Genomic DNA, 57,671 nt, shown 5'->3' on the forward strand with positions numbered 1-57,671 from the left:
CACGTAACCTTTTTCCGCCTTTTTTCCCGGCACCAGCACATAGGGTTTTTCGAAATAAGCCGGCCCGATAGCACTGGCGTCGATAAAGGCCTCTACATCAACCGACTCCTTGCTTTGCGGTGCTGCATCGCGAATATCATCGGGCTCAAGCACCACATAATTGCCTTTGCTATATTCGAACGCCTTGACGATGTCTTTCCACGGCACCTCATCTCCGGTGTCGGCATTGACCCGCTCGTATCGCACTGGCGCCTTGTCACGCGAGTCCAGCATCCGAAAATGCAGATCCATGCGCCGCTCCCCGGGCATCAGCGCCACGGGTATATTCAACAGTCCAAAAGAAAGCGTACCATTCCAGATCGGGCGTGCCATATCAGGTCCTTATTCAAGGTCATCAATGCGCCAAACGCAGCGCGAGTCCTGCAACATTGTGAAGCGGCGCAGAGGCTGCTTCAATATCAAATGCAATGAAACGAGTGGTGTTTCCTGTGATCGTTCAGGCCTACGTGACCTTTTGACCCAATGCGTCGATCAGCGGTGTGCCGTCATCACGATTGACGGCGCCTTTTTGCGGCAGCGGCAAAATATCCAGCACCAGCTCTGACGGGCGGCACAGGCGCGCGCCTTTAGGCGTGATCACAAAGGGACGATTGATTAGAATCGGGTATTCAATCATGGCATCCAGCAGCCGATCGTCGCTCACGGCCGGGTCATCCAGCCCAAGTTCCTTGAACAGCGTCTCTTTCTGCCGCACGGCATCACGTACGCTGATTCCGGCCTTCTCTATGATTGCCATGAGCTCTTCCCGGGAAGGCGGATTGTGCAGGTATTCTATGATATTGGGCTCGACACCCGCATTGCGGATGAGCGCCAGCGTCGTGCGTGAAGTACCACAGCGGGTATTGTGATAAATTGTAATGTCCATGAGGAGGGACTCCTGTACCGTTGGTGGTTCAATCATAGCACTTAGCTTGCTTAAATGCGTGCAACCTTCAACAGAGAGGCCAGCGCAGGATTATCGTCCTTTTCCCGCCATGCCACAGAGATTTCCTGATGCAAATGTGGCGTGCTGTCGGACAAGGGAACGTAGTGCACGCTTGGGTGGATCAGCGCTGTCAGATTTGCCGCCACCAGTGCGACCGACAGACCCGTCGCAATAATGCAGACCATGCTTGCCACCTGTGCACATTCCTGTTCAATATTCGGATAAAAGCCCGCCTCCATACAAGCAGCCACCAACTGCGCATGCGCAGCGGGCACCCGTTCACGTGAAAATGCAACAAATGACTCCTCAGCGAGTTCTTTAAGAGACACCTGCTTTCTCTTACTCAACGGATGGTTAACCGATAACGCGACCATCAGTCTGTCGCGTGCATAAACCCGCGTGGCAATCCCCGGCGCTTGCGATGCCAGCGGTGTTCGCAGCAGACCGACATCAAGGCTGTGATTACCCAGTTGCTCCAACTGATCCAACGTGGTCGTCTCCACAAGACGAAACGTGATATTCGGATATTGTTTTCGAAATCGGGTGATTAGATCCGGCATGAATCCGTAACCTACGCTGCCAATAAAACCCATAGAAAGATGGCCAATAGTGCCATGCCGCGCATGCTGCGTTCGTTCGATGGCCAGTCGCTCGTATTTGAGCCACTGTTTCGCTTCCTCAAGGAACACCCGCCCTGCAGCCGTCAGAGTGACGTTTCGTTTATTCCGTTCGAACAACTGTACATCAAGCTGCTGCTCCAGCTTTTGAATGGCCTGGCTAAGCGGAGATTGCGCGATATTGACGCGCAACGCCGCACGACCGAAGTGCAGCTCTTCAGCGACGGCAATAAATTGCCTGAGTAGTTTGCTGTTCAGCATAAAGACATTATTTATCTCAATTGACATTATTTATATATTAGACACGAATGTCTGACGACACTAGAATTTTCCGATAAATCAATGGAAACAATGACGATGACTCAAAATACACAAGCCGAAAGCGATGTGCGACGCACCATCCAAACCTTGCTGTCACAAGAACCAACACTGGGTAAACAGCCCGATTCGTGCTTGTCGCTGCATGGCACGCTGCCGGCCTTCGATTCGCGACACAAGTTGGCGGTGAGCGCGGCATCTGCCATAGGTGCCTATGCTGTAGCCGTGCAACAATGGTGGAAACAAGCAAAAGGCAGCTCCCAAACCGTTGAGCTCAATTGGATGCAGGCTGCAAGTTCACTGAATCCGGGGCATTTCCAAACCCAGAGTGGCTATAGTCTGCCAGCCCTATCTCTGCTAACCGAGCTGAAGGCCGACTTTTATCGCACGCAGGATCAGCGCTGGTTTTTTCCCATCGGTTCATATCCACATTTGCGCGATGGTGTGCTCAAATTGCTGCACTGTCCCAATACTGAATCCGGACTGGCCGAGGCGATTGCAAAATGGACGGCTCATGACCTGGAAGAAGCCTTCGCTACAGCACGCCTACCGGGCATTTATGCCAGAAACCAGCAAGAGTGGCGCTCACACCCGCAGGGCAAGATCCTAGCGGCACAGCCAGTCATACAGATTGAAAAAATCGACGACAGTGAGCCCGTTCCCGTTAAGGCATACCAACGCCCCCTTGACGCGCTTCGTGTGCTCGATATGGGCCACGTAATCGCCGGCCCAGTCGTTGCCCGCACACTGGCTGAGCATGGCGCTGAAGTGCTGAGACTGGACCCTCCGTTGCGTCAAGACCCTTTCCGGCAAACCATAGACACAAACATTGGCAAACGTTCGGCATTTTGTGATTTGGACCGCGATAGCGATTGCACACAGTTGCGCGAGCTGATTGCCAACACAGATGTCATGGTCCAATCCTGGCGGCCGGGCAGCCTGCAAGCACGGGGATTTGGTGCGATACAGTCAGCGAGCATCCGCCCGGGTATTATTTATGTGTCTGTGAGCGCTTACGGTGACAGTGGACCGTGGGCAACACGCGGCGGATTCGAGCAACTGGGCCAAATTGTCAGTGGCATAGCCACGACTGAGGGTGATGCCAACCGACCCCGTTTGGTGCCCACCTATCTGCTCAACGATTATCTGACCGGTTATCTGGGCGCCACCGGCGTCATGATGGCACTATTGCGCCGGGCCCGTGAAGGTGGCAGCTATCATGTCAAAGTGTCCCTTACACGTACATCAATGTGGGTGCAGGACCTGGGTTTACTTGCCCCACCGGATGCCGCTATTTCTGGCCAGCACTTTGCCGCAACCCTGCGACCGGAACTGGAACGTAGGGACTCCCCCTACGGTCCGCTGGAACAGTTGGGACCGGTCGCCCAGTTCTCTGATACACCCGCAAAATGGACGCTACCACCCTCTCCCACCGGAGCGTTTCCTGCCCGATGGCAGGAGTGAACACATAAGAATATATTCGAACGTTGACATTGGAGACAAATATGAAAACAATCCCTTCCGTAATGGCAATCACGCTGGCCACCAGCCTGAACGTAACAACGGCTTATGCCGACTCTACTTACCCAGACAAACCTGTAAGCGTAATTATCGGCTTTTCGCCCGGCGGCCCAACAGATGCCATAGGTCGTGTCCTGTTCCGAAAAGTGGCCGATGTAATGAAAACACCGTTTGTGATTGAAAACCGACCGGGTGCCGGCGGTAATATCGGATCGCAGGATTTGGCCCGGGCCAAGCCCGATGGCTACACGATCATGTACGGAACATCTTCGGTCACCACAGCACCACCACTTTTCAAACGCGATGACCTGAATCCCGAAAAAGCGTTTGAAGCAGCCTCCTGCACGACCAAAGTTCCATTGATTCTATTGGTAAACAATAAAGTTCCGGCCGATAACGTGAATCAGTTCTACAAACTGGTTAAAGATAATCCCGGGAAATATTTTATGGGGTCCTCTGGAAACGGGGCTATCGACCATCTTGTGGCCATGGAGATTGCCAGCAAGTTGGGACAACAGTTCCAGCATGTACCGTACAAGGGAAACGGCCCTGCACTGACCGATCTAGCCGCCGGCAACGTGAGTTTCATGTATTCCGGCTCGTTCAATAGTGCCCTGCCCTTTATTCAGAAAGGTATTATCAAGGCACTGGCAGTTACATCGGAAAAACGTTCAAGCGCCCTGCCGGAGGTCCCGACTTTGAGCGAAAGTGTGACTGAACTCAAGGGCTATGATGCTGGCACCTGGCAGACTTTGCTCGCCCCCAAAAACACGCCGCCGGCGGTACTGAACACGCTTGATGATGCAGTGCAGACTGCATTGAAAGACGAGGAAGTCCTCAAAAGCCTGCACTATCAGGGCGCTGACATTATGCATATGTCTGCTGCAGAATGTCAGGCCTTTATCAAGAATGAATACACCCGCTGGTCAAAAACCATCAGCGATCTCAATTTGAGCGCCAAATAGTTCCCCCTGTGGCAATCAGCCCTGACTTTGCTGCAATGCCTGATCCAGGTCAGCCAGAATATCGTCGATGTGCTCAATGCCAATAGAGAGCCTGACCATATCCTGGCTGACCCCGGCCTTCTCCAACTCCTGCTCGTTGAGCTGGCGGTGGGTGGTCGTGGCCGGGTGGCATGCCAGAGATTTGGCATCGCCAATATTTACCAGGCGCGTGATCAATTGCAGCGCATCAATAAAGCGCGCGCCGGCCTGGGCATCACCTTTGACGCCAAAGCACAGGATGGCCGATGGTTTACCACCCATATATTTGCGGGCCAGTTCGTGTTCCGGATGATCGGGCAGACCCGCATATTTCACCCAGCTGACTTGCTCATGCTTCTGCAGAAACTGTGCCACCTTCAGCGCATTTTCACAGTGGCGCTCCACGCGCAATGCCAGCGTTTCAATACCCTGCAAAATCTGAAAGGCAGCCAGCGGAGCCAATGCGGCCCCCGTGTTGCGCAACGGGCCGACGCGACAACGCCCGATAAAGGCCGCTTCGGCAAATGCTTCGGTATAGACCACGCCATGGTAGGCCGGATCTGGCTCATTCAGTACCGCAAACCGTTGCTTGTGCTCAGCCCAGGGGAACTTGCCGGAATCGACCACGGCCCCCGCAATGGTCGTGCCATGGCCGCCCATATATTTGGTCAGCGAATGCACAACAATATCGGCGCCGTGCTCAAAGGGACGGCACAGCGCCGGCGTTGCCACGGTGTTGTCCACGATTAGCGGGACCCCGTGCCGGTGCGCAGCGTCTGCCAGTGCGCGCAGATCAATCAGATTGCCAGCCGGGTTGCCAATGGATTCGCAGAACACCGCTTTGGTTTTGTCATCGATCAACGCTTCGAGCGCCGCAATATCATTGTGAGGCGCCATGCGCACCTCGATCCCCTGGCGTGGAAATGCGTGGGCAAACAGGTTATAGGTACCGCCATACAGTTTGCTGACCGATACAATATTGTCGCCAGCCTGGGTAATAGTCTGGATGGCATAGGTGATGGCTGCCATTCCCGAGGCGACCGCCAGCGCCGCAATCCCGCCTTCCAGGGCGGCTACGCGCTCTTCCAGCACCGCATTGGTCGGATTCATGATACGCGAGTAGATATTGCCGGCAACTTTCAGATCGAACAGGTCGGCGCCATGCTGCGTATTATCAAAGGCAAAAGAGGACGTCTGATAAATGGGTACAGCGACTGCCTTGGTAGTGGGTTCCGGCGTGTAACCCGCATGAATGGCCAATGTCTCAAGCTTCATTTCTTCTCCTTTCTGAAATCAAATATCAAGGTAAATATCAAATACCCTGAATGACATAATAAATATCTGATCCCGCTTTATACCCGACATCACCGGTTCTGTCAGCCTTCCAGTTGATCTTTACTTATGTGTTGGATATATATGCTGTTGCGCACTGGCCAGTTGCAAGGGGCCCTGTGCCTTGCTTTGGCCTGCGGCCAGTATTGCGCCCTGCGTGCGCCGGCCCTTGCGGTACTCATCGGGCGTGGTTCCCATCAGGCGGCGAAACATGCTGATGAATGCCGACGCGCTGCTGTAACCCAGATCCAGGCCAATCGCTTCCACGGTTTCTCCCCGATCAAGCCGCGCCAGCGAGGCCAGCACCTTGAGCCGCTGTCGCCATTCAACAAAAGACATGCCCAGATCACGCTGGCAACGGCGCATCAGTGTTCTCTCTGTAGTATGGCTGATCGCGGCAAACTCGGCGATCGTGCGTGCATCACCTGGATTGGCCTGCAGCGCCAGCAACACGGGCTTGAGCAAAGGATCGTCCGAAGTGGGCAGGTAGGTCCCGGCACAATCGGCCTGCTCCAGCTGATCCACCAACACCCGCAACAGGCGTTGTTCCTGTAACGTAGCGACAATGGCCGGTGGCCTTCTGCCCAGCTCATCGAGCAGCGCCCGCATAAACGGGCTCACGGTCAATGCACAGGTCACGCCGGGCAACGTCTGACACAGCGCTGCGTCCACATACAGGGAGCAGTGAATACCCGCATGACGATTGAACGCGATGTGCTCGGTACGGGGCGGCAGCCAAAGACCATATTGGGGCGGCGCAAGGTAATGCTGGTGGGCCAGCTCGATCTCCATGATGCCGCTAAAGGAGTATACAAACTCCCCCCAGTTGTGAAGATGACGCGGGTACACCGTGTCTGCCTGCACGCTCACCACCCGAAAAACGATCGGTGCCGGCAATGTCGTCTCAAACGGAGGCCGACGCAAATGCGTCGCGTTGCTGGGTGAGAAGCCAGATTTTTTCATGAACATGATCGTATACAAGGCTATATAACGGATTTAAAGGCCAATAAAGGTGGCGCGCTAACGGCAATACCTACAGCAGGCAAACGACGCCCCCGTATCCTGCAGCAGTCAGAATTATCTGAAAAATCAGCAAACCGTCTCTGAAGGGCGCTTGCCGCCCGCGTACAAGAAGTTGCCTCGATACCGATAATTGGCTTAATACCGATATCGATTGTCATATTTACAGTATATGGTGATTATCCGTCAATGAGATAATTCTGTTTCACAATAGACTTATCACGAACAGGAAAAAAAATGGAACACCGCAGGGCAATTGATCGCAAGGCTACCGGGCTGATGCTGCTTACTTGCGCAATTTGGGGTCTGCAACAGGTCGTGCTCAAGGGCGCGGCGCCAGACGTTGCGCCTGTATTTCAGATTGCTGTGCGCTCCGGCATTTCAGCCATCATGGTGTACATCCTTATCTATGCGCGCGGCGACCGTATTGTGCTGTCTGACGGGACCTGGAAACCCGGGATTGCGGCCGGGCTGCTGTTTGCCCTGGAATTTCTGCTGGTTGCCGAGGGGTTGCACCATACCACAGCCTCTCACATGGTCATATTCCTATACACCGCCCCGGTATTTGCCGCCCTTGGGCTTTACTGGAAGGTGCCCGACGAACGCCTGAACAGGGTCCAGTGGCTGGGCATTGCCATCGCTTTTTCCGGCATTGTCGTAACCTTTACCGGTCGCAGCGCATCGGCTGATCCCGGCGGCGCCAATCCGCTGTTGGGCGACTTGCTTGGCATCTGTGCAGCCATGGCCTGGGGCGCGACCACAGTCGTCATACGCACCACTCGCCTGAACAACTGCCCAAGCACGCACACCTTGCTGTATCAGTTGATTGGCGGCTTTGCAGTCCTGATCGTTGCCGCCATCCTCATGGACCAGACTTATTTCAACCCTACGCCGCGCGCCTTTGCCGCCATGGCATTTCAGATACTGGTTGTGTCCTTCGGCAGCCTGCTCTTGTGGTTCTGGCTGCTGCGCCAGTATCTGGCATCCCGGCTTGGCGTCCTGTCGTTCATGACCCCGCTTTTTGGCATTGCATTTGGCGTATGGCTGCTGGACGAGCCGCTGGAACCCAATTTCGTGGCCGGCGCCCTGATGGTTCTGCTTGGCATATTGCTAGTCAGCGGCTACGAGTGGATACAGCAAATTATTGCCCGCCGTCGCAAACTATCGCATTTATAAGTTGTTTGTCTGGTACAGACTGGTATAAGCTAGTGCAGACCACAGCGCCTTTGCCTGCAGAACCTTTTACCGGAACCACAGTATGAGTTTGGAGTTTTTACTGACGTCCCTGATCGTGGTGATCTCGCCTGGCACAGGCGTCATCATAACGGTCGCAGCCGGCCTGTCACGGGGCCGCCGCGCCGCCGTCATCTGCGCTTTCGGTTGCACGTTAGGCATTTTGCCGCACATGTTCGCCGCCATTACGGGTCTGGCCGCGTTGTTGCATACCAGTGCCCTTGCTTTTGAAATAATCCGATACGCCGGTGTCGCCTATCTGCTGTATATGGCATTCACGACCTTGCGCGCGCATGGCGCGCTGAAAATTGAAACCGGCGCCACGCCCCGCTCCAATATGGATGTGATTCGCTCCGCGATTGCCGTCAATGTGCTCAACCCCAAGCTGTCTATTTTTTTCTTCGCCTTTTTACCGCAATTTGTCGGCAACCATGCCAGCAACCCGCTACCGATCATGCTGGAGCTGTCTGCCGTTTTCATGGCAATGACATTTATCGTTTTTACCGGTTACGGCGTCTTTGCCGCAGCGGTTCGCCACCACGTGATTTCTCGACCCCCGGTCATGACCTGGTTGCGCCGCAGCTTTGCCGCCGCCTTCGTTGCGCTGGGCGCCAAACTTGCATTGACCGATAGATAGCCGCTCGGGCACCGTCAACATGAGGGCTTTTCGAGGACGCACCTGCCTGCGCCACTGCCCCCGGTTTCGGCTGCATTGAGCGGGCGCGTCATATTGGCGGCATTTCGCTGGTGACATTTCGCGCAACGGTTGGCTAGAATACAAATGTCACGGAACACGACCATCATGCACCCGAAATCTACGGATACCGCGCCCATTCGCTTCGGCTTTCTGCTGCTGCCGCACTTTACGCTGACCGCATTCTCGGGTCTGCTGGACGTCCTGCGTCTGGCCGGAGACGAAGGCGATTACAGCCAGCCGGTTCGCTGCGCCTGGCATGTGGTCGACGAAACGCTGGCGCCGGTGAGCTCATCCAGCACAATCCAGGTGATGCCCTCGGAAAAACTGGGCGATCCTGCGCGCTTCGATTATCTGGTAGTGGTGGGCGGTTTGCTACACACCGGCCTGCCACTGAGTGCCGCCCAGAAACTATTTATACAGCAGGCTGCAGACAAGAACGTTAATCTGGTTGGCGTATGCACCGGGGTTTTTGCGTTGATGCAGGCCGGTGTCATGCAGGATCACCGTATCTGCGTCAGCTGGTTCCACTACTGGGATTTTGTCGAACAGTTCCCACAAGCCGACCCGAATCAGATTGTTGCCGACCGGCTCTACGTTTGTGATCGCCGCCGCATTACCTGCTCCGGAGGGCGTGCGTCCATTGATGTGGCCGCCGAGATTCTGAAGCGACACATGGACGAGGCTATCGTGCAAAAGGCCTTGCGAATCCTGCAGATAGATAATGCCAATTCCCATACGACGCCCCAGCCGCTGCCACCCGGCATCGCACCGGACACCCATCCCGTGGTGCGGCGCGCCATGCTGTTGATGGAGCAGCATATGGGCAAGGCGCTTACGCTGGATGCGCTTGCAGGTAAGCTCAATATTTCAGTGCGGCAACTGGAACGGCTTTTTAAGCAATCATCGGGCATGACTCCACAAGCGTACTCCAGGGGAATTCGCCTGCGCATGGCCGCCTGGATGCTAACCCACTCGACCAAAACCATCGCCGCCATTGCCAGCGCTTGTGGCTTTGCCGATGCGTCACATATGGGACGGGAGTTTCGAAGCACTTTTGAAATGTCTCCTGGCCAGTGGCGCAGCCGGGCCCAGTTGCCAGCATCCCTGCTGGCCGCGCAGAACCCGGATCCGGTCGACTATGTGAGCGAAGTATTTCCCGGACGCCAGGATTTTCACTAAACGATTTGCCGAACTCGAAAACCGCGCAATGATGGCGTAATTATTCCAATCAATAGACGGAAAAGTTCTATCTGCGCAGCGCCCGATTTGCTCTACTTGCAGTCACTGCGCCCGCCCTGATCACGGCGAGACAGGATTGCTACGAGGATATCATGCGCAACCGCTATTCGATTTTCAGTCTGATCCGCAACGGGCTGAGCCATAACGAAAAATGGGGACGTGCCTGGCACAGTCCCGAACCCAAGAACGAATATGACGTGGTTATTGTTGGCGCGGGTGGTCATGGCCTGGCAACCGCCTATTATCTGGCCAAGGCCCATGGGATCCGCAATATTGCTGTTGTGGAAAAAGGCTGGCTGGGTGGCGGCAACACCGCTCGCAATACCACCATTGTGCGCTCCAACTATTTATGGGACGAATCGGCACAGCTCTATGAAAAAGCCATGAAGCTGTGGGAAGGCCTGTCCCAGGAGCTGAACTACAACGTCATGTTCAGCCAGCGTGGCGTGATGAATCTGGCGCATACCCTGCAAGAGGTGCGCGATACCCAGCGACGCATCAATGCCAATCTGTATAACGGCGTTGACGGCCAATGGCTTGACCGCGAACAGATCAGGCAACTGGAGCCGCTGATCAATCTGGACAGCCGCTACCCGGTGCTGGGCGCCTCATTCCAGCCACGTGGCGGCGTCGCGCGACATGACGCGGTCGCCTGGGGTTTTGCCCGTGCGGCCGACCAACTGGGCGTGGATATCATTCAAAACTGCCCCGTGACCAACATCCTTAAAAAGGATGGCGTGGTCCTGGGTGTTGAAACCGGCAAGGGAATCATCCGCGCCAGGAAAGTGGCGGTCGTGGCCGCCGGGCATTCAAGTGTGCTTGCCGATATGGCAGGCATCCGCTTGCCGCTGGAAAGCCATCCATTGCAGGCCCTCGTGTCGGAGCCGGTCAAGCCTGCCATCAGCACCGTGGTCATGTCTAACGCGGTGCATGCGTATATCAGCCAGTCCGATAAAGGCGATCTGGTCATTGGCGCCGGCATTGACCAGTACACAGGCTATGGCCAACGTGGCAGTTTTCAGAGCATCGAACAGACCTTGCAGGCCATTGTGGAGATGTTCCCCAGCTTAAGTCGTGTGCGCATGAACCGGCAATGGGCCGGCATTGTCGACATCAGTCCCGATGCCTGCCCCATCATCTCCAAAACGCCGATCAAAGGACTTTATTTCAATTGTGGCTGGGGTACCGGCGGCTTCAAGGCAACCCCGGGCTCGGGCTGGGTTTTTGCCCACACCATTGCCAACGACGAACCTCATCCGCTGAACGCCCCGTTCTCCATAGACCGCTTCTATACCGGTCATCTCATAGACGAGCACGGCGCCGCTGCCGTTGCGCACTAGGATCACAATCATGCTTGTCATACGATGCCCATGGTGCGGTGAGCGCGCCGAAACCGAGTTCAATTTCGGCGGCCAGGCCGGTATTGAACGCCCCGCCAACCCCGAACACCTGTCCGATGAACAATGGGGCGACTACCTGTTCATGCGCAACAATCCTTTAGGCATCCACCGCGAGCAATGGGTGCATACCCATGGCTGTCGACGCTGGTTTATTGCCGAACGCGACACCCGTCATTATCAATTCAAGTCGGTGGAAAAAATCGGCGCGCCGGGCAAGGAGCAGACATGACGCAGTCACATCGCCTGGCCGATGGCGGCCGTATTGACAGAAACAAACCGCTGCGGTTCCAATTTAACGGCAAATGGTATCTGGGTTACCAGGGCGACACGCTGGCCTCTGCCCTGCTTGCAAATGGCATACACTTTGTCGCTCGCAGTTTCAAGTATCATCGCCCCCGAGGCATCATGACCGCCGGCGTCGAGGAACCCAATGCCATCGTCCAGCTGGAGAACGGCCCATATACCGTTCCCAATGCGCGTGCTACCGAAGTCGAAATCTACGAAGGACTGACTGCGGCCAGCGTCAATGCCCGGCCCGACATTGAACACGATCGGTTTGCGTTCATGCAATATCTGTCGCGCTTTATCCCGGCAGGGTTTTACTATAAAACCTTTATGTGGCCACGACGCTGGTGGGGAAAATATGAAGAACACATCCGCAATGCTGCTGGCCTGGGCAACGTTCCCAGAGAACATGATCCCGATCGCTACGAGAAAACCTATGCCCATTGTGATGTACTGATCGTGGGCGCAGGGCCTGCCGGGCTTGCTGCCGCGCACAGTGCCGCAAGTACGGGCGCACGGGTCATTCTGGTTGATAACCAATCGGAACCGGGCGGCAGCCTGCTGCACACGTGTACCTCTGTCAACGGCACACCCGCCAGACAGTGGCTCGCACAGATCACTGGCGAACTAGCCAGTATGCCTGAGGTCCAGCTATTGTCGCGCGCGACCGCCTTCGGTTATCAGGACCACAACCTGGTTACGGTGTGCGAGCGGCTGACCGATCATCTGCCGCTGCAACAGCGCAAGGGCGTGCGCGAACGCCTGTGGAAAATCCGCGCGGCGCATGTGATTCTGGCCACCGGCGCCCATGAACGCCCGATCGCATTCGGCAACAATGACCTGCCGGGCATTTTGCTGGCTTCGGCGATCAGCACCTATATCTACCGCTTTGGCGTGCTGCCCGGCCGACGCGCCGTGGTATTTACCAACAATGACAGCGCATATCAGACTGCGCTGGACCTGCACCGCAGCGGCGCCCAGGTTGTTGTGGTTGACGCTCGCGCAGCCGATGAAGCAACCGTGCCTCCACGGCTTGCAGAAAAAGGCATACAGATCCTGTGGCAGGCAGTCATCAGCCATGCCAATGGCAAACGTCATATCGACAGCGTGGCCGTGCGCAAGCGGGGCAATCGGGCCGGCAGTGATGCAACAACACACACACTGCCTTGCGATCTGCTTGCCGTGTCCGGCGGATGGAACCCGGTTGTGCATCTGTATGCCCAGTCTGGTGGCAAGCCCCGCTGGCGCGATCTTGACGCCTGCTTCGTACCGGACGGCCAGGTGTCCAGGCAGACAACGATCGGCGCTTGCAACGGTCAATTTGACCTGGCCGGCGCCCTCGATAGCGGCGTACAGGCCGGTCGTCAGGCGGCTGCCACCCTGGGTTGGCAGTCCGATCACGATATCTCGTGGCAGGCAGAACCTGTGCACGCGGGCCACATTGAACCCCTGTGGTCAACGGCCACGGGTCGGGATATAGCGCGCGGCCCCAAGCAGTTTATTGATTTGCAAAATGACGTGACTGTGTCCGACATTTACCTGGCCGTGCGCGAAGGTTATCGCAGCGTCGAACATGTCAAGCGTTATACCGCCATGGGTTTCGGCACCGACCAGGGCAAACTGGGAAACATCAACGGCATGGCCGTACTGGCCGAAGCGCTGGGCCAGACCATACCGGAAACGGGCACGACCACGTTCCGCCCCAACTACACCCCCGTCACTTTCGGTGCCATTGCCGGACGAGAGCTGGGCGACTATTTTGACCCGATCCGCAAGAGCTGCCTGCACCAATGGCATGTTGCGCACGGCGCCGTTTTTGAAGATGTGGGAAACTGGAAGCGTGCGCGCTACTATCCCCGGGACAACGAAACCATGGATGCGGCGGTTGCACGAGAATGCCTGGCCGTGCGAAACAGCGTCGGGCTACTCGATTACAGCACACTCGGTAAAATCGATGTGCGTGGCCCCGACGCCGCGACATTTTTGAATCACATCTACACCAATTCCTGGACCAAACTGGAGCCCGGGCGTTGCCGCTATGGTCTAATGCTCGATGAAAACGGCATGATCCTGGACGATGGCGTCAATCTGCGGCTGGCGGACCAGCATTTCCTGATTTCGACAACCACCAGTGGCGCTGCCAAAGTAATGAGCTGGATGGAGCGATGGCTGCAAACCGAATGGCCTGAACTGAAAGTCTATCTCACATCGCTGACCGACCAATATGCGACGGCGACGGTTGCTGGCCCTTGTGCCCGCAAGGTTCTGCAGCAAGTATGTCATGACATTGACTTTGACAACCAGGCCTTTCCGTTCATGAGTTTCAGGCACGGCAGTATCGATGGTGTGACGGTACGTATCCTGCGTGTCAGCTTCTCGGGTGAGCTGTCCTATGAAGTCTATATGCCCGCCAATTACGGTCATCATATCTGGGAAACGCTGATGCGTGCCGGGGAGCCGTTTGGCATTACGCCATATGGCACCGAGGCCATGCATGTTCTGCGGGCTGAAAAGGGCTTCATTATTGTCGGGCAGGACACCGATGGATCGGCCACCCCCATTGACCTGGGCATGGACGGTATGCTGGCCCAGTCCAAAGACTTTCTGGGCAAGCGCTCGCTGTCGCGCAGCGACACCGCCGGCCCCAATCGCAAGCAATTTGTCGGGCTGCTCTCGGACGACAAGCAAACGGTATTACCTGAAGGCGCGGCCATTCTCAATGAAGCCGCTGGGCCGGGCGTAGTGCCGCTGCAGGGACACGTGACATCAAGCTATCTGAGCCCCACCCTGAAACAGCCGATTGCACTTGCTATGATCAGGAACGGCCTGTCACGCATGCACCAGAAGGTCACTGTTGCGTTGCCCGACGGCACGTTTGCCCAGGCGCACATCTGCAGCCCGGTTTTCTATGATGCCCAAGGAGCACGCCAGCATGTTGAATGAATCCAGGCAACAAACCCCACTGGCAGGCCTGACTGGCGGCGTCAGTGCTTTTGAACACGGATCACCCGAGCGCGTGGCACTGATTGAAGTGCCGTTCGTAAAATTGGTTAATCTGCGTGGCGATCCTGAAAATACTGATTTTACCGCTGCCTTGCAGAATACAATCGGCATCATCTTGCCGACCGAACCCAATACCACAGCAGAAAGTGACCACTATTGCGTCATGTGGCTCTCGCCTGACGAATGGATGATCCGGGCAAAAGGGCCACAAGCTGGCGATCTGCCAACGCGTCTGAACGTGGCTTTGCAAGGTATTTTCTGCGCCGTGACAGACCAGAGCAGCGCCTACAGCGTATTGCAACTGAGCGGCCCGAAAGCCCGCTGCGTTTTGGCCAAAGGCTGCCCGCTGGACCTGCACCCTCGCGTATTTGGCACAGAGCAATGTGCGCAAAGCCATTATTACAAGACCTCCGTGCTGCTGCGCCGCCCCAATGACAGGACTGATGATTGCTGGGAAGTAATAGTGCGGCGAAGTTTTGCCGACTATGCCGTGCGGATGCTGATGGACGGGATGTGGGAGTATACAGAGGGGCGCAATTGACGAGCGAGCGGCTCATGAAGGCAGGCCTTGCTAAAACAACGGCCATGCGTGCTGCTTGCAGTAAATACATTTACCTCCATCCTGGCGATATCAATTGTTTATGCCAAACAGATTCATCTCTATCTGTTGCAAATGCTCAAGCAACCGTTTCCTGGCGAGCTCCGCATCCCGATCAGTAAGCGCTGCTACAATTTCCCGATGTTGAACCTCATAGCAGTTGCGATTTTCGGGGGTGAGAGAGTTGCGTTTGAGCCGCCCCCATTCGCCCTGCGCGCGTACCTGGTTTGTCAGATTCAAAACCTGTACAAAAAAAGAATTATGGGTGGCATGCGCTAGCGCCTTATGCAACTGTTCATCCCAATGTTCAAACTCCTCAATTGTCAGGGCCGCCTCTGAGCGCTCAATGCATTCGGCCATGCGCTGAAAATCCACCACAGTGGCATTCTGGACAATCAGGCCGGGCATCAGCGGTTCGATCAACTGACGGGCAACCATGAGTTCTGCAGGACTGGTGCTGATCGCTGACACCTGATCTTGCGGATCAGGATTGGCCAGCAACGCCGCGCGCTCGGTCACGAAGGTGCCGCTGCCTATACTTTGGCTGATCAATTCCTGCTGACGAAAAAGCGCCAGCACACGCCTTACCGCGCCACGGGAAATATTAAAATGCTCACTGAGTTCACGCTCCGGCGGCAGTTTCATGCCTGGTTTCAGTTTGCCGTCGACGATTTGTCCGGCGAGGTAGTCCGCCAGTTTTTTGCCGCCAAGCAGCCGAATCTGGCTACTGATATTAATTCTGTCTGTCATTGAATCCGTCGAATAAGTATTAGCCATGCGTCAGGAACAGGGCAATAAAAAAGACCAATACAAGCCCACTTTGGTATTTTTATTGTGATAGATTAGCATTTTATCTGACCAATTAATTGGAAAAAATGAAATTTGCCACGTTGAAATATCTAGACAATAGCTCTCCATGCCTGGTGGATACGGATAAGAACCAATTTTGGCCCATATCAGATCTCATTGCCGATTTTAACGGAGATATGAACCAATTGGTATCGCAATATACGGTACTGCGAGATCGCCTGACTCCGGTATCACCAGGGCTGGACTTGGCCAAGGCCACCGTCCTTGCCCCAATACCCCGACCCCGCCGCAATCTTTTCTGTGTGGGTCGCAATTATCACGCGCATGCCCGGGAACTTTCCGACACCGTATTCAGGGACAGTAATAAAAAAGCGGATTCATGGCCCATTGTATTTACCAAAGTTCCCGAATGCGTTATCGGACCCGACCAGACGGTCGTGCTGCCGGGAACTATTTCCACCCAGATTGATTATGAAGCCGAACTGGCAATCATTATCGGCAAGGAAGGTAAAAATATTTCCCGCGAAAACGCCCTGGCTCACGTATTTGGCTACACCATTGTGAACGACGTGACGGCACGTGATATACAAATGCGTCACCAGCAATGGGATCTGGGAAAATCGTTCGATACCTTCTGTCCTATGGGACCATGGATTGTCACCGCCGATGAACTGGATGCAACCAATACGCGTGTACGGTGCTGGGTGAACGAGCAATTGCGCCAGGACGCCTTCACCACAGATCTGATATTCGATTTGCCCACGCTCATCGAAACCTGCTCGCGCGGCATCACGCTTTATCCCGGCGATATTATCGCAACTGGCACGCCTGCCGGTGTTGGCATGGGTATGACACCGCCTCAGTATTTGCGCAGCGCAGACGTCGTAAGAATACAGATAGACGGTATCGGTGAACTGAGCAACCCCTTTGGCTGAACATTTCATTGAAGCCAGAAAAAACGGTACAGTCTGAACATATAACAACTGGCCGTTTCAGCAGACAAGAACATGCAGTGCAGAACCCGATAACAAAGCACTATTCACAATCGCAATTGGTCACGGCAGGAGACACCACCATGGCACCGAAACATAAAAATGCATTGTCACCCAGTAATACGACAACCCGTAAGCTGATACCCCTGTTGCTTGCGCTATCGCTTGCAACCGCATCCCAGGCCCTGGCCCAGTACCCGGAAAGGCCCGTTACCATGATTGTGCCATTTCCGCCTGGTGGCGTTGCCGATACTGTCGCCCGCCCGGTTGCAGATGCCATGTCCAAAGCACTGGGAAAATCTGTTGTCATCGAAAACAAGGCGGGTGCGGGCGGCGCGATCGGCATCGGGGCGGCAGCCCACGCAAAGCCGGATGGCTATACCGTTCTTTTGAGCCTGTCGTCCATTTCAATTCTGCCCGAAGCAGATAAAATTCTTGGCCGAACGCCTGCCTATGGGCTTGATCAGTTCAAGCCGATTGCAAGAATTACTGCAGATCCAACCGTACTTGTGGTCAGGGCTGACGCGCCATGGAAGAGCGCGAAGGATTTTATTGAAGCGGCCAGGGAAAATCCGAAAGGTATCACTTATGGAAGTTCCGGCTTGTATGGAACCATGCACGTTCCAATGGAAATTCTGTCGCAGGCTGCCGGGATCAGTCTTTCACACATTCCCTATACAGGGGCTGGCCCGGCGGTAGCAGGGTTGCTGGGCAACCACGTGCAGGCGCTGGCAACCGGACCGGCCAGCGTCATCCAGCAGATCAAGGCGGGAAAAGTACGGGCGCTGGCACACTGGGGAGACAAGTCAATTGCTTCCATGCCAGATGTACCCAGCCTGAAGTCGCTTGGGCACGACGCCACCTTTATCCAGTGGTCTGGGGTTTTTGTACCCACCGATGCACCAGCCGAGGTCACAGAGACATTGAAAACCAGTTTGGATAAAATCGCTGCCGATCCTGCTTTTGCCAAAACCATCGGCAACACAGGCAGTCCACTGGACTATCTGCCTGCTGACGCCTTTGCCCAATACTGGAAACAGGATGCACAAGGCATTGCAGCAACGGTACAGAAAATGGGAAAAATTGAATAATTGATGGCACTGCACTGGCCTGGCGCGTCACACCGCGATGCTTCATTGGGAAACATGCCAAAGCCAGAAAAACGGGCGCATCGAATCGACACCCTGATTACGTGATCACATCACGCTGTCACGGTGCCCGCCGCACGCGCTCGATTTGTATTTGGCAGGCATTCCCATGCAGGCCGTCGCTGCCCAACGGCACGCCTGCTACATAAAATCGGATACGCTTTCCTTGGTATAAAACTCGATGTAGTCCAGCAGTTTGTCTGATGCCTGAGCCGCTTTATCCGCGTCCTGCTGGCCGATGGCTTGGGCAACATCGGCGTGCAACAGCGCCATGGTTTCCAGGTCATTCGATTTCTTGAAATAAAAATACCAAAATCGACGGGACAACCCATGCATCAGGCGCATGGCCCCTTCTGCAAATTCATTGCGGGCTGCCTTCAATGTCAATTCATTGAGCATTCTGTCCGCTTTCAGGAACTGGTCTACATCGGACAGCCTGGCCGACTCCTTAAATTGCTCATGCAATTGCACAAAGGCAAGTCGTTCCTGGTCCGTGCAGCGCTTTGCCGACATCCGGCAGACCAGTCGCTCAACTTCCCGGCGCGCCTCGAGCAGTTTCAACTGTTTGCGAATATTGATCTCGGGAATAAACAAGCCGCGCTGAGGCAAAACGATAATCAGATGCTCGCGGGCCAGTCGCTGCACCGCTTCCCGTACCGGTGTGCGACCAATTTCGGTCAACTCGCACAGTTGCTGTTCCGAAACAGAACAGCCCGGCTCCAGTACCAGCATGGTAATGGCCTGTTCAAGCTTTTGATAGGCAATATCGGTCAGTTTGACTTTGGGTTGAAGCGAAACGAGTTCCGCAACAAGGTCTTGATTATTCTGTAGATTCGATGCGTTATTTGAGGCCATGATGTCACGAAAAGGTTGACCGGAAAAAAATCGTTTTTCTTCCGGCTATTGTGAAAAATCACACACGTGAGTATTATACAACTAATATATTTGTTGCTCACATCATTTTAATCGACTTGCTTTTTCTGGTCATTCATCAATAACAACACTATGGATACATTGATTCACGGCGCGGGCCCCATCAAAATCATCGCTATACACGGCATACAGGGGACTAACCGCGTCTGGCTGCCGCTGGCAGCCCAACTGGCTAACCACTGCACATTCATTTTGCCGAACCTGCCGGGACGAGGCGCTCAGAAAGACTGCTCTGAACGGGACATGACCCTGGAGTCGTTTACAAGTGTGATTGAAGACACCGTACACAAGTATATCAATGATGACCAGTCTTATTGCCTTGCCGGCTGGAGCATGGGCGTTAGTGTTGCCCTCGCCTTTGCCGGCCGTGCACAGGCAAAACGACCCGATAAAATGATTTTGCTGTCCGGGGTACCGGATATCAGCCAGGTCTCCTGGTTTACGCAAACGACACAAGCAAGTTTACTTGACGAGATCAGCGAACGCGAACAACGGCTGAAACTGCAGGACGCGGCCGGGCACCATGCAGTCATGTGGACCTGGCAATCCATTGCCAGGCGCTCAATGCGCGAACAGTGCAAGTTGGTGGACGTCCCCTGCCTGATTATGAGCGGCACCCGGGATGAAGATTCACCCTTGCCGCTAGTTGCCCAGTTTCGCGACCTGCTTGCGAACCCAACTTTTCTCACGATAGAAAATGCGGGCCATTCTATTCTGACTGAGAACACCGCCGCCGTCTCAGCCGGATTTACCGACTTTCTCAATCTGGAGTAATGCATGAATTTTGACGACCATCTGTTTTTCTGCGCCCCCTCTCGCCTTATCATCAGGGAAGGGGCCAGACATGAGCTGCCTGCCCTGCTGGCCAAACTGGGCTACCACAACGGCATACTGGTTACCGATCGCTATTTCGCGGAACAGACGCCGTGGGTCAACGAATATGTGCAAGCTGCCAGCAAATGCGGGATCAGCACTTACGTCTACAGCGACGGCGAACCGGACCCATCCACGACACTGTGTGATCAGGCGACGCAGCACATCCTTGCCCAGACACAGGGCCAGACGCCTGATCATGTCATCGCGCTGGGCGGCGGCAGCAATATGGATCTGGCCAAAGCGCTGACACTGACATTACGCAGCAAAAAACCGGTCACGCACTATAAAGATGGCATTGGCAACGACGAACCACTGCCCTTTATCGCCATGCCCACAACGTCGGGCACGGCCTCGGAAGTCACCCCAGGCGCCATTCTGATCGACCCCGACAACGCGACAAAGATTGCCTTGATGGATAATCGCTTACGGCCATTCATTGCTCTTATCGATCCACAGTTCACCTATACCTGTCCGCCTCGCGTGACTGCCGACTCGGGCATCGACGCGCTGATCCACGCCATCGAGTCCTATGTCACCATGGATTCGAACCAGTTTGAGCGCAACAACAATCCGGATCCAGGCTACAGTGGTCGCACCCACTTGAGCAAGATGTTCGCTCGCGAATCCATTACGCTTTGCGCCCGGCACCTGCGACAGGCTTACCTGAACGGCGCCGACTCGCAGGCGCGCATCGGCATGAGTTACGCCAGCGTGTTTGCCGGCCTGTCTTATGGCAGCGCAGGATTGAACGCGGTTCATGGCATCGCGTACAGTATTGCCGGATTGACCCATGAAACGCACGGCCGCACCAACGCAGTCATTCTTCCCTATGTTTTGTATGAGTTGCGCGACAGACGCATGCAGGAACTCAAAGAAATTGCCGCCATATTTGGCGTAACTGGACAGGGAAACAAGCAGGAACAGGACACGGTTTTGCAACTGGTGCAAACACTTCAGACGCTGGTCAGCGAGCTGGGCATTCCCAATAACCTGAAAGATTTTGGCATCAAAGAAGTCGATCTGCCGCGTCTGTACGCAGATGCAATGAGCGTGACCCGTCTGCGCAACGCTTTCCCCGTCCCGGATACGTCTGCGTCATATCTGCGCATTATTGCAAATGCATGGGCTGGCGACTTTACCGACGCACCGGTCCCTGTTCTGCAGCTAGAGCAGGACAGCCAAGTGGCTTAGGCCTCCGAATAACTTGCACACGCACCCGCCTGGGTGCTGCTGCGCGTTGCCCTGCCCTTTCAAAAAATCCACACACAGTGGCGCATCACATATCGGCTGAACAGGGGCAGCCAGCGCTCCTGCTCATACCAATCGGGCCGCTCCGACAGCCGAGCCTGCCTGCGCGGGACCTCCGGCGTCTTGCAAATACGCATGCCCACCTTCATTGCGACTGTGATCGATCCGCTTGATTTTTTCAGATGAACCGGCGCGAACCGGATTATGCATTCAATGCCTGAACCAGCGCCGGCACGCCCTGTGCCCAGGCCCCTGCCGCAATGATCACGCCTATCGCCATATCACATTCATGATATATTTCTATTGCATTTCAGTGGTATATCAGTTAAATTCAATAAAAATATATTGACAAGGAGACAGGCAATGGCATCTATACCTATTACGCCATCGGATATTTCAGGCCGTATGGAACGGCTCCCAATGACAAGCTATCAAACCAAGCTATTCTGTATTATTGCGACCGCTTGGTTCTTTGATTCGATGGACCTGGGCGTCATGACTTTTATACTGGGGTCGATCAAAGCCGAGTTCGGTCTGAGCATTGCCCAGACCGGGATTGTGGCCAGCGCCAGTTTTCTTGGCATGCTGATCGGCGCCGCTGTTGCCGGCATCTTGGCCGACCGGTTTGGCCGCAAACCCGTCTTCCAGGTCAGTATGGTGTTCTGGGGCCTCGGCAGTCTGTTCTGCGGTCTATCGACCGATGTCAACATGCTGATTGCCAGTCGCATCGTTCTGGGTTTCGGCATGGGCATGGAATTTCCGGTCGGTCTGTCGATCGTATCGGAAATTGTCCCCTCCAACCGCCGCGGCAGGTATCTGGCCATCCTGGAAGGTTTCTGGCCTATCGGCTTCATCTGTTCCGGTCTGCTGAGCTATCTATTGCTGGAGCCCATCGGCTGGCGCGGTATTTTCTTTGTGCTGGCAGTCCCTGCTGTGTTCGTTTTCTATATCCGCCGTCACGTTCCTGAATCGCCACGCTGGCTGTCTGACTCCGGGCAAAGCGAAAAAGCCGACAGCGTCATGACCATCATGGAAAATCATGTGCGCAAAACGCTTAACAACAAGGAGTTGCCTCCCGTTGTCTCACTGCCGGCCGCTGCCGCGCAGCCTGCTTCGGGCAACAGCTTCTCTGAGTTGTGGAAGGGCGACTACGGACGCCGCACCCTGATGCTGTGGATCCTGTGGTTCTTTGCACTGATGGGCTATTACGGCCTGACCAGCTGGCTTGGCGCATTGCTGCAGCAGGCCGGTTACGAAGTGACCAAATCCGTGCAATACACCGTCACTATTTCACTGGCAGGCATTCCCGGCTTTATCTTCGCTTCCTGGATTATCGAAAAAATCGGCCGCAAGCCTACGTGTGTTCTGTTGCTGCTGGGCAGTGCCGTTTCGGTATACATCTACGGGCACGTGGCAAGCGTCAAGGGTGAACTTCACTATCTGATGATGTCCGGCATGTTCATGCAGTTCTGTCTTTTTGGCATGTGGTCCATTCTGTACGCCTATACCCCTGAGTTGTATCCGACCCGCATCCGTGCCACCGGCGCCGGCTTTGCTTCAGCCATTGGTCGGCTGGGCTCTTTTGTGGGTCCCTTTGCCGTCGGCATTCTTCTGCCTGTGGCAGGACAGACTGGCGTGTTTACGCTAGGTGCAGTCTCATTTGTCATCGCTGCTGTGGTTGTCATCGTACTGGGCGTGGAGACCCGTGGCCGGGCACTGGAAGACATATCCGGTTAAGGCACCGTTCACTGTTTGCAATTGAGATTTTATTTCAGGAGTAATTATTATGATGACCGAAAGGCAACGAAAATTTCGCGAACAATATCAAAGCGATATCAGTCCCTTGTATAACGGCCTGGTGCACATCGGCGTGATGTATGCGGTTGGTATAGCCGCAGTCATCTATTGCCTATCGCAACTGACAACGGCTACCTGGGAGTATTTATTGATTATTCCCGTTTTCCTGGCGGGCAACTTCGTCGAATGGGCAATGCATACCTACGTAATGCACAAGCGTATCGACGTCTTTGCCCTGCGTGCCATTTACGAAAGACATACCCGGCAACATCATCAGTATTTCACTGACAATGACATTACGATAGATTCGAGCCGCGAATTCAGGATTGTCTTTTTTCCATGGCGGGTCTTGCTCACGCTTGGCGTCGGTGGCCTGTTCCTGGGCTATCTGGCGTCGGTCATTATCAATCCCAATGCCGGTTATGTTGTTTTCCTGACAATGGTACTGCAGTATCTGGTTTATGAGACCTTCCATTACTGCTGCCACGTCCATGACAACTGGTTCGTCAGAAATGTGCCCTTTATCAATACTATCCGACGCCATCACACAGCCCATCATAATATGGGGCTGATGATGCATTACAACATGAACCTGACTTTCCCAATTGCAGACTGGTTCATGAAATCCAGCGATCTTGATCGCGGACTGCTTGGCCACCTGTTCAATGGCTACAGTGAAAAACATATCAAGGAAGAGCTCAAACCGATCATCAGAAAATATCGAAACGATGATGCCAGCGTCAGCCTGGATGGGCCCAACCTCACGTCGGAAGAGCAAAGCGTGCTGGACCGCGCAATGGCTCGTTGATCCCGGCCTGGCCGCCGATCTGCCTGTACCAGTCCAAGCGGATACGATACAGGCCGCAGCGCGGTGCGCCAGATAGATCTATACACGCCCTGTATCCGGTACCGGATACAGGGCTTTGCTATTGCGTCACCTGAACCGGCAGACCTTCACGACGCAGCACCCTGCCCGGGCGTTGTCCACTCGGTCGACCATCCTCCCACACGACCTTGCCGTTGACCAGGACCGTGCTGATGCCAATGGCAGCAGCCACAGGGTGGGCGAAGGTTGACGCCTCAGCCACCGTTTTCGCATCAAACAGTGTGACATCGGCAAACGCGCCCTGCCGAATGACGCCACGGTCGGTCAGGCCGAACTTGCCTGCAGTCAATCCAGTCATTTTATGCAGCGCCTTCTCCAGGGAAAACAGCCCCAGGCCACGGCTGTAATGGCCGAGCACCCGTGGAAAGCTTCCCCATAGTCGGGGATGGGGTTTTTCATCATGAGGCAGGCCATCGGAGCCGATCATCGTGTCATCAAACTGCAGGATGCGCTGTACGTCGGCGTCATCCATCCGATAGTAAATCGCACCGGCGGGCAACAATTTCTCGATGGCCTCTTCGGTGCTTACATTCAATCTGCTTGCGATCTGCGTCAAATCCTGCCCGGCCATCTCCGGCAGACCTTTTGACCAGGTCACCGTTACCCGTGTCGAATTGGCCACCAGCTTTGCCGACAAGATAGTAGAAGAGGCGTCGTATGGATAGCAATCAAGACAAATAGGCTGCCTGGTCATATGGTCAGCGATATACGCCAGCGTTTCGGCCGAGCGACCGTGATTCTGAACGCCAACCACTTTATGATGCGAAATAACGACGGGCACGCCAACCTGCCGTCCGATCAGGAACGACTCTTCCAGTGATTCGATGACACGATCCCCCTCATCGCGCATATGCGTGCAATAAATGCCGCCATAGCGCGCCAATGGAGCGCAAACGTCAATCACTTCCTGCGTGGGCGCAGCCACCGCGGGCGGATAGACCAGCCCAGTGGACACACCAATGGCGCCGGCCTCCATGGCTTCGACGACCAGCTCCTGCATCGCTGATATTTCGCTTTCGGTTGCCGCTCTGGTAACGTCGCCCATCGTTGCAACGCGCAAGGTCGAATGACCGACCAACATGGCGCAATTGGTGGCGGCCGGGTGGGCGCTCAGTTCGCTGACGTATTGCGCGAAACTGCGAAACCGGAACCAGCCGCCTTGCTCATCCAGCAGATTCAGCGGCGGCGTTACCGGATCAGGAATTTTCCGAGGCATTGGCGCCAGAGAAATGCCGCAATTGCCGCCAATCACGGTTGTGATTCCCTGGCTTACCTTGGGCGCCATATCCCCATCTGACAGCATCAGTCTGTCATCGTGAGTATGGGCATCGATGAACCCCGGGCAAACGATCAGGCCGCTGGCATCAATCACTTTATCTGCCGTCGCCTGCGACAAATCGCCAATGTGCGCGATGCGCTCGCCCAGGATGGCAACGTCGGCGGTAAAACGCGCGCTGCCAGTGCCGTCGACCACATCGCCATTTACAATCAAAACATCATAATGTGTGTTCATTTCTGACCTCTAAAATTTTTGGATGTCTTGGGAGAATGGACATCGCTCACGCCGGCAATTGTGCCTGATCCCCTGCTTCGGACACGGCACGAAAATTCTGGAAATCCCAGTGCCTGCCGGGTGCGGCATCGATCAGCGATCGGGTATAGGGTTGCGTTGGCGTCGTCAAGACGGTATGGGCCTTGCCCGATTCGACAATTTTTCCCTGTTGCATGACGATGATGGAATCGCAAATCTGCGCAGCAACCCGCAAGTCATGTGTAATAAACAGCACGCCGACGCCCGTGCGTTCGCGCACTTCATCCAGCAGTGCAAGTACCTGCGCCTGAACCGAGACATCGAGCGCAGACACCGCCTCGTCGGCGACCAGGATATCGGGCTCCAGCGCCAGCGCCCTGGCAATGCAGATACGCTGTCGTTGTCCGCCAGAAAATTGATGAGGATATCGCTGCAATGCATCTTTGGTCAGGCCCACAAGCTGCATCAACTCGGCCGCCCTGTCCATCGCGGTATTTTTTGACATGCCGAAATTGAGCAGTCCCTCGATGATCGAGTCGCCCACCGTAATACGCGGGTTCAGGGAGCGATAGGGATCCTGAAAGACAATCTGGATACGCTGGCGCATGGGCCGCAACTGGCTGCCCGAGAGCTGCGCAATATCCCGGCCCTTGATATGGATCTGGCCCGAACTCGGTTGCAGCAGCCTGACGATACAGCGTGCAACGGTTGATTTGCCGGAGCCGGACTCGCCCACAATCCCGACAATTTCTCCACGATTCAGGGTCAGGTTGATATTGTTGGCAGCAGTGATATGGCGTCCGGTTCCCCATAGCTTTTTTTCAGAATAGGTTTTAACCAGGCCCGACACATCCAGCACCTTTTCTCCGTTGTTCTGTTCACGCTGCTTGGGCATCAGGCTGGGTACCGAAGATACCAGCATGCGACTGTACGCATTCGCGGGGTTTCTCAGGATAGCGTCACGCGTGCCTGTTTCCATGATCTCGCCCTTGTTCATCACCACAATCCGATCGGCAATTTCTGCAACCACGCCAAAATCGTGCGTGATAAACAGCACGGCCATATTGTTTTTTATCTGAAGTTCACGGATCAGCAGCAAAATCTGTTTCTGGGTAGTGACATCCAGCGCCGTGGTCGGTTCATCGGCAATCAGCAGCCTGGGCTGCAGAATCAGCGCCATTGAAATGACGACCCGCTGCCGCTGCCCGCCAGACAACTGGTGCGGATAAGCGTCGTAGATACGTTCAGGATCGGGCATATGAACCGATTCAAGCATAAGCAGTACCGCCTGGCGACGTTGTTTTGCAGACATATTGCTATGGATCCGTAGTACCTCGTCAATTTGTCGCCCCACCTTCTGCACTGGATTGAGCGCAGTCATTGGCTCCTGGAAAATCATCGACATTCTGGTGGCCCGCAGCTCGCGCAGACGCTTCGCACTGGCTTTCAGTACGTCTTCTCCATCGAGCAGGATGCTACCGTTGCACGCTTGCAGGCTGTCCTGGCCCAGCAGGCCCATCACGGTATAGGAGGATACCGATTTGCCTGATCCCGACTCGCCCACCACACAGAGCGTTTCACCCGCAAATACATCAAAGCTGACGTTATTGACCACACGTTTTTCCGTGCTTGCGCTTGCAACACGCACCGAAAGATCGCGCACCCGCAGCACCGGTTCCGCTGCATTTTCCGTGTTTTTGATAGTGTCTTGATTCATGATTTTTTTGCCATTCTTGGATCCAGCACATCACGCAATACATCGCCCAGGATATTGACGCAGAGCAATGTCAGTGCGAGCAGGATACCGGGATATAGGATCAATCCCGGCAGCAAGCGAAAATACATGCGCCCCTCGGACATCATATTGCCCCACGATGGAATCTCCGGCGGCAGCCCGGCGCCCAGGAAACTTAAGGTCGCCTCGGTAAGAATGGCGGCAGCAAAAATATAGGTGCCCTGCACGATCAGCGGCGCCACGGTATTGGGAATCATATGGCGCCACAGAATGGTGCGCACCCGTGTACCCAGAGAAACGGCTGCCTCTACATAGGGCTCGGCACGCACCGACAGAATCACGCCACGCACCAGTCGCACCACACGCGGAATTTCGGGAATCGTAATGGCGACGAGGACCGTGGCCAGACTACCACCGGTGAGCGACACCAGGGCGATGGCCAGCAGGATGCCGGGAATGGCCATGATGCCGTCCATCACCCGCATGATGATGCCATCGGCAAATTTGAAATAACCGGCAATCACCCCGATGAACAAACCGGCGATCAGGCTCATCACAGTGGCGCCGATACCGACGATCAGGGAAACCCGGGCACCGTACAGTGCGCGTGAATAGGTATCGCGTCCGAAAGCATCGGTTCCCAGCCAGTGCGCGGACGACACTTTGGCCAGTCTTTCAGCCGGATTGATGGCCACCGGGTCTATGGTGCCAAGTAAGGGCGCGCATACGGCCACAAAAATGATAAGCACGAACATTACAAATGCAATCAGGACCGGAATACTGCCAAGCGCCGCGCGCAGCTGGCCGGGCAAAGTCGAATAATGTTCCGCAACTGGCTGCCCTGGGGCCGAAACCGGCAGCGTTTCTGAAGAGAGTGGGATAGTCATGGTAGTCCTTCAATAACGGATTCTTGGATCGAAAACCGTATACAGCAGATCGACAATCAGATTGATCAGGATATACACGATTGAAAAAAGCAGTATCAGTCCCTGGATAACCGGATAGTCACGCGCGAGCACCGCTTCGACAACCAGCCGCCCCAGGCCCGGCAGATTGAAGACCGATTCGGTAACCACAACGCCGCTGATCAGGGAGGCAATACCTATACCGATGACCGTAACAATGGGTACGGCAGCGTTGCGCAAGGCGTGCCGCATCAGGACCGATTTTTCTTTCAGGCCCTTGGCGCGCGCGGTGCGGATATAGTCTTCGCCCATGACTTCGATAATACTGCTGCGTGTGATTCGGGCGATCAGTGCCACGTAAATAGCGCTCAGCGCCAGGGTGGGCAGAATCAATCGCTGCGCAAAAGGCAGCAGCCCTGCCGACAGCGGTTTGTAACCCTGTACCGGCAGCCAGTCCAGCTGTATGGCGAAAAAATAGATCAGTAAATAGCCAACCACAAAGGTGGGAATCGAAAACCCCAGCACAGACAGGCTCATGATCAGGCGATCCAGCAGTTTGCCTTGCCGCCAAGCGGCAATGACGCCCAACGGAATGGCAATGATTACCGTCAGCACGATGGTTGACACAGCCAGCGCCAGCGTTGGCCCCATACGCCCGACAATCATCTGCAGCACCGGTGTGCCCGACAACAGCGAGACGCCAAGGTCTCCCTGAAGCAGACGAGTGACCCAGACAATAAATTGCGTATAAATTGGTTGATCCAGCCCCATGGCCTGGCGGATTTGCTCAAGCTGAGCCGCAGTTGCATCATCTCCGGCAATAATGGCAGCAGGATCTCCCGGTGTCAGACGAAGAATGGCGAAGATGACGACAGCAACCATCATGATGACCGGTAGTGTTGCCAGAAGCCGACGGGCGATATAAGTAATCATGGCTGACTCACTTATCCGATTTTTTCAGGTTCCAGAACACGGTTACCGGCGACTGCAAGACACCGGACAGCTTGGTACTGTACGCGGCAGGGATGAGAAATTGTCCCAGTGGCGCAACCACGCCTTCGTCGATCACCAGCTTTTGCAGCTGGGCGGTAATTTTCTTGCGCTCGGCATCATCTTTGGCTCGTGCAAATTCAAGTCGCAACGATTCGATTTGCGGCACATCCGGCCAGCCGGCCCAGGCTTTTTTTCCGTTTGAAGCAATCGTCGTATTACCAAACGGATCACCGCTGGTCGCCAGAATGCTGTATGTGGAAAAAATATTCCATCCGCCTTCGGCGGGCGATTTCTGATTGCTTTGCTGAGTGGCGACCGTCTGCCAATCCATGGTCTTCATATCAACCTTGAAACCGGCCTTGCGCAAGGCATCGCCGATCACGACCGGTTGCGCAGACAGCATGGCAATATCAGTCGGCTGCAAAATCACAACCGGCGTACCATCATAATTGGCCTGCTTGAGCAGCGCCTGCGCTTTCTCTATGTTAGCCGGCACAACGATCTCTTTGCCATAGTCATTTTCATATGGATTGCCACATCCGAAAACAGCCGCGCACGGTTTGTAGTATTGCGGGTTGCCAACCAGCGCCTTAAGGACATTTTCCTGCCCGACCGCGTACATCGCGGCCTGGCGGATCAGCCGGTTATTGAATGGCGCATGCAAGTGATTGAACCGGAAGTACGTCCAGGCGCCCAGCTTGTCCAGCACCTCGACCTTGATATTTTCCTGGTCCTGAACCATGGGCAGCAGATCAAATGGCACTTGCTGGATGAAATCAATTTCGTCGTTCATCAATGCATTGATGGGTGTCATCTGGTCCGGCATGGCGACCCATTGCACGCGGTCAACATTGACCACCTTGCCGCCGGCCGTCCAGCTAGCCGGTTCGCTGCGCGGCACATAGTCATTATTTCGTTCGTATACAACCCGCAGCCCGGGCCTGAACTCGGACTGGACAAACTTGAACGGTCCGGACCCGATGTATTCGGTAATCGGTTTGGATGACGGTGTTTCGGCAATGCGTTTTGGCATCATGAACGCAGGGCGCGAACTGAGCTTGCCCAGACCCGATAGCAATAATGTGGTGGGTTCCTTCAGGCTGATTTCAAATACCTTGCTGTCGACGACCTTGATATCGGCCACCATCGTCATCAATACCTGGCCGGTAGAGTCCTTTTCGGCCCAGCGCTTGATGGAGGCGACACAGTCCTCTGAAGTAACCGGTGCGCCGTCGTGCCATTTGAGACCTTCGCGCAGGGTAAAGGTGTAGGACTTGCCATCGGCAGATACCTTCCAGTCGGCCATTTGCGGTTGCATCTTGAAGCTGGCGTCGGTGCCCACCAAAGTGTCGTAAATCATGTAGCCATGGTCGCGTGTCATGAATGCGGTACTGATGACCGGATCCATGACACGCAGTCCTGATTGCATCACTGCTGTGACGGTTTGTGCCTGAACGGCCGGCACGCACGACAAGGCGGCAGCCAGTGCCATACCCAGTGCCATATTCCTCAAAGCGGTCAATTGCTTGGTCTTGTGCATCATGGTATTTCTCCTGTACTCGATATAAGGGGCTGGCGCACTTGACGCATGGTCAACTGTAGCCAGTACACGTGCTACTGCATCCTGCATTAAGGAGCGAAAAGGTTGTCTGCAACCGTTGTGGGAACGCCTGAAAGCCGATTTGCAAGCAAGGCGGCGCTGCCTGCTGCAAGCGTAAAGCCAAGCGCACCCTGGCCTGCATTGATCCAGAGGTTTCTTAACGGCGTCTGGCCAATCAAGGGTTTGCTGTCCGGGCGCGCGGGACGCAACCCCGCCCATGCCACGGGTTCGTCAGCTGGATGCAGCGCCGGCAAATAGTGCTCGACCGCCCGCTTGAGACTGGCGATACGCCTGGGATGAATGCTGTTCGAACTGTCGCCAATGTCTACCATACCCGCAACGCGCAAGCGGTTACCCAGGCGCGCGTAGACGACTTTGTTATGCACGTCGCTGACACTGACGCGAGGAGCCTCGCTTTGCGATGTCAATTCGTAAGTGAGGCTGTATCCCTTGAGCGGATAAATAAGGGGATTGAAACCGGCCTGGCGGGCCAATACCTGCGCGCCAATACCATTGGCAATGACATAGGCGTCTGCCGTCATATCGCCAGCCTGCGTCTGCAACCGCGTAACACGACCGTCTTGGTGATGCAGGCGCATGACAGGCGTGTTATAAAAAAATTCAACTTTCTGCGGCCCCTGGCGCAATTTGCGTTCCAGTTCGCAGCACAGCTTCAGGCAATCGCCGGCATCTTCACTACGGGTGAAAATACCGCCGGCAATCTGCTCCCGAATGCCGCGCAATGCCGGCTCCAATTCCAGGCAACGCTTGCGGTCCAGTGCTACTTGCGTGGAACCCAGCGCTGCCTGATAGTCCATCTGTTTTCTGGCAGCCGCATAGGAGGCGGCATCCTGATACACCAGCAGCTTTCCGGAACTGCTGAAGTCAAACGACAACATTTCATCTGCAATGAGTTGGTGCACCATTTGCCTGCTGTACAAGCCCAGCGCCAGCAGTTCTGCGCTCGTCTGCCGGCTTTTTTCATTGCGGCAGGCTGCCAGAAATGCCATGGCCCAGCGCCATTGCTGCGGATCGGCGCGCAACCGCAATGACAAGGGTGATTGGGCACTAAGCAACCATGCGGGCAATTTGGGCAGAACCGCGGGTTCGGCCAGCGGCGCCACAAAGCTGTAGCTCAATTGGGCGCCATTGGCCTTGCTGGTCATCTGCCCTGGGCCTGCGCAGGCATCAACAACCGTGACCTGATGCCCCATTTTTGACAGATAATAGGCGCTGGTCATGCCTATAATACCGGCGCCGATCACAATAATATGCATGCTGGCTCCCGCATCATTGGCTTAACATTGCGCGCGCACGCAATTGATCGATCGTTGCCGATGCAGATATATATTGCAAACTGGTGCGGACCGAAATCACGGCTGGCCCCTCTGCGGCAAACGCGGTGCGCAGCGCCGCATCAATCTGCGAACTGTCATCAACGCGAATACCCAGCGCGCCGAAATTGCGCGCCAGTGCGGCAAAATCCGGATTGCGAAGATCCGTTGCGCTCACCCGTTGCGGAAAATGCTTTTCCTGATGCATGCGGATCGTGCCATAGGCGCCGTTATCGGAGATCACCAGTATCGGACGCGCGCCATACTGGATGGCAGTGGCCAGTTCGTTGCCTGTCATCAGAAACCCGCCGTCGCCTACAAAGCAGACGACCTGTCGGTCCGGATAGCGCAAACTGGCCGCAACGGCAGCCGGCACCCCGTAGCCCATGGCGCCCGAAGAGGGTGCAACCATTTGCCTGCCACCGCCGAAACGCAACAGGCGCTGGACCCACCCGCCAAAATTGCCGGCATCAATCGTAATAATGGCGTCATCGGCCAGCAAACGATCGGCCGCCTGCACCACACTCGAGAACACGACGCCGTCTTCGGCATCGGCGGGCCCGTCCCAGTCTGTCAGCGATTGCGCCACCTGGTGCAGTTGCTTGCTCCATACCTGATGATCGGGATCTATTGCCGCCGGAGCAAAGTCGCACAGATCAACAAGAAACGCGGCAGGATCGGCCACCAGCCCCAGATCTGTCCGGCGCAACGCACCTAATGCGCACGCGTCCGGCCAGACATGGATCAAGGGCTGCGCCGGATGCGGCGCGGCGGGAAAACAGTAACCTTGAGTGGTCACATCACCCAGGCGGGTGCCAACAGCAATGACCAGATCGGCCTGGGCAACCGCCTGCGCCAGCGCTGCCGGCGCGCCATAGGCCAGGTGCCCGGCAAACAGCGGATGATCGTTGGCAAGCAAATCGGCATGCCTGACCGCTGTTGCTACCGGAACACCAAAAGCTTCTGCCATGCACTGCAGCGCAGTCTGCCCTGTCTCGTTTTTAAGCAGTCCGCCGGCAATAATCAGTGGCCGGCGCGCCAGCTCAATCATGCTGGCCACACGCTTGAGCGATGTGTCCGACGCCCCGGCTGCCGGCAAAGGAAGACGATACGCCCTTTCGGTGTCGACCATATCTTCCAGCATATCCTCTGGCAACGCAACGACAACCGGCCCCGGTGTGCCGCTGCACGCATAATGGAACGCCGTTGCAACGCACTCGGCCAGCCGTTGCGCGTCATTGATCTCGACAACCCATTTGGCCATGCTGCCGAACACGTGCCCGTAGTCCACCTCCTGGAAGGCTGCCATATGACGGTGCGCCCGTTCGACCTGACCGATAAAAAGCACCAGCGGCACTGCATCCTGCTGCGCCGTGTGCACGGCAATCGCCGCGTTCATTGCACCCGGCCCACGACTGACCAGCGCGATACCTGCTCGCCCGGTAAGGCGCGCGTCGGCCACGGCCATGAAACCGGCGCCCCCTTCGTGACGACAGGTCACCACGTCAATCCCCGCATGATCCGAGAGTGCATCCAGCGCACTCAAATAGCTTTCCCCGGGCACACAAAAGACCCGTTCTACCTCATGCGCACTTAACACTTCGATCAATACATCCGCTGCTCTTCTCTTCATTGTCTGCTTCCGTCAAAATATCCTTTGCCCTTGACCTGCTCAAGATCGGCCAATGCCTGTGTTCGCAGATTTTCAGGAAAGCCGGCGTCAATGATCTGCTCAAGCGATGCATATAGCCGCTGCCAGCCCGCATTCGTGCGTAACGACACACCCAGGAAATGGCTTTCGGTCCTGGATCGCAACATCATGTACAGCACCCCCGCCAGCATGATACTCACCACTGCCGGCACGTCCAGTTCCTGCGTCAACCCGTCTACCCGATCAATGAACGATCTTGCCGCCTTCTCGCGGCGCTGCGCCAGTTGTTCGGTTACCTCGTTCAATTCAATCAGCTCCCAACGCCGGATTTCCCGCAGGCTCTCGCTGCCTGCGAGCGCCTCGATCTGGGCATGCAACATCGACAGAATCAAGGCGGCAGGCGTCTGCTGGCTGGACTCTTCATCCTTGATCAGGCCAGCGCGTGCCGTCCAGAAATCCTGTCCCTGCATCCAGGCAAGCAACAATCCCGGCATACCATCAAAGTAGCGATAGATGAGCTCCTTGCTCACGCCAGCCCGTTTGGCAACGGCGTTAACGCCTACGCCCACCATCCCCGTCTCATTGATCTGTTCTTCCAGCGCATTCAAAAGCTTTTTCTCGGTGTTTTCACGACGCGACATGCACTGCCCTTCTCATGACGACCATAGCCGAGACGGGGTCCAGACTGCGAACAACGCAGCCATCCTGCACCTGCCCGATCAGCTCGCTGACCACATGCCCGACCAGGCGGGCGCCCTGCCAGACTGGTGTTCCGAGATAGACTGCAGTAAAACGACCTGACATCTGCGACATCTGCACAGCAGCCGTTTCAATCAGCGCGATGTTCCCGTCGACATCCAGCTGGATCCGATCGCTTTGTGCCGTTCGCAGTTCAACACCCTGCGGCAGCGACAAGAACTGATATGCGCTGGTGTCACCACCCAGGCAACTCCAAGCCAGACTGCCAACGGCATCTGCTGTATCACGCATGAAATAAATCGAGTTGTGCAGTATCGCCAGGCGCCTGTCCCCTTCACTGCGGTGAAAGCTGCCAAGATCTGCTCTTGAGGCGACTCGCTGGCTGTTGCCCCAACCAATACGGCCCTGGGCATCAACGGCAATGAGTCCGGCGTCGCTTTGGCCATTGGCATGCAGAACGGCGTCTACAGCATGTTGTGGCATTTCCCCGCTGGCCAGTCGCCGCAACACTGCACGATTCAAGGGCTCGCCGTCGCTTCCCGCCCGATTGGGCAAGCGATGACCGGATACCAGGCCGATGCCATCGAAGCCGGGCAGAAACTGCTGCAGCGGCTCGGGCCTGTCGGGCCCGCTGGAAATCGCTGTCGCACGTGTGGCCTGCAGCCATTGGTCCGGAATGGCCAATTTTGCGGCTCCACCCCTCTGGGTCACGCAGTGGCCTACTTTGCCATCGTGCAACATGGCTGCAAATACGGCAAAGCCGCCAATGGCGCCTCTTCCCAGCAATTCTGCCGCAAGCACCGCTGCACGTACTGATTCTCCCGCATTGGCGCCGCTGGCGGCTATTCCAATTGTCATAAAAAATCCATTGCAAAGTTCATTGAGCGACAAAACAGATGCGTCATGCCAAATGTGACCGGGTGGTCATATTTGAATGCTAACACCATGACATTCGAAATAACAAGCGTAATTTTCTAGGGAATACCCGAATTATGAGCGTTATGCCGGTCGGCGTCGGGCGATAAAAAAAGAGCGCTGAGCGGCGCCGAAAACGTTCACAATCGGACCAACGCAGCGATGCAGTTCTGATGAGTCGATTGACTGTGACACTTTTTTTTTCGAGAAAACAGGGTCGATCATGACCGGCGGCGACAGAAAACCAGCATCGAATATGCCAAAAATTCGTCTTTTTATATCGATATGCTGCGGGAGCCTCGCATTTGGCGCCAGCACGGGCTCATGGAAATGATCAATAAGACGGCGGCGTCACCGCACTGATGATAATGGCCTTGGTTTTTCCTGCATTGCGAAACGTGTGTGGCTCATTACTGTCAAAATAATATCCATCTCCGGCACCCAGTATCTGTGTCTGGTCGCCGACAGTAACCTCTACTTCGCCCTGCACGACAACGCCTGCCTCCTGCGCTTCGTGAGACAGTGCCAGCCCGGAATCAGCGCCCACCTCATAAACCTCATAGAGCATCAAAATCGATCGATTCGGGTGGTTGACGCCGATCATTCGATACGAGAGTTTGTTTTTATCGCCTATTTCAACAAAGTCATCATGCCGATAAAACGGTGAGACGGGTCTTGTCGTGTGCCCCGACGTGAAAAAGCTGTCGAGCGTCGTGCCAAGGGAGTCAAGAATGGCAGCCAGCGTATCAACAGAGGGGCTTGTTTTATCTCGTTCTATAAGTGAAATCGTGGCATGAGCAATGCCGGATCGTTTTGCCAAATCCCGAACGCTCAACCTGCGGCGCAAACGAAGTTGCTTTATGTGCGTTCCTATTTTCGGCATATGGTATACACTCTCGAACCTGTTTATTGTAGGTCTACGGACTCCAGAAAAGGCAGTTCAATAGGGTCCAGCGGATAGATTGGCCGGCATTTTTCAAAAGGCAATTGTTCGGGGTGAAAGCCCGACAATCCGGGCGTTTCAACAATATGACAGTCGCCATAGTCCTCAAATGCCATTTTGAAATGATAACCTGACTTTACAATAATTACGTCAGTATTATCCAAAGAAATGCCTGCATCCAGATAGCATCCCGGATCCTGGGACATGACAGCATCATGTGTGACCAGCAGCGTATAGCGGGCCTGTTCAATGACCGCGAAGGGTCCCAGTCTGAGCTTGGCGCCTTTCATGAACGTGCCCCTGTTACGAAATACCCCGTTGCCCAGGCGGGTGATTTTACCGAACACATCCATTGCGCTCAATCCTGGTGTATTCCCCCCCCCGAGCGATAGCGAAATGGTGGCGCCCTCCATCGCCTTCAGGCATTGCTCATATGCCGCCGGATCAGTAACAATAGCCGTGATATGACGCTCGCTATACTGCAGGCACTCATTGAAGGCATAGATGGAATCGCCGGGCGCTCCAGCAAGAACTCTATCCCCAAAATCCCCGATTATTAGACGCGGCTGCGTTCCACTGAAAGTTTGCAGCAAGTCTCTGACGGAAGGCAACTGATGGATAAACTGATGCCGACAACCCCAGAACTCGGTTGCCGCCGTCAGACTCAGTGCTTTTGCAGCAGCAACCCCATTCTCATTTTTCGCATATACAATAACGGCCTGCCCGACATCTGTTCCGTCAATGAATGGATTGACATTGAAAATGGAATAATCAAGCAAATTGCCGTCAGACGCTATGGCAGACTGCATTTTATGATGCAGCTTTGCCAAGGGGCCGTTGGTCGTTTCGTCATTACCTCCCAGCAACATGGGAAGAAAGACGCCAAACCCCTGCGGCTCGATCCGGCGCGACAACATACTGCCCAGGACCTGCGCCACCCGCTCTCCTGTTTGAGCCGCATCCGCATGGGGATTAGTCTTGTATGCGGTGCCAAAATTGAGCAGCCTGAACAATTTTTCAGTCGCATGCGCGTGAAGATCAAAGCCTGCGACAATGGGTATCCGGTACCCAGTTATGTCGCGGATCGATGACACAAGATCTTCTTCTACACTATCGCATGACGCCGATTGGGTGCATCCGTGTAAATCGAGTGCGATAGCGTCATAGCGACTGGATCGCGCTGCCGCAAGGATGCGTTCTTTTATAAACGCATATGCCGCATCCTGTACAACTCCGCCACAACGTGCGCGCGCTGCGAATGCCGGCACTACTACGTGTCCAAGGGCTGTCAGTTCCCGGATAATACCGCCAAGCACCGAATCAGATTTTTCATTCTTCTCAATCATGTCCACACCTTCTTCAATCTCAAACGAGGTTAAAGGCGTGTGTACCGGCGAGAACCCATGCGTTTCCTGAAAAAGCTGAGCAACCAATATCCGATGTGATGTGTGCATATTCTGAAAACCCTGTGGCACCGCCCCTGTTAGTCAAATTGTATTTTTGCTGCCTTGGCGGTTTTTCTCTGCTTGTCCACTTCAAGCTTGATCTCCTGTGCGAACGCTTCGGGCGTGTTGCCGACTGGCTCGGCAGAAAACCCCTTGAGTTTTTCCAGAACTGCCGGTTGCGCAAGCACCTTCTTGACCGTTTCCTGTATTTTGAGTGTTATCTCTTTGGGCATGTTTGCCGGCCCGATAAGGCCGAAAAATGACGAATCATTTACCACCTCCATGCCCAACTCTTTAAAGGTCGGAGTATCAGGTAGCGTTGGCACTCTCTCAGGATAAGCGACAGCCAACGCAAGTAATTGCTTGGATTTAATAAAAGGAAGCGAAGAAGGTAAATTATCAAAAACGGCCGAAACCTGCCCGCCCAAAGCATCCTGTAAAGCGGGCGCCGAACCCTGATATGGCACAGCATTGAGTTTCGTTTTGTTCACAAGATTGAACAGTTCGCCCATCATATGCGCTTCAGATCCATTGCCTGCATGTCCATAAAAATACTTGCCCTGATCCTTTTTGACTACATCCAGGAAATCAGCCATATTATTGACCTGAAGATTCGGACTGACCACGAGCACATTGGGCACCGAAACCAGTCTGGTAATGGCTGTCAGGTCTTTCAACGGATCAAAACTCACATTCTTGTAGACCACTGGCGTAATTGCAGTGGAGCTTACCGTTGCTATACCCAAAGTATAGCCATCGTTCTTTGCACGCGCCAGATATTCCGTGCCTATTTTTCCTGCGGCACCCGTTCGGTTTTCTACGATGACCGGCTGTCCGAGTTCCTTTGCCAGCGGCTCGGAAAGCACCCTTGCCATAACGTCGGTGGTACCACCGGTAGCAAACGGCACGACAATCTTGATCGGCTTAACCGGGTAGGCGGTGGACGCCGATACTGTCATCGTCGTACAAGCCAGGATGGTCAATACGAGATTTGAAGCTATATACTTTTTTACCGGGTTCATTACAGTGTCCTCGTTTTACAGGAATCAATAGAGTTATACGAGCGCATAACTATCCAGGATGTCGTCGTAACCGATATTCGGCCGCTTTCCTGTGCCCTTCCATTCCTTCCGTTTGGCTTTGTCTGATCGCAGGAGGTGCCACACTTTCTATACCACTTTGCTCCATCCATTGGTGGGTACAGACTTTGACGTATGAGCCTACCCACAAGCCACCGGTATATCTTCCGGCACGCATTGTCGGCAACGTGTGGTTGGTCCCGCAACACTTATCGGAATAGACAACACTCGCATTTTCTCCGATAAAAAGCGAACCGTAATTTCGGAGTTGTTTGGCTGTTTCATGTGGTGCTCTGGTATGTATTTGCAAATGCTCTGCGGCTACATAATCGGAATAGGCGTGCATGGCATTCTCATTCGGACACAATACGATCTCCCCAAAATCGCTCCATGCTTTACTGGCTACGTCAGCCGTTGCAAGCGCCTGCATTTGTATATTGACCTGCGACAAGGTATTTTGGGCAAGGTTTTTACTCGTGGTGATCAGACCAACTCGTGTATGTACATCATGCTCTGCCTGGGCAAGCAGATCACATGCGACCATTGCCGGGTCTGCCGTTTCGTCTGCCACAATGAATATTTCACTTGGCCCTGCGAGTTGGTCAATCCCAACCTGTCCGAACACCTGCCGCTTGGCCTCGTTAACAAATGCATTGCCAGGCCCAACGATTTTGTCGACCGCCGGTACGCTATCGGTACCATAGGCCATCGCAGCAATCGCTTGTGCACCGCCGATACGAAATATTCGGTCTGCTCCTGCCAGATGGCAACCGGCGATCATGGCCTGATGGGCGCCCGGCGGCAGGCAAGCAATTACCTCGTCACATCCGGCCACCTTGGCAGGCACGATTGTCATCACTGGCGCCGATAAAATCGGGTACCGGCCCCCAGGCACATATGCACCAATGCGTTCAATTGGAATAATTTTGTGTCCCAGATGAACGCCTGGCAAATTCTCCACTTCAAGCGGCAGCATGGTTGCAAGTTGCGCCTGCGCAAATTTTCTGACTTGCTCAATCGCAAACAAGGTATCTTCGCGCGTCTGCTGGTCAAGATTATTGACAGCCTCATGCTTCTCGTCGGCAGTCACTTCCAGTTCAATGTCGAACGCGTTATCAAATTTCTCTGAAAACTGCCGTACAGCGGCATCCCCGTTCTTACGTACGGCATTGATAATTTCCTTTACTGTCCCCTCAATTGATTCAAGGGTATTCTGTTGGTGCGCGGCGGGTTTCTTAATAAACTCAACGCGCTTAAAAATAACTTCACTCATCATAAGTCCTGTGTGCATCGGGAATAGGGAAATTCTATACACTCACAGATTCAAATCATAGGCAGCGTTGAGTCCATGGTTAGTTTTATATCCGTCCATTCGAACTTCTTCAGCAAAACCATCATGCATTCTCCTGCAACATCCGGTTAGAGAGAACTTGATTGCTCGAAAAATCGTTCAATATTCTATCCAAACACAGAACATTGCAATTTTCGTGAGTATTAAAGCGATGCATGTGCTCATCCAGAAGTGGCTTGATTCGCTTGACTGCCTGGAGTAATGCGCCAAGCCTCGCATATTATCTTTAAATACCCGAAATGATGTCTATTTACGTCAATATGACGCCAAAGCCTTGCGCCATCGGCAAATGCCAGTTGTAATTGACCGATCAAGCAAACCGCAAGGGTCCGGCCAATGTTACAGCGCATCGTTTTTGTTTTTTTGCTCTTTTTCTCTGCCCCTGCCCTCGCTGCGTGCGATAGCCCCGTCAAATTCGCCGCGCTAACTTGGGAAAGTGGTCAATTTACCAGCGCCGTATTGCGCCTGATCGCAGAACGCGGCTACCAGTGCAAGACCACGGAGGTTCCCGGTTCGGGCCCTGCCCAGGAAAATGCCCTGTCACAAAATGACATTCAGGTGATTGGCGAAGTCTGGGTCGGGCGCTCCGAAGTCATGAACAAGGCACTGCAAGAGAACAAGGCCGCCATGGTGGGCGACACGCTCAAAGGCGGAGCCCAGCAGGGCTGGTACGTGCCCGAGTATGTCTGGGAGAAAAATCCGCAACTGCGTTCCTACAAGGATCTTGAGCGGTTCTCAGACTTGTTTCTGGATTCAGCAAGCGGCCCCAAGCCACGCTTCATGAACTGTCCGTCTGGCTGGACATGCGAGATATTCAATACCCGCCTGTTGCGCACGACCGGCCTGGACAAGACATTCGCTAATGTTCACCCCGGTACGGGCGCAGCACTGGATGCGGAAATTTCCTCGGCCTATGAACAGAAGAAGCCCCTGCTCTTTTATTACTGGCAGCCGACGGGGCTGATGGCCAAGTACACATTCAAGGCGCTGGAATTTCCAGAAAATGAATCGGAATGCTGGAGCAGCCTGCTGCAAAAAGACGGTGACAAAAACTGTGTCACCGGTTTTCCGGTATCCAATCTGTCGATTGCCGTGTCCACGCCGTTCAAGGAGCAACATCCGGATCTGATGCAGTTCTTTGAAAAAATCCAGTTCACTGCCGATCAGTTGAACGGCGCCATTTTGCAGATGACCGAAAGCAAACGCGATGGCACCCGACAGGCAGAACAATTCATCAAGGAACATCCCGAAGTCTGGCAAGCGTGGGTCAGCCCCGAAGCGGCATCCCGGCTGCAGGCATGGACTGGGCAAACGGCAGCGACAAGCAGCATTTTCCCTGACTGGTCTATCCAGGACAAACTCAATAGCGGCCTCAAGTCGGTTGTGGGAACCTATGGCGAATCGTTTCGGCAGGTCAGTGGATTCCTTACCCGCTACTTGTTAAGTCCGACGGTGCAGACGCTGGCGGCGATTCCGGCATGGCTGATGATTCTGCTCACGGCAGCATTGGCCTGGCACAGCACACGCTCAATCATTTTTGCGGTGGCGTGTGCTATCGGGCTTTACGTGATTGGCGCCTTTGGCTTGTGGACTGCATTGCTGCAGACGCTGGCGCTATTGATTTGCGCAGTCATTATTACAGTGGTCATCGGGATACCCATAGGAATTTTTGTTGCGGCCCGCCCGCGCGTATATCGTGTGCTGCAACCGGTGCTCGATGTGATGCAGACCATGCCAAGCTTTGTCTATCTCATTCCGGTGCTGATGCTTTTTGGCCTGGGAAATGTTCCCGCGCTTTTCGCCACGGTGATTTACGCCATCGCACCGCTGATCCGGCTGACCGCATTGGGCATTTTGCAGATCAGTCGCGAAATGCACGAAACCGGAACGGCATTTGGCACCAACCGCTGGCAAATGCTGCGCTGGGTCATTCTGCCGCTGGCCAAGCCCAGCATCATGGCCGGCATCAACCAGGCGATCATGATGTCGCTCTCAATGGTCGTGCTGGCCTCCATGATCGGCGCGCCAGGCCTTGGCGAGCGGGTGCTGGAAGCGGTGCAGACGCTGAATGTCGGCCAGGGAGTGCAGGCGGGCAGCGCAATTGTGATTCTGGCTGTGATTATTGATCGCATCACCCAGGCCTACGGCAACCGCAGGAGAACACGATGAATACAGAGGCAATTGACACTACCGCGGGCGCGGTGCCAACCGGCGCCGGTAGCCCGGGAATAGACGAACATTTCATTCGTCTTCAGAATATCAACAAGGTGTTCGGCAGTCGCCACAGCAAGGCCATGAAGTTGCTGCATCAGGGATCGGACAATGAAGAAATTACCGCTGAAACCGGCTGCCATGTCGCGTTGAGAAATATCAATCTGGACATTCCGTCCAATGGGATTTATTGCATCATGGGCTTGTCGGGCTCAGGCAAATCCACCCTGCTGCGCCATATCAATAGACTGATCGATCCGGACACCGGTACTGTCCAAATCCAGGACGTGGATGTGACCGCCCTGTCGATTCCCGATCTGCAGAAGTTTCGCCAAAAGCGCATCGCCATGGTCTTTCAGCACTTTGGCCTGTTGCCGCATTTTACCGTGCAGCAAAATGCCGAATTTGCCCTGCGCGTGCGCGGCGTACCCAAGCCCGAGCGCGCAGAACAGGCGCGCTACTGGCTTAACGAAATGGAACTGTCGGGCTACGAGGCACATTATTACGATGAACTCTCCGGCGGCATGCGACAACGGGTCGGCCTGGCGCGCGCACTGGCGGCCGGCACCGATATCCTGCTGATGGACGAGCCCTTTTCCGCACTTGACCCGCTGATCAGGCGCAAGTTGCAGACACTGCTACTGGATTTGCAGGATCGGCTGAACAAGACAATTGTGTTTATTACCCATGATGTGGAGGAAGCCCGGACACTGGGCGGCACCGTTGCCCTGCTCAACCAGGGCTGCCTGATTCAACAAGGTAGCCTCGAGCAAATGGCGGCAAATCCGGCCGATGAATATGTAGCCAGCTTTTTGACGTCCACGGCCGAGGCATCATGAGCGTTTCCAGAGACTTTCTGGAGTATGTGTTGGATCTGCTCGCGCCGCTGGGGCCGATTACCACACGCAGAATGTTTGGTAGTGTCGGGCTGTATCTTGACGGGCGGATGTTTGCCATCGTCAGCGGCGAGAACCGATTCTATGTCAAGTCGGATAGTCAGACACAGGCACAGTTCGACAAAGCGGACTGTCTACCATTGACCTATACCACGAAAAAAACAAACGGAGACAGCAAGACGATCGCGCTTTCGTTTCATGCGCCGCCCGAATCAGTCCTGGATGATCGTCAACAAATGCTGGAATGGGCGCAGCTTGGCGTAGAGGCGGCCGCGCGTGTGCCGGAAAAGAAACAGCGCAAACCGTCAGCAGGCTCGCCGGCCGATTTATACCGGCGTCGCAGGTGACCGCAACTGACATAAGCGGGCACTGCTCGGGACCGCCCACGGCCCTTAAACAGCGCATCAACATCAATACAGCACTTCCGGCAACCACAGACCTATTTTTGGGAAAGCATACAATAAAATCAGGGCCACTATCTGTATGCCCATAAAAGGCAACATACCCATGAATATCTGGTTCAGCGTCACGTGCGACGGCGCAACGCCTTTCAGATAAAATGCCGACATGGCCACGGGTGGCGAAAGAAATGCAGTCTGCAGGTTCAGCGCAACCAGAATACCGAAAAACAGCGGATCAATATTGTAATGCGCAAGCAACGGCAGAAATATCGGCATGAAAATAACGATAATTTCTGTCCACTCCAGCGGCCAGCCCAGTAAAAAAATCACAATCTGCGCAAGTATCATGAACTCCAGTGGCGTCAGGTCCATGGACACGACCCAGTCATTGATGATTTGCTGTCCGCCCAGCAAGGCAAAGGCGGCAGAGAAAATACTGGAGCCGACAAAAAGCCAGCACACCATCGCACTGGTTCTTGCCGCCAGATACACCGACTCCTTGAGCATCGGCATATTCAGCCGTCGGTAGCACAGGGCCAGCAGGATGCCGCCAAAAGCCCCCATGGCCGCGGCTTCCGAGGGTGTGGCAAAACCAAAGACGATACTGCCCAGCACCGCCAGAATCATAAATGCCAGCGGGAAAAACGACGCCAGCAGCATTTTGAAAACTTCGAGCCGGGCAAAGGTGAACCATGCATAGAACGCGATCATCAGCGCCAGCCCAACGGCAAACACAATCCAGAAGGTTGGCGATACACTTGGCGCGTCTGCCTCGGGCACCGTAGATGCAGCTGCTGCATTCTGTTCAGACTGAGATGGTGTGGCGCCTGGCGGCTCCGCTACCGTGCCAGGGGGTTCGGAAACGCCTGCCGGCGGTTCAGCCAATGCGGCACCGGGCGGCTCGGCAAGAGACCCTGGTGGCTCGGCCAGCCCCGCACCTGCTGGCTCCTGCAACGAACCGGCATACTGCACCGTTGACGGCGCATTGAGCGATCCCAGTTCTGTCAGCGTGCTTGCCTGTTGCGTGGTGGGCATTGAAAGGTTGTAGCTAAGCCCGATCACGCAGGCGAACATAATGGCGGGAATCAGGGTGATGAACAATTGCTTTACTATCACATAGACCGAAATGCTGCTATTGCGCTCGCCCTTAAGCGCACGCAACAAGCCGGGGAGTGCCTTGTTACTGATGCTGTTTTTGATGTTGGCAGCAAACTCAGGTAACGGAATTCGTCGCTCTTCCTCCGACAATGGCGGCGCCCAGGATGGCTTGAGTTTTGCCACCAGAATAATATACAAAACGTACATGCCGGCAAGCAACAGACCAGGAAAGAATGCCGCCGCATACAATTTAACGACCGATACACCCGCCACGGCGCCATACACAATCAACAATACCGAAGGCGGGATCATGATTCCCAGGCAGCCGCCTGCTGTAATCACACCCGCCGACAGTTTGACGTCATAGCCTGCCTTGAGCATCGCCGGCAACGCCAGCAGGCCCATGAGCGTGACCACGGCACCAACGATACCGGTGGCGGTCGCAAACACCGCGCAAGTAATCACGGTTGCCACGGCGAGCGACCCGGGAATTCTGGCCATCACCAGATGCAGACTTTTGAAAAGTTTTTCGATCAGGTTCGCGCGTTCAACCAGATAACCCATAAAGATGAACAGCGGAACGGCGATCAGTACATCATTTGTCATGACGGCGTAAGTGCGCAACACCATCAGATCCAGTGTTTGCTCTATGGCAAGCTTGGGACCCATTGCGCGATAGGCAAACAGCGTGAATATGACGCCCATGCCCATCAGCGTAAATGCGGTGGGAAAACCAAGCATGATGGTGACCACAATCAGCGCCAGCATCAACAGGCCCAGGTGGCCATTGGTAATATCCGCTGGGGCCGGCATGAGTATAATCAGAGCCGCCACAATCGCAATCAGTATACTGATACCGAACCAGGCCTCTTTTTTCATGCTTTATCCCCTTGCTTTGCGATGTGCTGGTCGGCTTCTTGAATATCGGCATCGGTCACATTGACCATGTCTTTCAGTTTATCGACGTCGACTTCTTCAACGTCAATATCACGGGAGGGCCAGTCGCCGTCGCGCAGGCACTGCACACAACGCACAACCTCGACAATGCCCTGCATGATCAGCGCAAAACCGGCAATGGGGATGATTGCCTTGAATGGGTAAATCGGCGGGCCATCTGCGGTAATGGTCGAATGCTCATTAATGGCAAAAGACTCCGATGCATAGTAATATCCAGCCCACACCAAGGCAATGACCCCGGGGAAGAAAAACAGGACATACAAAATGAGATCGAGCAGCGCCTGCAGGCGCGGCGGAAAGAATCCATACAGCACGTCGCCGCGTACGTGGCCGTTCTTGCCCAATGTATAGGCGCCCGCCATCATGAACAAGGCGCCATACAGCATATTCATGACATCAAATGCCCAGGCGTGCGGATTTTTGAAGGCGTAACGGGAGAAAACTTCGTACGTGACAAACAGCGTGAGAATCAGTGCACACCAGCCGAACAGCTGTCCGATCCAGGTATTGACCTGATCAATACGGTGGAGAACTCTTTTCATCAACAAACTCCTGGGACAGAGCAATAAACAATCCCTTGCGTCGAATGCGGGTCGTCATTCATAAAGCGACTGGCGCAACACCCGACAATCCCACTGAATCTGCCGTAGAGCAGGCATATCCAGTCATCATCCGGTCATCGCGGCCAGCACGCCGACGCGACAGATGGCGCCGGCACGCACCGCCGGCGCCATCTGTCGGGGGCCTAGCCCGCTGCCTTCTTCACAAAGTAATGGTTATAGGCCATACGACGATTGTTATTGGTATCCATATCCCAGGCCACTGCCCGCTCGGCGAACTTGCGCTGCGACTGTTCAATTTCCTTGAACAGGGCATTGTTTTCCGCTTTCTTGGTGATGATGTCGTCCCAGGTGGTCAATTGCTGCTGCAGGATAGCGTCCGGCGTCTTGTAGAATTTGACGTTGTCCTCTGTTTTGAGCTTGATATAGTCCTGGGAATAACGGTCAATCGCTTTCCACGACATATCGGCCGAGGCCGCTTCAACCGCATTCTCTATGATGGACTTCATTTTGTCGGGCAAGCTGTTGTACTTATCCTTGTTGAAGGTAATTTCAAATGTCTCGGAAGATTGGTGAAAGCTTTGCAGCATGCAGACCTTGGACACATCCGGGAACCCCAGTAACCGGTCTGACGATGCATTATTGAACTCCGCGCCATCGAGCAGGCCGCGATCGAGCGCCGGTACGATTTCGCCACCGGGCAACGCATTCACGGCCGCTCCCATGGCTGTAAACAAATCAATGGCCAGACCATTGGTGCGAAATTTCACACCCTTCAGATCCTCTGCCTTCGCAATGGGTTTCTTGAACCAGCCCAGCGCCTGCGTTGGCATGGGACCACTCAGAAAAGATACGACATTGCCGCCGATGGATTCGTACAATTTGACCAGCAGTTCCTTGCCGCCGCCGTATTTGTGCCAGGCCAGCAGCATATTGGCATCCATGCCAAATGCCGGTCCCGACGAAAACAGAGCCAGGGCGTTCTGCTTGCCGTAGCTATAACCCAGCACACCATGTCCGCCATCCAGCGTGCCTTTGGACACCGCATCCAGCAAAGCAAAAGCCGGCACCACGGCCCCCGCAGGGAGCACTTCAATCTTGAGTTCACCGCCGGTCATGTCATTGACTTTTTTCGCAAAATCATTGGCATACTCGTGAAAAATATCGACAGTTGGCCAGGTACTCTGAAAACGGAAATTGATGGGCGTCTGTGCTCTGACAATGGCTGGAAATCCCATCCCCGCCGCAGCGACCGAACCGGCGGCTGCTCCTCCCAGAAACTTGCGACGTGATGATTTTGGTGTTGCTGTCTGACGTTTTTTCGCAATGCGAGTTGTCATAATTGTCTCCTTTTGTACCTGTAATCTAATCATTGTTTATCATTTTTCATACATGTTACAAACTGCGACTGCAATAAAGTTTATACGCACAGAATTCGGTGTTGTCAAGAACATTCAGACATCTGTAAGTAGGCTTGTAATTTGCTGATTTGCGATGTATGCCAAGGGCACAGGCTCACCATGCCCGTTACCAGCCCCTCGCGGGCGCTACAAGCACAAGTCTGACCGCCCCGCAAGGCAATTGCAACTGCAATATATGCTGGAAAACCCCATGCCTGTCAGCCATCCATGCGCACATCCCAAGACAAAGTGCAGATCAAACCCGGTCATGCGAAATATCGTCGTGCAGGCCGCTTCCAGCTTGCCGGGCTCGTCGTTCAGGTCATGGTTCCCAACATAGTAGGTCATCTGCCCCTGTGCAACAGCCGGCATCTGTACGACAAATGTACCGGCATTCTCGACAAGCCTGCGTGCGCACGTACTTTTATCGAGCACGACAGTCCGCTTGGGAGGCGCAAAATCAAGAACGCAGCTCTACGCTGCCGCCATGACATTCCGCACGCCGTCATGAGCGGCAGACACCAGGGTTGTTGGGCCGTGATTGACCAGCCGCTAGGATTTTTCCAGAGGAACGGGTTCGATATACTGTTTCATGATGCATCCTGCAAACAATGAAGCGCTATCGCGTCTAGCCAGGCTTGACGGCCTTGCGCTCTCCAGTTTCACCGGACTGAACACCCCGTTCACTTTTGGTGAAGTCAGCGTTTTTCATTGACAAATAGACTGACTGCCTACTGAACGATACTATTGGCCATGAAATGTAGACATATACATGACCAATCGCATCATAAATTCAAACATAATCAGGACGAGACATGACACACGGCTATTTGATCAAAGGCCTGCTGGCAACTGCCATGCTGGTACTCACCACAGGCACAGCGGCAGCACAGTATCCAGCCAAGCCAATCACGATTGTGGTTGGCTTTCCTCCGGGAACATCAACCGATGCCGTTGCCCGTATCCTTGCCGATAAAATGAGCAAAGACCTGGAACAGCCTATCATCGTCGAAAACAAGCCGGGCGTGGGCGGCAGCCTGGGGGCCGGGCTTGTTGCCAAGGCCAAGCCCGATGGCTACACGTTGGTGCTGTCGGCGACGGCGCCCATGAACATCAATCCGCATGTATACAAGTCTCTGACCTATGACGCAACAAAAGATTTCGAACCGATAGGACAAACCACCTGGCTACCCTATGTACTGGTCGCCAACCAGAGCAAAGGGTTAAAAACCTTTAAAGACCTGATCGCCTATGCGAAAAGCCACCCGGAGAAACTGACCTTTGCCTCTATCGGCAAAGGCACGACCAGCCATCTGTTGATGGAATTACTGATGAAAGAGACCGGCACAAAAATGGTACACGTGCCATATTCGGGCAGCGCCCAATCCCAAACTGATGTGATAGGCGGCAATGTCGATATCACATTTGATACCGTCGTTTCAGCGATACCCCATGTCAAGTCCGGCAAGCTGAATGGTCTGGCCGTCAGCGTGGCAAACCGGGCCAAGCTGGCGCCCGAGATTCCGACTATTCAGGAGCAGGGCTTGCCCAATTTCAACATGGGCGCCTGGCTGGGTATGTTCGCCCCCAAAGGCACCCCCCGCGAAATTGTGAATCAGTTACACACCGAATTGAACCGAACGCTCAGCGATAAGCAAACCAATGACAAACTGGTGGCGCTGGGATCCGAAGTCGTCATGAGCGACTCACCCGAGGCGTTCGGGACAATGGTCCAGGAAAACTATGACACCTGGGGAAACATTGTGAAAGAAGCAGGAGTAGGTCAAAAATGAAATACAGCAATACCGAATGGGAAGCCCGGGTTGACCTGGCCGCATGCTACCGGCTCATGCCACTTTTCGGCATGAGCGATCTGGTATACAACCATATCACTGCCCGCATTCCCGGCACCGACGACGAGATACTGATTAATCCTTATGGCTATATGTATGAAGAAATCACAGCTTCCAGCCTGATCAAAATCAATATAAAAGGCGAGGTACTCGAGAACCCGCACGCAGATGGTACTGGCGTCAATCAGGCGGGATACGTGATTCACAGTGCCGTGCACACGTCGCGCCATGACGTCGGTTGTGTTATTCATACCCACTCTCGGGCGGGAATGGCCGTATCTGCAATGGAATGCGGGTTGTTGCCAATTACGCAGACGTCAATGCGCTTCAAGGACATTGCCTATCACGACTACGAGAGCGTTGCCATCGATATGGATGAGCAGCAGCGCCTTGTGGCCGATCTTGGCCAGCAGGACGCCATGATTCTGCGCAACCACGGGCTGTTGGTGGCCTCGCCATCCATTGCTGAAGCATTCAATGCCATGTACTGGCTGGAGATGGCGTGCCGGGCCCAGGTCGATGCGTTGGCCGGCAACACCAAGTTGATTATCCCTTCGGCAGAAGTAGTAGACAAAACACATCATCTGTACCAACCCAGCGTAAGACGTCCATTCGGCATCATGGAGTGGCCGGCCATGCGTCGTTATCTGGATCGCCGCGATACGAGCTACAAAGACTGAGACGTATGACCGAAACCTGTCAGAACACACTGTTCGATTTACGCAATCAGGTGGCGTTTGTCACCGGCTCGACCCGCGGCCTGGGCTATGAAATAGCCCAGGGTCTGGGCCAAGCCGGTGCCACGGTCATTGTGCACGGTCGCGATGAAAGCAGCGCACAAGCCGCGTCCCGCAAACTGCAAGCCAAGGGGTTGGCAACATCCTGGGTGGCATTTGACATGGACGACCGGGCGGCCTGCCTGCGAGCCTTTGAGAAAATACGAGATGGCCATCAGCGTCTTGATATCCTGGTAAACAATGCGAGCATCAGAATGCGTCGGCGATTGCAGGATATTGACGCCATGGAACTCGAAGCCATCACACGCACCAATATTCTGTCAACAATTGAAATTTCACGTGCGGCCGTCTCCCTGATGAAGTTGAATAATTACGGACGAATTATTACGATCAGCTCCATCGCAGGGCAGATAGTTCGTTTAGGCGATTTTATCTATCCGGTCACCAAGCAGGCGCTCAATACAGTGACCCGGTCGCTGGCCGTCGAATTTGGGCGGGAGGGCATCTTGAGCAATGCCATCGCACCGGGAACCTTCGCGACTCAATTTAATCAGGCATTGATCGAAAACCCCGACAATATTGCCAAAATGCAGGAACGCAATCCCCTGCAACGCTGGGGCAACCCGGCAGAAATTGTGGGCCCTGTCCTTTTCCTTGCCTCGGCCGCAGCCTCGTATGTAAACGGCCAGGTACTGGCGGTCGACGGTGGATTCTCCATTTCGTTCTAGCGGCAGGCAAGCGCTCACAGGGCGCTGGCCTGCCAGAGCGCTATGCCCTTTACATGTTCGCCGGATGAACGCCGCAACGACGCCGAATTCACAATTGTTGAATATTGACCTGCTTAAATGACGCGCCTGCTCAGCTGGGTGACATAAATATTCTCTATAATGACAGCTTACATCCCACGGAGCATAGCGAGTGTCATTTCTTTACGTTCTGATTCTGGTCCTGCCGGCGCTTGCAACGGCGCTCGCTTTTATGCCCAGCAGCCACTGGACCATCCGCAGCCTGGATTTTCCCAGGGTCCAGATCGCTGTCCTGTGTGTGGCAAGCCTGATTATCATCGCCTTGAACCCGCCCACCCTGGTCTGGTCTGTGTTTTTTGTGGTCATGGCAAACCTGATCGCCCTCATCTACCAACTCTATAAAATCTTCCCGTATACGCGCCTGACAAAAACAGAAGTCCTAAGCAACCATGCGCCAGATGACGACCGGACCGTATCACTGCTCTCCTCCAATGTCCTGACACCCAACCGCCGTAGCGATGCGCTGATTGCACTGGTCAGGCAATACAAACCTGATCTGCTGCTGACGCTGGAGTCTGACACTTGGTGGCAAAATGCCCTGACCAGCCTGGAACACGACTATCCGTACCGCGTGGCCATTCCGCTGGACAACCTGTACGGCATGCATCTGTATTCGCGTCTGCCATTGGAAGATACAGAAGTGCTGTATCGGGTTGAAGAAGATATCCCCTCCATTCGCAGCCGGGTGATATTGCGCTCCGGTGAAAAAATCCGGATTTACTGCCTGCATCCGACGCCGCCGAGCCCCACCGAAAGCGAGACGTCAAAACCCAGGGATGCAGAACTGCTGCTGGTGGGCAAACAGATACGGGAACTGGATGAGACTGCACTGGTCTTTGGTGATCTGAATGACGTGGCCTGGTCGCACTCCACTCGGCTGTTCAAGAAAGTGAGCGAATTACTTGACGCACGTATCGGGCGTGGCATGTTCAATACCTTCCATGCACACTATCGCTTTTTGCGCTGGCCGCTGGATCATATTTTCCAGAGCACCGAGTTCCAGATCAAGCACATGGCCAAGTTACCCGATATCGGGTCCGATCATTTTCCCATCTACGCAAAATTTCAGTACTGCCCGGCACAGGAAGACTTGCATGAAGTGGAAACGGCCGATACCGAAGAAATGGTGCAGGCAGACGAAAAAATTGCCGAAGGACGTCAAGAGGCTGATTGAGGGCTGTGATTGAACCATCGCCCTCCCACCCGTAATAGTAGTACTACTGGGACACATAGTTTAGTTACCCCAGCATTTCACTACCAGGTATCCGTAGAGGGTTTGATCGACTGGCCCTTGATATGCAGCTCATAACGTTTCATTCCATCGCTCCTTGTTTCTGTTCAGAAAGGCATCAAGCCCAGCGCCGAACGGAAGCGGTTTTTGATATACACACCGTCCCTCGAAGGCAAGGCCCGTGGCGGCTCGCCTGTGTCAATCAGAACCCGCACCAGCGTCACGCCGTCCCGGGCCTTGATCTGGGTAGCCACTTTTTCCGCCTCTTGCAGGGAATCGACCGTAAAGGCGTTCTGGATGCCAAAGCCTTTTGCCACCGCCACCAGATCGGTTCCCAGGCTGGCATGACTGCGCTGCATACCGGTTTCGCCATAATGACCATTGTCCAGAATCACAATCGTCAGATTTGCCGGCTGCCTGGCTCCAATGGTTGCCAGGCTACCGACACCCATCAATTGCTCTCCATCGCCGGTGACGACAACGACAGATCTGTCGGGCTGGGCCAGTGCCAGGCCCAGGCCCATGGCGGTTGAGCCGCCCATGGCTCCCCACAGATAGAAATTGCCGGCGCGGTCTCCGGCGGCGAACACATCGTAACTGGGCGAGCCCAGCCCGGTGATCACCAGCGCGTCGGGGATCTGCTGCATTAATTGACTCACAAATGCCCGGCGTTCTGCGTTCTGGCTTGCTGGCAATGTCTCTTTCATTATTTCACCCATGATTTGCGTCCGATCAGACTTTGTGACAACAGAATGGCTACCTGTTCGCCAGCTTCGAAGGCAGACGCCAGCCCGGCGTTAACCAGCTCGCCCACCTTCTCTGGGTCATCCGCGCGCATGACGGTGATTCCCATCAGTTCCAGCGCATGTTGCGTGACCTTGCCCATCGGCCCCTGCCAGGGATTGAATTCCGCATATTCGCCACGCATGGTCACCAGTGTCAAAAAGGGAAACCGGCAACTGCTCAACAACGAAAACATATTGACGCAGTTACCCACGCCGCTGCTTTGCATCAACAACACGGCTTTGTGTCCGCCCAGCCAGGCACCGCAGTTGAGGGCGACCCCCTCTTCTTCTGTGGTCAGCACCACGTCCAGAATGTCCGGATCCGCCTGCGCCTTTTTGATCACCAGCGCGTGACCCGCATCCGGCACATACGAAATCTGCCTGACCCGCGCCCGCTTGAGTTCATCAAAAATGGCCGCCTGCCATTGTTGCTGCAGGTTCACCTCTGCCCCATCCATAATCGTTGCCCCCAGAATGTATTAAGTTTTAATACTAACATTCGATCATTATTCACTTACAATAGAATTTTGCGATTATTCAATCGTAATTTTTGATGGGACGCGCCAATGGACCTGAAACAATTAAAAGCACTGGTCACGATCTCCGAAACGGCAAATATGACACGCGCAGCCGACGTGCTCAATATCGTGCAGCCGGCGCTTTCACGGCAAATCAAAATGCTGGAAGACGAATTGGGCACCGTACTGTTTGAACGGGGCCGCCAGGGCATGATCCTGAACGAGGACGGAAAAACCTTTCTGGAGTATGCCAGGCGCATTTTGCACGAAGTCGAAAAGGCAAAGGCGGAGATACGCCCATCGTCCGGAGCAGTAAGCGGCATCGTCAATGTGGGACTGCTGCCCAGCACCAGCGATCTGCTGTCAAGCATGTTGCTGCGCCAGTTGCAGCAACAATATCCGCAAATCAGGATCACCATCACTGCCGGATATGCTGGCCATTTGCAGGAATGGCTTGAAGTGGGCGAAATTGATGTCGCGCTGCTGTATTCGGCCAAATTGAGCTCATCCCTGCATGTTCAGCCGCTGGTTGAAGAAAAGCTGTGGTTTGTTGGCCTGCCCGGAAACGGTTTGCGTGTGGGCAAACCCGTTACGCTAAACAACATGGCCGACAGGCCCATTATCCTGCCCAGTCGCCCTCATGGCTTGCGCATTCTGGTCGATCAGGTCGGACAGGAAAACAACCTGCAATTGAACGTGGTCGCAGAGACCAACTCCATGAGCGTGCAAAAACGACTGGTGCTGGACGGGCACGGCTACACGATTTTGCCGTCCATTGCCATTGCAGAGGATCTGGCGCTGGGTCGCCTGGCAGCGGCGCCCCTGACCAATGCAGGATTGACCCGCACCATTGTGATGGCCCGCTCGCGGCAGAGAAATATGACAATGTCGGTCAAGTGCGTCATGCAGGTGCTTTCCGAGTGCATCAGTACAAGCATTGAACACGGCGGCTGGGCACACGCAAAGTGGGTCGCGAAAAACTGAACTGTAGCCTGCAAGTCCTTGTATTTCAATTGTCTTGGCACAAGTTGGCAGGGGAATTTCAAAAAATATGTAATAATTCTCATTTCAATTTTTCGCCCCTTTTGATCGGATCTTCCTGATGCATAAAAATATTCTATTAGCTTTTACAGCAGTTTGTACGGCGACATCAGTCAAGGCTCAGGAAGCGCCCCAGGTTCTGGCTCCCATTGTTGCCACCGCCTCCCGCTCTGATATTGATCCCGACAATGCGCCACAAAAGATCGTCATTATTGATTCCGAGCAAATCCAGCAGCAACTGGCCATTTCAACCAATTCATCGAGCGTCCTGAGCAATTTGCTGCCGGCCTACACGCCGAGCCGCGACAAAATGAACGGCAGTGGCGAAACCCTGCGTGGCAGGACACCGCTGATCATGATTGATGGCGTGCCACAATCGAACCCCTTGCGCCCAACTGGGCGTGAAGTGCATACGATTGATTACTCCATGGTCGATCACATTGAAGTCATCAACGGCGCGACAGCATCCAACGGCATTGGCGGCACCGGCGGGGTGATCAATATCGTGACCAAGAGCCCGGAGCCGGGTACGGTCAACCAGCATTTTGGTATTCAGGCCACCACCCCCACATCACAATTGAAATCTGAGACCATAGGATACAAAACCACGTATGGCATCAATGGCCGTAGTGGGAACTTTGAGTATCTGCTCTCCGGCAGCTATGAAAGCCAGGGACTGGCGCTGGACGGCTGGAACAACATGATTGCCGCCGACAATACCCAGGGCGATCTGATGAGCTCGCGCTCCTATAACATTCTGGCCAAGCTCGGCTATTGGATCGACGATGACCAGAAGCTGCAACTGAGCATGAACCATTATCGGATCAAGGGGCGCATGGACTATATTGGCATCAAGGGCGACCGCCAGGCCGGCATCCCGTCCACCTCGCAGCGTGGGACGCCAGAGGGGGTGGCGCCCAGCAATACGGTGTGGACCACGGCCCTGAGCTACGAAAACCTTAATCTGGGCAATGCCGGGATCAAATTGAATGCCATGGTGTTCAACCAGCGCTTCGAGGGGCTTTTTGGCGCCGCCAATTCAGGCACATTCCAGGACGCACGCATTGCGCCCGTGGGCACGCTGTATGATCAGTCCCGTTCCAAGGCCAATAAATGGGGAACCAAACTGTCTTTGACCAAAGACGATCTGCTGGATGGAAAACTGAAATTGACCGGCGGTTTTGACACGTTGATCGACAAAGGCGAGCAGGGCCTGTATCTGAGCGGCCGCACGTATGTGCCAGAGTCCAAATACACCAGCTACGCACCGTTTGTACTGGCCGAGTACAAATTGCTGGACAATCTGACCGTTTCTGCCGGCTATCGCTATGAAATGGGCCAGCTCGATGTGCAATCGTATCGCACCCTGGCTGCCTATAACAACGTATCCGTGCAAGGTGGAAAGCTCAAATTCAATGAAGGTCTCTTCAGCACGGGTATTGTCTACAAACCGACGGATAATCTGACCTTGTTTGGCAGTTTCTCACAAGGGTTCGACATGCCCGATGTAGGTCGTGCATTGCGCTCGATCAACACGCCCGGACAGTCTATTGATAACTTCCAGGCGCTCAAGCCCATACTGACAGATAACTACGAGGTGGGTCTGCGCTACAAAAACGACCGTTTCGATTTTGACCTGAGCTATTACCAATCGAATTCAAAATACGGCGCACGGGTCGTACCGGTCGATGGTCAGTTCCAGCTGGCACGGGAAAAAACCCGCATCCAGGGCATCGAGACAGGCCTGGGTGTTCACCTGAATGACCGACACTACGCAAAAATCGGCTACTCCTATATGCACGGCAAGTATGACAGCGATGATAACGGCAGCCTGGATGCCAAGCTGGGGGCATTGAATGTGGCGCCCAACCGCATCGTGGCAAGCTGGTCTGCCAAATGGACCGAAAAGCTGAGTTCCTTCCTGCAAGTCAATTATGCTTTCAGCCAGAAATTCGACGAAAAAGACTCGGACTTCGCCGGGTATGCCCTGGTTGATTTGTCTGTGGACTACAAATTGCCAAAAGGCACGGTCAGCGTATCGGCGGCCAACCTGTTGAACAAAAAATACCTGACCTATTATTCGCAAAGTGCCGTGGTTGATCCGCTGCGATATTTTGCGGGTCGTGGTCGCACCATCACTGTAGGATATTCGGTCAACTTCTGATGAGCGCCATATCACAACTGTGGACAAGGCCAACGGAATCGTATCCGGGCCGCGCACGCACACTGGCGCTTGCGGCTGCGCACGCCGGTTCAGCCGGCTGGCGGTCGCACCACATGCGTGTATTGTTCCTGTTGCTTGTCGTGGCCTGTACAAATGCCATTGCCGCGCCATTGACTGTGCAGCATGCGCTGGGTGCAACCACGATTGCTGATACCCCGCAGCGGGTAATCACGCTGTTTCAAGGGGCCACGGATATCACGGTTGCACTTGGCGTAAAACCGCTGGCGACTGTGGAGTCGTGGACCGAGAAACCGGTTTATCGCTATCTGCGTAAAGACCTGGAAGGTGTACAAATGGTGGGTCTGGAGACCCAGCCCAGCCTGGAAGATATTGCCAGGCTCAAACCTGATTTGATCATCGCTTCCAAATTCAGAAATGAAAAAATCTACGATCTGCTTTCCTATATCGCCCCGACCGTGGCAGTGGACGAAGTATATGAATTCAGGAAAAACACCCGGCTGATAGGACAGGCATTGAACCGACAAGCCCAGGCTCAGGTATTGCTGGATAAATGGGATACGCGTCTGGCGCAGACCAAAAAGCATCTTCAGGAAAAATTCGACACGGCCTGGCCATTGTCCGTGTCGATTCTGGATTTTCGCAGCGACCATGTCAGGATCTATCTGGCAAACAGCTTTGCCGGCTCGGTTCTGGCCGATCTGGGCTTCGTCTGGAGCGAGCCGTTCAGAAAATCCGGTTGGCCACTGATGAAATTGACGAGCAAAGAAAGCATCCCGGTCATGGATGCCGACGTGTTCTTCGTGCAGATGCGCTCAGACAGCCGGGTCGTGCAAAACCGCTATAAGGACTGGTCCCGGCATTTGCTGTGGCAACAACTGACGGCGGTAAAG

The 57,671-nt window shown here is 54.6% G+C and carries 50 protein-coding genes and 1 pseudogene (2 of these 51 cut by a window edge); 25 read left to right on the top strand and 26 right to left on the bottom strand.

Annotated features, from left to right (window positions below):
• The 3 genes from INT32_RS16030 to INT32_RS16040 all read right to left on the bottom strand — a co-directional run.
• On the bottom strand, positions 1–372 hold the beginning of the coding sequence (locus INT32_RS16030; protein ID WP_193089722.1) for a Ku protein. Its footprint begins 717 nt before the window's first position; the window shows 372 of its 1,089 coding nt (coding positions 1–372); it begins with the start codon at positions 370–372; its stop codon lies beyond the left edge, outside the window.
• A gap of 130 nt (positions 373–502) precedes the next feature.
• A complete protein-coding gene (gene arsC / locus INT32_RS16035; RefSeq protein WP_193089723.1) occupies positions 503–925 on the bottom strand; it encodes an arsenate reductase (glutaredoxin) in 423 nt (140 codons plus the stop codon).
• A gap of 50 nt (positions 926–975) precedes the next feature.
• A complete protein-coding gene (locus INT32_RS16040; protein ID WP_193089724.1) occupies positions 976–1,863 on the bottom strand; it encodes a LysR family transcriptional regulator in 888 nt (295 codons plus the stop codon).
• 96 nt (positions 1,864–1,959) lie between these two features.
• On the opposite strand from INT32_RS16040, the gene INT32_RS16045 reads away from it, so the two are divergent.
• The gene (locus tag INT32_RS16045) at positions 1,960–3,384 is read left to right on the top strand and encodes a CoA transferase (protein WP_193089725.1); all 1,425 of its coding nucleotides are present in this window, start codon (positions 1,960–1,962) and stop codon (positions 3,382–3,384) included.
• A gap of 41 nt (positions 3,385–3,425) precedes the next feature.
• Positions 3,426–4,406: a tripartite tricarboxylate transporter substrate binding protein gene (locus tag INT32_RS16050; RefSeq protein WP_193089726.1), complete on the top strand. Its 981-nt coding sequence runs from the start codon at positions 3,426–3,428 to the stop codon at positions 4,404–4,406.
• Between the two features lie 15 nt (positions 4,407–4,421).
• Here INT32_RS16050 and INT32_RS16055 read toward each other — a convergent pair whose 3' ends face one another.
• Together INT32_RS16055 and INT32_RS16060 are read right to left on the bottom strand one after the other, a co-directional pair.
• Positions 4,422–5,699: a bifunctional O-acetylhomoserine aminocarboxypropyltransferase/cysteine synthase gene (locus INT32_RS16055; protein ID WP_193089727.1), complete on the bottom strand. Its 1,278-nt coding sequence runs from the start codon at positions 5,697–5,699 to the stop codon at positions 4,422–4,424.
• 120 nt (positions 5,700–5,819) lie between these two features.
• Positions 5,820–6,719, bottom strand: a complete 900-nt coding sequence (locus tag INT32_RS16060) for a helix-turn-helix domain-containing protein (protein WP_193089728.1) — start codon at positions 6,717–6,719, stop codon at positions 5,820–5,822.
• Positions 6,720–7,013: 294 nt separating this feature from the next.
• Between INT32_RS16060 and INT32_RS16065 the strand changes: the two genes are divergently transcribed.
• From INT32_RS16065 to INT32_RS16095, 7 genes are all read left to right on the top strand, one after another.
• Positions 7,014–7,952, top strand: coding sequence for a DMT family transporter (locus INT32_RS16065; RefSeq protein WP_193089729.1), 939 nt, complete (start codon positions 7,014–7,016; stop codon positions 7,950–7,952).
• A gap of 82 nt (positions 7,953–8,034) precedes the next feature.
• Positions 8,035–8,646 carry a LysE family translocator gene (locus INT32_RS16070; RefSeq protein ID WP_193089730.1) on the top strand — a complete coding sequence of 204 codons (612 nt, stop codon included), beginning with the start codon at positions 8,035–8,037 and terminating at the stop codon, positions 8,644–8,646.
• 165 nt (positions 8,647–8,811) lie between these two features.
• Positions 8,812–9,885: a GlxA family transcriptional regulator gene (locus tag INT32_RS16075; protein WP_193089731.1), complete on the top strand. Its 1,074-nt coding sequence runs from the start codon at positions 8,812–8,814 to the stop codon at positions 9,883–9,885.
• A 152-nt stretch (positions 9,886–10,037) separates the two neighbouring features.
• Complete coding sequence (locus INT32_RS16080; RefSeq protein ID WP_193089732.1) at positions 10,038–11,285, top strand: sarcosine oxidase subunit beta family protein; 1,248 nt, start codon at positions 10,038–10,040, stop codon at positions 11,283–11,285.
• Positions 11,286–11,295: 10 nt separating this feature from the next.
• Positions 11,296–11,574, top strand: coding sequence for a sarcosine oxidase subunit delta (locus tag INT32_RS16085; protein WP_193089733.1), 279 nt, complete (start codon positions 11,296–11,298; stop codon positions 11,572–11,574).
• Positions 11,571–14,573, top strand: coding sequence for a sarcosine oxidase subunit alpha family protein (locus INT32_RS16090; RefSeq protein WP_193089734.1), 3,003 nt, complete (start codon positions 11,571–11,573; stop codon positions 14,571–14,573). Before INT32_RS16085 ends, INT32_RS16090 begins: the two co-directional genes overlap by 4 nt.
• On the top strand, positions 14,563–15,174 hold the full coding sequence (locus INT32_RS16095) for a sarcosine oxidase subunit gamma (RefSeq protein ID WP_193089735.1): 612 nt from the start codon (positions 14,563–14,565) through the stop codon (positions 15,172–15,174). Before INT32_RS16090 ends, INT32_RS16095 begins: the two co-directional genes overlap by 11 nt.
• 90 nt (positions 15,175–15,264) lie before the next feature.
• On the opposite strand, the gene INT32_RS16100 is transcribed toward INT32_RS16095, so the two are convergent.
• Positions 15,265–15,981 (bottom strand): FadR/GntR family transcriptional regulator, encoded by a 717-nt coding sequence (locus tag INT32_RS16100; RefSeq protein ID WP_193089736.1) that lies wholly within the window; start codon positions 15,979–15,981, stop codon positions 15,265–15,267.
• 125 nt (positions 15,982–16,106) lie between these two features.
• On the opposite strand from INT32_RS16100, the gene INT32_RS16105 reads away from it, so the two are divergent.
• Together INT32_RS16105 and INT32_RS16110 are read left to right on the top strand one after the other, a co-directional pair.
• Positions 16,107–16,976: a fumarylacetoacetate hydrolase family protein gene (locus tag INT32_RS16105; protein WP_193089737.1), complete on the top strand. Its 870-nt coding sequence runs from the start codon at positions 16,107–16,109 to the stop codon at positions 16,974–16,976.
• A 140-nt stretch (positions 16,977–17,116) separates the two neighbouring features.
• Positions 17,117–18,124 carry a tripartite tricarboxylate transporter substrate binding protein gene (locus INT32_RS16110; protein WP_193089738.1) on the top strand — a complete coding sequence of 336 codons (1,008 nt, stop codon included), beginning with the start codon at positions 17,117–17,119 and terminating at the stop codon, positions 18,122–18,124.
• Between the two features lie 198 nt (positions 18,125–18,322).
• Here INT32_RS16110 and INT32_RS16115 read toward each other — a convergent pair whose 3' ends face one another.
• Complete coding sequence (locus tag INT32_RS16115; RefSeq protein WP_193089739.1) at positions 18,323–19,036, bottom strand: GntR family transcriptional regulator; 714 nt, start codon at positions 19,034–19,036, stop codon at positions 18,323–18,325.
• 150 nt (positions 19,037–19,186) lie between these two features.
• On the opposite strand from INT32_RS16115, the gene INT32_RS16120 reads away from it, so the two are divergent.
• The 4 genes from INT32_RS16120 (at position 19,187) to INT32_RS16135 (ending at position 23,843) form a co-directional block, all read left to right on the top strand.
• On the top strand, positions 19,187–19,888 hold the full coding sequence (locus INT32_RS16120; protein ID WP_193089740.1) for an alpha/beta fold hydrolase: 702 nt from the start codon (positions 19,187–19,189) through the stop codon (positions 19,886–19,888).
• A gap of 3 nt (positions 19,889–19,891) precedes the next feature.
• Entirely contained in the window at positions 19,892–21,181 is a 1,290-nt protein-coding gene (locus INT32_RS16125; protein WP_193089741.1) for an iron-containing alcohol dehydrogenase, read from the top strand.
• Positions 21,182–21,601: 420 nt separating this feature from the next.
• Positions 21,602–22,975: an MFS transporter gene (locus INT32_RS16130; RefSeq protein WP_193089742.1), complete on the top strand. Its 1,374-nt coding sequence runs from the start codon at positions 21,602–21,604 to the stop codon at positions 22,973–22,975.
• Between the two features lie 49 nt (positions 22,976–23,024).
• A complete protein-coding gene (locus INT32_RS16135; RefSeq protein WP_193089743.1) occupies positions 23,025–23,843 on the top strand; it encodes a fatty acid hydroxylase family protein in 819 nt (272 codons plus the stop codon).
• A gap of 118 nt (positions 23,844–23,961) precedes the next feature.
• Here INT32_RS16135 and INT32_RS16140 read toward each other — a convergent pair whose 3' ends face one another.
• The 13 genes from INT32_RS16140 to hisD all read right to left on the bottom strand — a co-directional run bounded on the left by INT32_RS16140 (position 23,962) and on the right by hisD (position 40,024).
• Complete coding sequence (locus INT32_RS16140) at positions 23,962–25,434, bottom strand: amidohydrolase family protein (protein WP_193089744.1); 1,473 nt, start codon at positions 25,432–25,434, stop codon at positions 23,962–23,964.
• Positions 25,435–25,480: 46 nt separating this feature from the next.
• Positions 25,481–27,169, bottom strand: a complete 1,689-nt coding sequence (locus tag INT32_RS16145; RefSeq protein WP_193089745.1) for an ABC transporter ATP-binding protein — start codon at positions 27,167–27,169, stop codon at positions 25,481–25,483.
• Complete coding sequence (locus INT32_RS16150) at positions 27,166–28,074, bottom strand: ABC transporter permease (RefSeq protein ID WP_193089746.1); 909 nt, start codon at positions 28,072–28,074, stop codon at positions 27,166–27,168. The genes INT32_RS16145 and INT32_RS16150 overlap by 4 nt, the downstream gene beginning before the upstream one ends.
• A 9-nt stretch (positions 28,075–28,083) precedes the next feature.
• Positions 28,084–29,025, bottom strand: coding sequence for an ABC transporter permease (locus INT32_RS16155; RefSeq protein ID WP_193089747.1), 942 nt, complete (start codon positions 29,023–29,025; stop codon positions 28,084–28,086).
• Between the two features lie 7 nt (positions 29,026–29,032).
• Entirely contained in the window at positions 29,033–30,628 is a 1,596-nt protein-coding gene (locus INT32_RS16160) for an ABC transporter substrate-binding protein (RefSeq protein ID WP_193089748.1), read from the bottom strand.
• A gap of 86 nt (positions 30,629–30,714) precedes the next feature.
• Positions 30,715–31,962, bottom strand: coding sequence for a D-amino acid dehydrogenase (locus INT32_RS16165; RefSeq protein WP_193089749.1), 1,248 nt, complete (start codon positions 31,960–31,962; stop codon positions 30,715–30,717).
• Positions 31,963–31,975: 13 nt separating this feature from the next.
• A complete protein-coding gene (locus INT32_RS16170) occupies positions 31,976–33,652 on the bottom strand; it encodes a thiamine pyrophosphate-dependent enzyme (RefSeq protein ID WP_193089750.1) in 1,677 nt (558 codons plus the stop codon).
• On the bottom strand, positions 33,649–34,311 hold the full coding sequence (locus tag INT32_RS16175; RefSeq protein ID WP_193089751.1) for a TetR/AcrR family transcriptional regulator: 663 nt from the start codon (positions 34,309–34,311) through the stop codon (positions 33,649–33,651). The genes INT32_RS16170 and INT32_RS16175 overlap by 4 nt, the downstream gene beginning before the upstream one ends.
• Positions 34,298–35,227 carry a hypothetical protein gene (locus tag INT32_RS16180; protein ID WP_193089752.1) on the bottom strand — a complete coding sequence of 310 codons (930 nt, stop codon included), beginning with the start codon at positions 35,225–35,227 and terminating at the stop codon, positions 34,298–34,300. The genes INT32_RS16175 and INT32_RS16180 overlap by 14 nt, the downstream gene beginning before the upstream one ends.
• 391 nt (positions 35,228–35,618) lie before the next feature.
• A complete protein-coding gene (locus INT32_RS16185; RefSeq protein ID WP_193089753.1) occupies positions 35,619–36,167 on the bottom strand; it encodes a cupin domain-containing protein in 549 nt (182 codons plus the stop codon).
• Positions 36,168–36,190: 23 nt separating this feature from the next.
• Positions 36,191–37,681: a M81 family metallopeptidase gene (locus tag INT32_RS16190; RefSeq protein ID WP_193089754.1), complete on the bottom strand. Its 1,491-nt coding sequence runs from the start codon at positions 37,679–37,681 to the stop codon at positions 36,191–36,193.
• A gap of 29 nt (positions 37,682–37,710) precedes the next feature.
• Entirely contained in the window at positions 37,711–38,694 is a 984-nt protein-coding gene (locus INT32_RS16195; RefSeq protein WP_226817146.1) for a tripartite tricarboxylate transporter substrate binding protein, read from the bottom strand.
• Positions 38,695–38,743: 49 nt separating this feature from the next.
• Positions 38,744–40,024: a histidinol dehydrogenase gene (hisD, locus tag INT32_RS16200; protein WP_226817148.1), complete on the bottom strand. Its 1,281-nt coding sequence runs from the start codon at positions 40,022–40,024 to the stop codon at positions 38,744–38,746.
• Between the two features lie 414 nt (positions 40,025–40,438).
• Here hisD and INT32_RS16205 point away from each other — a divergent pair, with 414 nt between their 5' ends.
• Genes INT32_RS16205 through INT32_RS16215 form a run of 3 tightly spaced genes read left to right on the top strand, consistent with a single transcriptional unit; the run spans position 40,439 to position 43,556 of the window.
• A complete protein-coding gene (locus tag INT32_RS16205) occupies positions 40,439–42,271 on the top strand; it encodes a glycine betaine ABC transporter substrate-binding protein (RefSeq protein WP_193089756.1) in 1,833 nt (610 codons plus the stop codon).
• Complete coding sequence (locus tag INT32_RS16210) at positions 42,268–43,152, top strand: ATP-binding cassette domain-containing protein (protein WP_226817150.1); 885 nt, start codon at positions 42,268–42,270, stop codon at positions 43,150–43,152. The genes INT32_RS16205 and INT32_RS16210 overlap by 4 nt, the downstream gene beginning before the upstream one ends.
• Positions 43,149–43,556, top strand: a complete 408-nt coding sequence (locus INT32_RS16215) for a TfoX/Sxy family protein (RefSeq protein ID WP_193089757.1) — start codon at positions 43,149–43,151, stop codon at positions 43,554–43,556. The genes INT32_RS16210 and INT32_RS16215 overlap by 4 nt, the downstream gene beginning before the upstream one ends.
• Before the next feature lie 63 nt (positions 43,557–43,619).
• On the opposite strand, the gene INT32_RS16220 is transcribed toward INT32_RS16215, so the two are convergent.
• The 4 genes and pseudogenes from INT32_RS16220 to INT32_RS22195 all read right to left on the bottom strand — a co-directional run.
• Entirely contained in the window at positions 43,620–45,587 is a 1,968-nt protein-coding gene (locus INT32_RS16220) for a TRAP transporter large permease subunit (protein ID WP_193089758.1), read from the bottom strand.
• Positions 45,584–46,207, bottom strand: a complete 624-nt coding sequence (locus tag INT32_RS16225) for a TRAP transporter small permease subunit (protein WP_193089759.1) — start codon at positions 46,205–46,207, stop codon at positions 45,584–45,586. Before INT32_RS16225 ends, INT32_RS16220 begins: the two co-directional genes overlap by 4 nt.
• Before the next feature lie 203 nt (positions 46,208–46,410).
• Complete coding sequence (locus INT32_RS16230; protein ID WP_193089760.1) at positions 46,411–47,565, bottom strand: TRAP transporter substrate-binding protein; 1,155 nt, start codon at positions 47,563–47,565, stop codon at positions 46,411–46,413.
• Between the two features lie 279 nt (positions 47,566–47,844).
• Positions 47,845–48,174: pseudogene (locus INT32_RS22195) on the bottom strand (flavin reductase); the annotation flags it as partial.
• Between the two features lie 266 nt (positions 48,175–48,440).
• Between INT32_RS22195 and INT32_RS16240 the strand changes: the two are divergent.
• From INT32_RS16240 to INT32_RS16255, 4 genes are all read left to right on the top strand, one after another.
• Complete coding sequence (locus INT32_RS16240) at positions 48,441–49,418, top strand: tripartite tricarboxylate transporter substrate binding protein (protein ID WP_226817152.1); 978 nt, start codon at positions 48,441–48,443, stop codon at positions 49,416–49,418.
• Positions 49,415–50,158 carry a class II aldolase/adducin family protein gene (locus tag INT32_RS16245; RefSeq protein ID WP_193089762.1) on the top strand — a complete coding sequence of 248 codons (744 nt, stop codon included), beginning with the start codon at positions 49,415–49,417 and terminating at the stop codon, positions 50,156–50,158. The genes INT32_RS16240 and INT32_RS16245 overlap by 4 nt, the downstream gene beginning before the upstream one ends.
• A 5-nt stretch (positions 50,159–50,163) precedes the next feature.
• On the top strand, positions 50,164–50,943 hold the full coding sequence (locus INT32_RS16250) for an SDR family oxidoreductase (protein WP_193089763.1): 780 nt from the start codon (positions 50,164–50,166) through the stop codon (positions 50,941–50,943).
• Positions 50,944–51,133: 190 nt separating this feature from the next.
• On the top strand, positions 51,134–52,195 hold the full coding sequence (locus tag INT32_RS16255) for an endonuclease/exonuclease/phosphatase family protein (RefSeq protein WP_370540249.1): 1,062 nt from the start codon (positions 51,134–51,136) through the stop codon (positions 52,193–52,195).
• 164 nt (positions 52,196–52,359) lie between these two features.
• Here INT32_RS16255 and INT32_RS16260 read toward each other — a convergent pair whose 3' ends face one another.
• Entirely contained in the window at positions 52,360–52,959 is a 600-nt protein-coding gene (locus tag INT32_RS16260) for a thiamine pyrophosphate-dependent enzyme (RefSeq protein ID WP_226817154.1), read from the bottom strand.
• Entirely contained in the window at positions 52,959–53,495 is a 537-nt protein-coding gene (locus INT32_RS16265) for a phosphonopyruvate decarboxylase (RefSeq protein WP_193089765.1), read from the bottom strand. Before INT32_RS16265 ends, INT32_RS16260 begins: the two co-directional genes overlap by 1 nt.
• A gap of 108 nt (positions 53,496–53,603) precedes the next feature.
• On the opposite strand from INT32_RS16265, the gene INT32_RS16270 reads away from it, so the two are divergent.
• From INT32_RS16270 to INT32_RS16280, 3 genes are all read left to right on the top strand, one after another.
• Positions 53,604–54,539, top strand: coding sequence for a LysR substrate-binding domain-containing protein (locus INT32_RS16270; RefSeq protein ID WP_193089766.1), 936 nt, complete (start codon positions 53,604–53,606; stop codon positions 54,537–54,539).
• A gap of 118 nt (positions 54,540–54,657) precedes the next feature.
• Positions 54,658–56,760, top strand: a complete 2,103-nt coding sequence (locus tag INT32_RS16275) for a TonB-dependent receptor (RefSeq protein ID WP_193089767.1) — start codon at positions 54,658–54,660, stop codon at positions 56,758–56,760.
• Positions 56,760–57,671, top strand: partial view of an ABC transporter substrate-binding protein gene (locus INT32_RS16280; protein WP_226817156.1) — the 5' portion only. 123 nt of this gene lie beyond the right edge of the window; only the first 912 of its 1,035 coding nucleotides appear in the window; its start codon is at positions 56,760–56,762; its stop codon lies beyond the right edge, outside the window. Before INT32_RS16275 ends, INT32_RS16280 begins: the two co-directional genes overlap by 1 nt.

It is taken from the genome of Advenella sp. FME57 (assembly GCF_014897675.1).
GTDB lineage: Bacteria > Pseudomonadota > Gammaproteobacteria > Burkholderiales > Burkholderiaceae_B > Advenella.

Coding starts and splice junctions, on each gene's coding strand:
- INT32_RS16095 (WP_193089735.1), top strand. CDS start 14,563: ATGTTGAATGAATCCAGGCAACAAACCCCACTGGCAGGCCTGACTGGC.
- INT32_RS16155 (WP_193089747.1), bottom strand. CDS start 29,025: ATGATTACTTATATCGCCCGTCGGCTTCTGGCAACACTACCGGTCATC.
- INT32_RS16205 (WP_193089756.1), top strand. CDS start 40,439: ATGTTACAGCGCATCGTTTTTGTTTTTTTGCTCTTTTTCTCTGCCCCT.
- INT32_RS16170 (WP_193089750.1), bottom strand. CDS start 33,652: ATGAAGAGAAGAGCAGCGGATGTATTGATCGAAGTGTTAAGTGCGCAT.
- INT32_RS16150 (WP_193089746.1), bottom strand. CDS start 28,074: ATGACTATCCCACTCTCTTCAGAAACGCTGCCGGTTTCGGCCCCAGGG.
- INT32_RS16175 (WP_193089751.1), bottom strand. CDS start 34,311: ATGTCGCGTCGTGAAAACACCGAGAAAAAGCTTTTGAATGCGCTGGAA.
- INT32_RS16105 (WP_193089737.1), top strand. CDS start 16,107: ATGAAATTTGCCACGTTGAAATATCTAGACAATAGCTCTCCATGCCTG.
- INT32_RS16145 (WP_193089745.1), bottom strand. CDS start 27,169: ATGAATCAAGACACTATCAAAAACACGGAAAATGCAGCGGAACCGGTG.
- hisD (WP_226817148.1), bottom strand. CDS start 40,024: ATGAGTGAAGTTATTTTTAAGCGCGTTGAGTTTATTAAGAAACCCGCC.
- INT32_RS16090 (WP_193089734.1), top strand. CDS start 11,571: ATGACGCAGTCACATCGCCTGGCCGATGGCGGCCGTATTGACAGAAAC.
- INT32_RS16130 (WP_193089742.1), top strand. CDS start 21,602: ATGGCATCTATACCTATTACGCCATCGGATATTTCAGGCCGTATGGAA.
- INT32_RS16195 (WP_226817146.1), bottom strand. CDS start 38,694: ATGAACCCGGTAAAAAAGTATATAGCTTCAAATCTCGTATTGACCATC.
- INT32_RS16240 (WP_226817152.1), top strand. CDS start 48,441: ATGACACACGGCTATTTGATCAAAGGCCTGCTGGCAACTGCCATGCTG.
- INT32_RS16275 (WP_193089767.1), top strand. CDS start 54,658: ATGCATAAAAATATTCTATTAGCTTTTACAGCAGTTTGTACGGCGACA.
- arsC (WP_193089723.1), bottom strand. CDS start 925: ATGGACATTACAATTTATCACAATACCCGCTGTGGTACTTCACGCACG.
- INT32_RS16060 (WP_193089728.1), bottom strand. CDS start 6,719: ATGAAAAAATCTGGCTTCTCACCCAGCAACGCGACGCATTTGCGTCGG.
- INT32_RS16225 (WP_193089759.1), bottom strand. CDS start 46,207: ATGAAAAGAGTTCTCCACCGTATTGATCAGGTCAATACCTGGATCGGA.
- INT32_RS16140 (WP_193089744.1), bottom strand. CDS start 25,434: ATGAACACACATTATGATGTTTTGATTGTAAATGGCGATGTGGTCGAC.
- INT32_RS16270 (WP_193089766.1), top strand. CDS start 53,604: ATGGACCTGAAACAATTAAAAGCACTGGTCACGATCTCCGAAACGGCA.
- INT32_RS16120 (WP_193089740.1), top strand. CDS start 19,187: ATGGATACATTGATTCACGGCGCGGGCCCCATCAAAATCATCGCTATA.
- INT32_RS16220 (WP_193089758.1), bottom strand. CDS start 45,587: ATGAAAAAAGAGGCCTGGTTCGGTATCAGTATACTGATTGCGATTGTG.
- INT32_RS16230 (WP_193089760.1), bottom strand. CDS start 47,565: ATGACAACTCGCATTGCGAAAAAACGTCAGACAGCAACACCAAAATCA.
- INT32_RS16070 (WP_193089730.1), top strand. CDS start 8,035: ATGAGTTTGGAGTTTTTACTGACGTCCCTGATCGTGGTGATCTCGCCT.
- INT32_RS16185 (WP_193089753.1), bottom strand. CDS start 36,167: ATGCCGAAAATAGGAACGCACATAAAGCAACTTCGTTTGCGCCGCAGG.
- INT32_RS16265 (WP_193089765.1), bottom strand. CDS start 53,495: ATGGATGGGGCAGAGGTGAACCTGCAGCAACAATGGCAGGCGGCCATT.
- INT32_RS16065 (WP_193089729.1), top strand. CDS start 7,014: ATGGAACACCGCAGGGCAATTGATCGCAAGGCTACCGGGCTGATGCTG.
- INT32_RS16125 (WP_193089741.1), top strand. CDS start 19,892: ATGAATTTTGACGACCATCTGTTTTTCTGCGCCCCCTCTCGCCTTATC.
- INT32_RS16180 (WP_193089752.1), bottom strand. CDS start 35,227: ATGACAATTGGAATAGCCGCCAGCGGCGCCAATGCGGGAGAATCAGTA.
- INT32_RS16050 (WP_193089726.1), top strand. CDS start 3,426: ATGAAAACAATCCCTTCCGTAATGGCAATCACGCTGGCCACCAGCCTG.
- INT32_RS16085 (WP_193089733.1), top strand. CDS start 11,296: ATGCTTGTCATACGATGCCCATGGTGCGGTGAGCGCGCCGAAACCGAG.
- INT32_RS16190 (WP_193089754.1), bottom strand. CDS start 37,681: ATGCACACATCACATCGGATATTGGTTGCTCAGCTTTTTCAGGAAACG.
- INT32_RS16100 (WP_193089736.1), bottom strand. CDS start 15,981: ATGACAGACAGAATTAATATCAGTAGCCAGATTCGGCTGCTTGGCGGC.
- INT32_RS16245 (WP_193089762.1), top strand. CDS start 49,415: ATGAAATACAGCAATACCGAATGGGAAGCCCGGGTTGACCTGGCCGCA.
- INT32_RS16075 (WP_193089731.1), top strand. CDS start 8,812: ATGCACCCGAAATCTACGGATACCGCGCCCATTCGCTTCGGCTTTCTG.
- INT32_RS16210 (WP_226817150.1), top strand. CDS start 42,268: ATGAATACAGAGGCAATTGACACTACCGCGGGCGCGGTGCCAACCGGC.
- INT32_RS16080 (WP_193089732.1), top strand. CDS start 10,038: ATGCGCAACCGCTATTCGATTTTCAGTCTGATCCGCAACGGGCTGAGC.
- INT32_RS16250 (WP_193089763.1), top strand. CDS start 50,164: ATGACCGAAACCTGTCAGAACACACTGTTCGATTTACGCAATCAGGTG.
- INT32_RS16135 (WP_193089743.1), top strand. CDS start 23,025: ATGATGACCGAAAGGCAACGAAAATTTCGCGAACAATATCAAAGCGAT.
- INT32_RS16045 (WP_193089725.1), top strand. CDS start 1,960: ATGACTCAAAATACACAAGCCGAAAGCGATGTGCGACGCACCATCCAA.
- INT32_RS16115 (WP_193089739.1), bottom strand. CDS start 19,036: ATGGCCTCAAATAACGCATCGAATCTACAGAATAATCAAGACCTTGTT.
- INT32_RS16260 (WP_226817154.1), bottom strand. CDS start 52,959: ATGAAAGAGACATTGCCAGCAAGCCAGAACGCAGAACGCCGGGCATTT.
- INT32_RS16215 (WP_193089757.1), top strand. CDS start 43,149: ATGAGCGTTTCCAGAGACTTTCTGGAGTATGTGTTGGATCTGCTCGCG.
- INT32_RS16055 (WP_193089727.1), bottom strand. CDS start 5,699: ATGAAGCTTGAGACATTGGCCATTCATGCGGGTTACACGCCGGAACCC.
- INT32_RS16110 (WP_193089738.1), top strand. CDS start 17,117: ATGGCACCGAAACATAAAAATGCATTGTCACCCAGTAATACGACAACC.
- INT32_RS16040 (WP_193089724.1), bottom strand. CDS start 1,863: ATGCTGAACAGCAAACTACTCAGGCAATTTATTGCCGTCGCTGAAGAG.
- INT32_RS16160 (WP_193089748.1), bottom strand. CDS start 30,628: ATGATGCACAAGACCAAGCAATTGACCGCTTTGAGGAATATGGCACTG.
- INT32_RS16165 (WP_193089749.1), bottom strand. CDS start 31,962: ATGCATATTATTGTGATCGGCGCCGGTATTATAGGCATGACCAGCGCC.